Source organism: Pseudomonas sp. NPDC098747 (assembly GCF_044760045.1).
In the GTDB taxonomy this organism is placed as follows: domain Bacteria; phylum Pseudomonadota; class Gammaproteobacteria; order Pseudomonadales; family Pseudomonadaceae; genus Aquipseudomonas.
In genome coordinates, this window is record NZ_JBIWAL010000001.1 from 183,204 (window position 1) to 238,380 (window position 55,177).

The following is a 55,177-nucleotide window of genomic DNA, read 5'->3' on the forward strand; positions in this document are numbered from 1 at the left end:
GGCGCGACCGAGCCGGGCATCAGCAGCGTTGAACTGCTGCTGCCGCTGGCGATGACGCTGGTTGAGGATGGTTTGCTCGATCTGCCGACGTTGCTCTCTCGCCTGAGCGCAGGCCCAGCCGAAGCGCTGCGCCTGCCGGCCGGCAAACTGGCGGTGGGCGGTGCGGCGGATATCGTGCTGTTCGATCCGAAGGCATCGACGGTAGCCGGTGAAAGCTGGTTGTCGAAGGGCGAGAACTGCCCGTTCATGGGCCACAGCTTGCCGAGTGTGGTTCGCTATACGCTGGTGGATGGGCGGATCAGCCACCAGGCGTAACTCTGTGGCGAGGGGATTTATCCCCGTTCGGCTGCGAAGCAGTCGCAAAACCGTTGCACTCGGTGATTCTGTACCACCGCAGCTGCCGATTTTGGGGCCGCTACGCGACCCATCGGGGCGGTGCGACGATTCGCTAAATCCCCTCGCCACAATTACTGAAAGGCGCCGCGATTCTGCGCGTTGCGCACCGACACCTGATCGTTCAGCGTCCAGAAGTCATACAGCACGCCAATAAAGAACAACCCGCCGGTCAGCAGGTACAACAAGCCGCTGATCCACTTGCCCTGGTACATCCGGTGCACGCCTAGCACGCCGAGAAACGTCAGCAGAATCCACGCCACGTTGTACTCGATCGGACCATCGGTAAAACGCAGATCCGCTTCGCGATCCATTGCCGGAATCAGAAACAGGTCGATCAGCCAGCCAATCCCCGCCAAACCAAAGGTGAAGAACCAGATCGTCCCGGTCACTGGCTTGCCGTAATAAAAGCGGTGAGCGCCGGTAAATCCGAAGATCCACAGCAGATAACCGATGATTTTGCTGTGGGTGGTTTTTTCCTTCACACGGGGTAGCTGATAGCTGTTCATGAAGACCTCGATGCACTCGATAGATAAATATTCTTTAATTCTTTGTGACTTTTTTACAGGTAGCCGACGTATGGCAAATGTTACCGTTGCTACCGTCAAAGCCTTATAGCACCGGACTTCTGTCCGACAATCGCGTCAATTTGCCGCTTATTTGGTTCCGTTGCCTCCCGTTTGAATCGACCAACGGCCTCGGAAGGGACAAAAAAGCTGTTATAAAGTTGCGCGCTATCACTTAAGAGCCACGCCGAATGCGACCATTTTTCAAGACATGGCTAACTATTTGCCTATTAATGCCACTGGCCGCCCACGCCACCAATCGTGAGCAACGTCTTCCCAACGTTAACGGCTTTACCCCTAAATCTCACGCTTCTGCCCCTTCGAGCAAAAGCAAACAAAGCAAAATCACCACGCTGAGCAGCAAAAGCCGCAGCAGCCTGGTGCCGCCAATGGCGAGCAAGGAAAGCAGCAACGTCCTGAGCCGCGCCGTTAACGTCCTCGGTACTCCTTATCGTTGGGGCGGCAGCAGCCCAAGTAAAGGCTTCGATTGCAGCGGCCTGGTGAAATACGCGTTCAACGACGCCACGTTTGACCTGCCACGCACCTCCAACGCCATGGCCAGCGGCCACGGTGAGAAAGTCGACCGCAAGGATCTGAAACCGGGCGACTTGATTTTCTTCAAACTCAAGAGCCGTCGAGTCAACCACGTTGCCATTTACTTGGGCAACGACCGCTTTATCCACGCGCCACGCCGTGGCAAGTCGGTGAGCATCGACACGTTGAATAAGCCGTACTGGCAGAAGCACTACGTGGTTGCCAAACGTGTGCTGCCGAAAGAGCCGAACCAGATGCGCGTCGTTCAGCGCTGATCTGACTGATCCTGTAGCTGCTTTGGCAGTACTGGCCACTTCGCGAGCAAGCTCGCTCCCACATCGAATGTGTGAACGACACAGATCCAATGTGAGAGCGAGCTTGCTCGCGAAGGGGCCGGTGATAACAGCGAAATCCCCCCTCAGAAATTATCTGGCGTGCGCGCCTTCTCCCGCGCATGCTCGCGACTGATCAACCCCTTGGTCACCAGATCCTTCAGGCACATATCGAGTGTCTGCATCCCCAGCGACCCACCGGTCTGAATCGCCGAATACATCTGCGCCACCTTGTCCTCGCGGATCAGGTTTCGGATCGCCGACGTTCCCAGCATGATCTCGTGCGCCGCCACTCGTCCGCCGCCAATCTTCTTGATCAACGTCTGCGAAACCACCGCCAGCAGTGACTCTGACAGCATCGAACGTACCATCGACTTCTCGTCACCGGGGAACACATCCACCACACGGTCGATGGTTTTCGCGGCAGATGTCGTGTGCAGCGTGCCGAACACCAAGTGCCCGGTTTCAGCGGCGGTCAGCGCAAGGCGAATGGTTTCCAGATCGCGCATCTCACCCACCAGAATCACGTCGGGGTCTTCACGCAGCGCTGATCGAAGAGCCGTGGCGAAACTGCGGGTATCGCGGTGGACTTCACGCTGATTGATCAGGCATTTGCGTGATTCGTGAACAAACTCGATCGGATCTTCGATGGTGAGGATGTGGTGATGACGATGGGTGTTGAGGTAGTCGATCATCGCCGCCAGCGTGGTCGACTTGCCGGAACCGGTCGGCCCGGTCACCAGCACCAACCCGCGCGGGGCATCGGTGATCTTGCGGAAAACATCGCCCATGGCGAGGTCTTCCATGCTCAGCACTTTCGAGGGAATGGTGCGGAATACGGCCCCCGCGCCACGATTCTGATTGAAGGCATTGACCCGAAAGCGCGCCACGCCGGGGACTTCGAAGGAAAAGTCGGTTTCCAGATGTTTCTCGAAGTCGACCCGCTGGGTGTCGTTCATGATGTCGTAGATCAATTCGTGCACTTGCTTGTGATCGAGCGCCGGCAGATTGATCCGCCGCACATCGCCATCGACGCGGATCATCGGCGGCAGACCGGCCGACAGGTGCAGGTCAGAAGCGCCCTGTTTGGCGCTGAAGGCCAGCAGTTCAGTGATATCCATAGCGCTCCTCAATTCCAGTAGAATGCCGCGAACCTTCAGACCGCCGGCGCCTCTTGATGTCCACGATAGCAGACAACATCCTTCAGGTTAGTTCGCGCATCCAGGCTGCCACCGCTGCTGCCGGGCGTGCTGACAATAGCGTCCAGTTGCTCGCCGTGAGCAAAACCAAACCCGCCGAGGCACTGCGCGAAGCTTATGCCGCCGGCCTGCGCGACTTTGGCGAGAACTATCTGCAAGAGGCCCTGAGCAAACAGCTCGAACTGGCCGACCTGCCCTTGATCTGGCACTTCATCGGCCCCATTCAATCGAACAAGACTCGCGCTATTGCCGAGCATTTCGAATGGGTGCATTCCGTGGATCGTCTGAAAATTGCCCAGCGCCTGTCCGAACAGCGCCCGGCCGACCTGCCGCCGCTGAACATCTGCATTCAGGTCAACGTCAGCGGTGAAGCCAGCAAATCCGGCTGCACCCCGGCCGACTTGCCGGAGCTGGCCAATGCCATCAGCGCCCTGCCACGCCTGAAGCTGCGTGGGCTGATGGCAATTCCCGAGCCGACTGAAGATCGCGCTGAACAGGACGCCGCATTTGCTGCCGTGCAGAAATTGCAGGCCAGCCTTGATCTGCCGCTCGACACACTTTCCATGGGCATGAGCCACGACCTCGAGTCGGCCATTGCCCAGGGCGCCACCTGGGTTCGTATCGGTACGGCCCTGTTTGGCGCCCGCGACTATTCCCAATCTTGAAACTTTCCAGATAAGGACCTGACATGAGCGACACACGTATTGCCTTTATCGGTGCCGGCAACATGGCCGCCAGCTTGATCGGCGGCCTGCGCGCCAAGGGTCTGGAAGCTGCACACATCCGCGCCAGCGATCCGGGCGAAGAAACCCGCGCCAACGTCAGCGCCGAACATGGCATTGAAACTTTCGCCGACAACGCTCAGGCCATCGACGGCGTCGACGTTGTCGTGCTGGCGGTCAAGCCACAGGCGATGAAAGCCGTGTGCGAAGCGCTTCGCCCGAGCCTCAAACCCAATCAACTGGTGGTCTCCATCGCCGCCGGCATCACCTGCGCGAGCATGACGGCATGGCTCGGCGAGCAGCCGATCGTACGCTGCATGCCCAACACCCCGGCGCTGCTGCGCCAAGGTGTCAGCGGTCTGTACGCCACCCGCGAAGTGACTGCCGAGCAACGTCAGCAAGCCGAAGAGCTGCTGTCCGCCGTCGGCATCGTGCTGTGGCTGAATGAAGAACAACAACTGGACGCGGTGACGGCTGTATCCGGTTCCGGCCCTGCGTACTTCTTCCTGCTGATCGAAGCGATGACCGCCGCTGGCGTCAAGCTCGGCCTGCCGAAAGAAACCGCTGAGCAACTGACCCTGCAAACCGCTCTGGGCGCCGCGCACATGGCGGTGGCCAGTGACGTCGATGCTGCCGAACTGCGTCGTCGCGTGACCTCGCCGGCCGGCACCACCGAAGCCGCGATCAAATCGTTCCAGGCCGGGGGCTTCGAAGCCCTGGTGGAAAAAGCACTCGGCGCCGCCGCGCACCGCTCGGCCGAAATGGCCGAACAACTGGGCAAATAAGGAGCCTTACATGATTGGATTGAACACCGCAGCGGTTTACGTGCTGCAAACCCTCGGCAGTCTGTATCTGCTGATCGTGCTGCTGCGCTTTGTCCTGCAACTGGTGCGGGCGAACTTCTACAACCCGCTTTGCCAGTTCATCGTCAAAGCTACCCAGCCGTTGCTCAAGCCACTGCGCCGGATCATCCCGAGCATGTTCGGTCTGGACATGTCGTCGCTGGTGCTGGCGATTCTGGTGCAACTGGCGCTGATGGCGCTGACCCTGCTGCTGACTTACGGGACCATCGGCAACCCGCTGCAACTGTTTATCTGGTCGCTGATCGGCGTAACTGCGCTGTTCCTGAAGATTTTCTTCTTTGCCCTGATCATCAGCGTGATCCTCTCGTGGGTCGCTCCGGGCAGCCACAACCCTGGCGCTGAACTGGTCAATCAGATCTGCGAGCCAGCCCTGGCGCCGTTCCGCAAGTTCCTGCCTAACCTGGGTGGCCTGGATCTGTCGCCGATCTTCGCCTTCCTCGCGCTGAAGCTGATCGACATGCTGGTGATCAACAATCTGGCGGCGATGACGATGATGCCGGAAATCCTCCGTCTGCTGATGTGAGCTGGTTCCGCTGGGACGGTGACGACCTGATTCTGGAGTGTCACCTGCAACCGGCAGCCCGTAGCGATGATTTCTGCGGGCTGCACGGTGATCGGCTGAAAATCCGCCTGACCGCACCGCCGGTGGAGGGCAAGGCCAATGCGTATCTGATGGGCTTTCTGGCCAAGGCTTTTGGGGTGTCCAAGAGTCAGGTCAGTCTGCTCAGTGGTGAGTTGAACCGGCAGAAGCGGGTGAAGATTTGCTCGCCGAAGAAGTTGCCGGATTTGCCTGACCTTATGCGCCCCTGACCTCCTGTGGCGAGGGGATTTATCCCCGCTGGGTGGCGAAGCCGCCCCCTGCTTTCTTCCAGCCAGATCGAGTCAGCAGGTTTCACGACTGCTGCGCAGCCGAACGGGGATAAATCCCCTCGCCACAGGGGTTGTGATCAATGAACGATCAGGCCCGATCGTTGCTTGCCGCTAACCCCACCGGTCTTTAGACTTACGCCTCATTTCAACGAGAGCAGGGTCGATGCCAACTGCCTTTCCCGCCGATTCTGTTGGTCTGGTGACGCCGCAAACGGCGCACTTCAGCGAACCTCTGGCCCTGGCCTGTGGCCGTTCGCTGCCAGCGTATGACCTGATCTACGAAACCTACGGCACGCTGAACGCACAGGCGAGCAACGCCGTGCTGATCTGCCACGCCTTGTCCGGCCATCATCACGCCGCCGGTTATCACAGCGTCGACGACCGTAAACCCGGTTGGTGGGACAGCTGCATAGGCCCCGGCAAACCGATCGACACCAGCAAGTTTTTCGTGGTCAGCCTGAACAACCTCGGCGGCTGCAACGGCTCTACCGGCCCGAGCAGCATCAACCCGGAGACCGGCAAACCGTTCGGTGCCGACTTCCCGGTGCTCACCGTGGAAGACTGGGTGCACAGCCAAGCGCGTCTCGCTGACCTGCTCGGCATCGGCCAGTGGGCAGCGGTGATCGGCGGCAGCCTCGGCGGTATGCAGGCGCTGCAATGGACCATCACTTATCCGGATCGCGTGCGTCACTGCCTGGCCATCGCCTCGGCCCCCAAGCTGTCGGCGCAGAACATCGCCTTCAACGAAGTGGCGCGCCAAGCGATTCTCACTGACCCGGAATTCCACGGTGGTTCGTTCCAGGAAGCGGGTGTGATCCCCAAGCGCGGCCTGATGCTGGCGCGCATGGTCGGACACATCACTTACCTGTCCGATGACTCGATGGGCGAGAAATTCGGCCGTGGCCTGAAGAGCGAGAAGCTCAACTACGACTTCCACAGTGTCGAGTTCCAGGTCGAAAGCTACCTGCGCTATCAGGGCGAAGAGTTCTCCGGACGCTTCGACGCCAACACCTATCTGTTGATGACCAAGGCACTGGATTACTTCGATCCGGCGGCGAACTTCGACGATAACCTGGCGAAAACCTTCGAGAACGCCACGGCCAAATTCTGCGTGATGTCGTTCACCACCGACTGGCGCTTCTCCCCGGCCCGCTCGCGGGAGCTGGTCGATGCGCTGATGGCTGCGCGCAAAGACGTCAGCTATCTGGAGATCGACGCACCGCAGGGCCACGACGCCTTCCTGATTCCGATCCCGCGTTATTTGCAGGCGTTCGGCAATTACATGAACCGAATCACGTTGTGAGAAAGCCATGAGAGCTGATCTGGAAATCATCCAGGAATGGATCCCCGCCGGCAGCCGCGTCCTCGACCTCGGTTGCGGTGACGGCGAGCTGCTGACCTGGCTGCGCGACAACAAGCAGGTCACCGGTTATGGCCTGGAAAACGATGCTGACAACATTGCCCAGTGCGTGGCCAAAGGCGTCAACGTCATCGAGCAGGATCTGGACAAGGGCCTCGGCAACTTTGCCAGCAACAGTTTCGACATCGTCGTCATGACCCAGGCCCTGCAAGCCGTGCACTACCCGGACAAGATCCTCGACGAAATGCTGCGGGTCGGTCGTCAGTGCATCATCACCTTCCCTAACTTCGGCCACTGGCGCTGCCGCTGGTATCTGGCGAGCAAGGGCCGCATGCCGGTGTCCGACTTCCTGCCATACACCTGGTACAACACGCCGAACATTCACTTCTGCACGTTCGAAGATTTTGAAGCACTTTGCCGCGAACGTGATGCGAAGGTCATTGATCGGCTTGCCGTGGATCAACAGCACCGCCACGGGTGGGCCAGTAAGCTATGGCCTAATCTGTTAGGTGAGATTGGTATCTACCGCGTCAGCAGTCCGGTGCTCGCCGATCATCAAGTCGCGGTCTGACATTCGAGGAGAACGATCATGGGACGTTTGATTGGCACGCTGTTGGCGGCATGCCTGAGCTTTTCGGCAGTCGCCGCCGACGCGATCAAGGGCGAGCGCAAGGAAGTGTTTGGTGATGTCACCGTGCATTACAACACCTTCAATTCCACGTTTCTGACGCCTGACATCGCCAAGGCTGCCGAGCTGATCCGCAGCAAGAACCAAGGCGTGATCAATGTGTCGGTGATCAAGGACGGCAAACCACTGGTTGCCAATGTCACCGGCACGGTCAAAGATCTGACCAGCCAGAGCGTGCCGCTGAATTTCCGCCAGGTCACCGAGCAGGGCGCGATCTACTACATCGCTCAGTACCCGGTGCAGCAGCAGGAAGTCCGCACTTTTGAAATCAAGGTGCAGAACGGCGACAAGATCAACACCATCAATTTCAACCAAGAACTTTTCCCCGGCGAATGATGAACCTCACACAGCTCGTACTGGCCAGCCACAACGCCGGCAAACTCAAGGAACTCCAGGCCATGATCGGCGACTCGGCGCAACTGCGCTCGATCGGTGAGTGGAGCAACGTGGAGCCTGAAGAAACCGGTCTGTCGTTCGTCGAGAACGCGATCCTCAAGGCGCGCAATGCCGCACGCATTTCCGGGCTGCCGGCGCTGGCCGACGACTCCGGTCTGGCGGTGGATTTCCTCGGCGGTGCGCCGGGCATCTATTCGGCGCGCTACGCCGACGGCAAGGGCGATGCGGCGAACAACGCCAAACTGCTCGATGCGCTGAAGGACGTGCCGGAAGCCGAGCGCGGCGCGCAGTTCGTTTGTGTATTGGCGCTGGTGCGTCACGCCGACGATCCATTGCCGATCCTCTGCGAAGGCCTGTGGCACGGGCGCATACTGACGGCTGCCAGCGGCGAACACGGCTTTGGTTACGACCCGTTGTTCTGGGTGCCGGAGCGCGATTGCTCCAGTGCCGAACTGACGCCTGCCGACAAGAACCAGATCAGCCACCGCGCCCGCGCAATGGATCTGCTGCGCCAGCGTCTGGGCTTGAAATGACCCGTGATTCTTCTGCGTCGTCGCTGATTATCGGCGGCGCCGCTTCTTCGCCTCGGGCGCCGTTGCCGACGCTACCGCCCCTGTCGCTATACATCCACATCCCGTGGTGTGTGCGCAAATGCCCGTATTGCGATTTCAACTCGCACACCGCCAGCCCGGTGCTGCCGGAGCAGGAGTACGTCGACGCGTTGCTGGCCGATCTCGATCAGGATCTGCACGCGGTCTACGGTCGTGAGATCAGCTCGATTTTCTTCGGTGGTGGTACGCCGAGCCTGTTCAGCGCCGAGGCGCTTGGGCGTTTGCTGGAAGGCGTCGAGCAGCGCATTCCGTTTGCTCACGACATCGAAATAACTTTGGAAGCCAACCCCGGTACCTTCGAGCAAGAGAAGTTCGTCGCGTATCGCAAGCTGGGGATCAATCGCCTGTCGATAGGTATCCAGAGCTTCCAGCAGGAAAAACTCAAGGCCCTCGGCCGTATTCATAACGGCGACGAAGCCGTGCGTGCGGCTGGCATGGCCCGTCAGGCCGGGTTCGATAACTTCAACCTCGACTTGATGCACGGCCTGCCCAATCAGTCGCTTGACGATGCCTTGAGCGATCTGCGCCAGGCCATCGAACTGAATCCGACGCATATTTCCTGGTATCAACTGACGCTGGAGCCGAACACGGTGTTCTGGAACCAGCCACCGGTGCTGCCGGAAGACGACACGCTGTGGGACATTCAAGAAGCCGGGCAAGCGCTGCTGGCCGAACACGGTTACGCGCAATACGAAGTCTCGGCCTATGCGCAAACCGGTCGCCCGGCCCGGCATAACCTCAATTACTGGAGTTTCGGCGACTTCATCGGCATCGGCGCCGGCGCGCACGGCAAGCTCAGCCACCCGGACGGGCGCATCGTGCGTACCTGGAAGACGCGTTTGCCGAAGGACTATCTCAACCCGGATAAAAGCTTTCAGGCTGGCGAGAAAGCCCTGACCAATGATGAGCTGCCGTTCGACTTCCTGATGAACGCCTTGCGCCTGACAGACGGGGTCGAATCGCGTCTGTATCCGGAACGTACCGGCCTGTCGCTGGAGAGTCTCGCTGAGGCCCGCCGCGACGCAGAACAAAGCGGTCTGTTGCAGGTCGAACCGTCACGTCTAGCGGCCACCGAGCGCGGACAACTGTTTCTCAACGACTTGCTGCAGAAATTTTTGAGCTGAGCCCAACCCCAAACGGCAGCCCTAAGGAAAAACCCATGGATTTGATACTCGACCTGCTCGCCACCGTGTCCCGCTGGAGCCGCAGCAACCTCTCGGAAATCGCCCTGGCACTGGTCGGCTGCCTGCTAGTGCTGTTCGGCGCCGACTTCAAAGGTTGGGTCGAGCAACGCCTGGGCAGCATCGCCGGCGCACTGCGCGTGCCATTGATGGCCCTGCTGTGCGTAATCGGCAGCGGTGCCGCGCTGATCTACGCCACGCCGTGGGTGATCAAAGGCTTGAGCCAGTTCAACAACTACAGCCTGGCGCCGGTGTTGTTGGTGGTGCTGGTGCTGATCGGCGTAGTCGCTGACCGCCGCTGATTTAAGTCGCTTTACAAAACTACTGTGGGAGCGAGCTTGCTCGCGAAGGCGTCGCATCAGTCAACATCATTGTTGAATGACCAACCGCTTTCGCGAGCAAGCTCGCTCCCACAGGTTCATCTACAGCTTGGAATCAGGAAAGTTTTTCGAACTTCAGATCCCACACGCCATGCCCAAGACGTTCGCCGCGGCGTTCGAACTTGGTGATCGGGCGTTCGGCCGGGCGGGGTACGCACTTGCCGTCTTCGGCGAGGTTACGGTAACCCGGGGCGACGCTCATGACTTCCAGCATGTATTCGGCGTACGGTTCCCAGTCGGTGGCCATGTGCAGAATGCCGCCGACCTTCAACTTGCTGCGCACCAGTTCAGCGAACGACGCCTGAACGATACGACGCTTGTGGTGACGGCTCTTGTGCCACGGATCCGGGAAGAACAGCATCAAGCGATCGAGGCTGTTGTCGGCGATGCAGCGGTTGAGCACTTCGATCGCGTCGCAATCGTAAACCCGCAGGTTGGTCAGGCCTTGCGTCAGTACGCCGTTGAGCAGCGCGCCGACACCCGGACGGTGAACTTCTACACCGATGAAATCCTGATCCGGTGCAGCAGCGGCCATTTCCAGTAGCGAATGGCCCATGCCGAAACCGATTTCCAGCGAGCGCGGTGCCGAGCGGCCGAAAACCTGATCGTAATCCACCGGCGCATCGGCCAACGGCAGCACGAACAGTGGCGTGCCTTGATCCAGACCTTTCTGCTGGCCTTCAGTCATGCGCCCGGCGCGCATCACGAAACTCTTGATGCGGCGGTGTTGGCGCTCGTCGCCCTCTTCCGGCTGGATAGGCGTGTCGTTCGATTCAGTCATCTTGGCTCTTACTTGATCAGACCATCCAGCGGCGAAGAGGCGCTGGCATAGAGTTTTTTCGGCATGCGGCCGGCGAGGTAGGCCAGACGGCCCGCGACGATCGCGTGTTGCATGGCTTGGGCCATCATCACTGGCTGGCCAGCGTGGGCAATGGCCGAGTTCATCAGTACGGCGTCACAGCCCAGTTCCATGGCGATGGTGGCATCGGAAGCGGTACCGACACCCGCGTCCACCAATACCGGAATTTTGGCTTCTTCGAGGATGATCTGCAGGTTGTACGGATTGCAGATACCCAGGCCCGAGCCGATCAGACCGGCCAGTGGCATGACGGCGATGCAGCCGATTTCCGCCAGCTGACGGGCGATGATCGGGTCATCACTGGTGTAAACCATCACGTCGAAACCTTCCTTGACCAGCGTTTCGGCGGCCTTGAGGGTTTCGATCACGTTGGGGAACAGGGTTTTCTGGTCAGCCAGTACTTCCAGCTTGACCAGATTGTGGCCATCGAGCAGCTCACGGGCCAGACGGCAAGTGCGCACGGCTTCGAGGGCGTCGTAGCAGCCAGCAGTGTTCGGCAGGAAGGTGTAGCGATCCGGCGACAACACGTCGAGCAGGTTCGGTTCGCCTTCGATCTGACCCAGGTTGGTGCGGCGCACGGCGAAGGTGACGATCTCGGCACCCGAGGCTTCGATGGCCTGGCGGGTTTCGTCCATGTCACGGTACTTTCCGGTACCGACCAGCAAACGCGACTGGTAAGTACGACCGGCCAGAACAAAAGGCTTGTCGCTACGAACGATGCTCATGGGGAATCCTCTTTAGGGGTGAGGGTCTTGCAGAATTCTGTGCCCTTGTGGACTGCGCGACTAGCCGCCGCCGATGGCGTGAACCACTTCAACGTTATCGCCGTCGTTGAGCGCGGTGTCGGCATGCTGGCTGCGCGGGACGATATCCAGATTGAGCTCGACCGCCACCCGGCGTCCGGTCAGATCCAGACGGGTCAGCAGGGCCGCAACGGTTTCACCGTCGGGCAGTTCAAGGGATTCACCGTTCAACTGAATGCGCATGCGCAATGCCGCCATCATTTTTAGGGGCTGGCATTCTAGCCCGATCAGACAGAGCGACCCAAGCCATTCATCGTGAAATGGACTGCCCGGTCAGTTCAGGCGCCAGGCGGCGAGGCCCAGGCAAAGCCAACCGACCAGGAATGCCAGACCACCGAACGGTGTGATGATGCCGAGCTTGCTGATGCCAGTGGTGGTCAGCAGGTAAAGACTGCCGGAAAACAGCAGGATGCCGAGAGTGAATGAAGCGCCTGCCCAGGTGACCAATCGACCGGGGAGGTGCACGGCCAGCAACGCTACGCCGAACAGCGCCAAGGTGTGCACCAGTTGATAGGTGACGCCGGTGTGGAAAATCGTCAGATATTCCGGTGTCAGACGGCTTTTCAGGCCGTGGGCGGCAAACGCACCCAGCGCGACACCCGTGAAACCCAAAAAAGCGGCCAGCATCAAAAAGCCACGCAGCATTGGGAACTCCAGTCAGACTCGATCGGCAGGGTCTGTATAATGGCCCGCTCCACGGGTTCGGCCAAGCCATCTCTATGCTGCGTTTAATTTTCCGTCGTCTCACGAAGGCCCTGCTCTGGTTCGCGGGCGGCAGCGTATTGCTGGTGCTGGTATTTCGCTTTGTACCGCCGCCAGGCACCGCGCTGATGGTCGAGCGCAAGGTCGAATCCTGGATCGATGGCGAGCCGATCGACCTGCAACGCACCTGGAAGCCGTGGGACGAGATCTCCGACGATCTCAAGGTGGCGGTCATGGCTGGTGAAGATCAGAAGTTTCCCGAGCATTGGGGCTTTGATTTCAGCGCAATCCAGGCAGCGTTGGCGCATAACGAGCTCGGCGGCTCGATTCGCGGTGCCAGTACGTTGAGCCAGCAGGTGTCGAAAAACCTGTTTCTGTGGGCCGGGCGCAGCTATCTGCGTAAAGGCCTGGAGGCTTGGTTTACCGCGCTGATCGAGGTGTTGTGGCCCAAGCAGCGGATTCTTGAGGTGTATCTGAACAGTGTCGAGTGGGATGACGGGGTGTTCGGCGCGGAAGCAGCGGCCCGGCATCACTTTGGCGTGAGCGCGAAGTCGTTGTCCCGACAACAGGCGAGTTATCTGGCGGCGGTGTTGCCCAATCCGCGGGTGTGGAGTGCGAGCCATCCGACTGGCTACGTAGCGCGCCGGGCCGGGTGGATTCGACAGCAGATGAGTCAGCTGGGTGGAACGAGTTATCTGGCGGGGCTTAATGATTCGCGGCGGGCACCGTGGCAGTAGTCTTTCAGACACTGAAGATCCCTGTGGGAGCCGGGCTTGCCCGCGATGGCGGTGGCTCAGCTAGCTGCAACATTAACTGACACGACGCTATCGCTGGCAAGCCAGCTCCCACAGGGATCAACGCAGGCCTGAAATACGCGCAAAAAAACGCCCCAATCATCGCTGATCGGGGCGTTTTTTGTTGCCGAGGCGCCGGTTAGGCAGCAATCGACAACTTGAGCTTGTTCATCGCGCTCTTTTCGAGCTGACGGATTCGCTCGGCCGACACGTTGTACTTCTGCGCCAGGTCGTGCAGCGTGGCTTTCTCTTCTGCCAGCCAGCGCTGGTAGAGGATGTCGCGGCTGCGTTCGTCCAGCACTTCCAGTGCTTCGTGCAGGTTGTTGTTGGAGTTGTCGCTCCAGTCGGCATCTTCCAGTTGACGCGCCGGGTCGTACCGGTGGTCTTCCAGATAGTTGGACGGCGACTGGAATGCACTGTCGTCATCCGCTTCCGCAGCCGGGTCGAAAGCCATGTCATGGCCGGTCAGGCGACTCTCCATCTCGCGCACTTCCCGCGGCTCGACGCCGAGGCTTTCCGCCACACGGTGGACTTCCTCGTTGTTCAGCCACGCCAGACGCTTCTTCTGGCTGCGCAGATTGAAGAACAGCTTGCGCTGGGCCTTGGTGGTCGCGACTTTCACAATGCGCCAGTTGCGCAGGATGAACTCGTGAATTTCCGCCTTGATCCAGTGCACTGCAAACGACACCAAACGCACACCCATTTCCGGGTTAAAGCGCTTTACGGCCTTCATCAGGCCGACGTTACCTTCCTGGATCAGGTCAGCCTGAGCCAGACCGTAGCCGCTATAGCTACGGGCAATGTGTACGACAAAACGCAGGTGGGCGAGCACCATCTGCCGAGCCGCCCCCAAATCCTGCTCATAATAGAGACTCTCGGCCAGTTCACGCTCCTGCTCCGGCGTCAGCAATGGAATGCTGTTCACGGTGTGCACATAGGCTTCCAGGTTTGCGCCTGGAACCAACGCGTACGCAGGTTGCAAAGAATTGGTCATACGAAAAAACCTCCGACTTACATACTCGTGCTTCTCAGCACTGCGAAAAATTGACCGGGAACTCAAGTGCAAGTTCCCAAAAAACCGTAAGGTCAATCACGCGCAAAAAAGATTCTACTTCGGCGCCAGCTCCCTGAGATGACGTGCGACTGCAATCCATGCACCGATATAACCCAACAGCACCGCGCCAAGCAAGAGCGACAGACCATCGGCAACTGGCACTCCGGCCAGCGCGAAATCACTGCCGTACAAGCCGGCCAATCCAACCACCGCGTCGTTCAGCCAGTTCAGGCCGAACGCCAATACTCCCCAGGACAACAGCCCCGCACCGAAGCCATACAACGCGCCCATGTAAAGGAAGGGACGTCGCACATAGCTGTCAGTGCCGCCGACGAGTTTAATCACTTCTATCTCTGTGCGGCGGTTTTCAATATGAAGACGAATGGTATTGCCTATCACCAAAAGTAATGCAGAAACCAGCAGCACTGTCAGACCGAAGACAAAACGATCGCCGAGCTTGAGGATGGCGGCCAGACGCTCGACCCAGACTAGATCAAGTTGTGCCTGTTGTACCTTGGGCAGCTCGGAAAGTTTTTGTCTTAATGCTTCCAGCGTGGTCTTGTCGACCTCGTTCGGCGTCACCAACACAACGCCCGGCAGCGGGTTTTCCGGCAGTTCGCGCAGGGCTTCGCCCAGCCCGGACTGCTGCTGAAACTCTTCCAGCGCCTGATCGCGGCCGACATATTCAGCATCAGCGACGCCGGGCATGCCTTTGATCTGTTCGCGCAACGACTCGCCCTGCTCCGGGCTGGCGTCGAGTTGCAGATACAGCGAGATCTGCGCCGCACGCTGCCACGAACCGCCGAGACGCTCGACGTTATTGAGCAACAGCGAAAGACCCATTGGCAGACTTAGCGCCACCGCCATCACCATGCAGGTGAAAAAGCTGCCGATAGGCTGCTTGCCGAGACGACGCAGGCTGTCGAGCAGGCTGGCGCGATGGCTTTCGACCCAGGCGCGGAACAGCGTGGCGAAGTCCGGGCCGTCGTCATCGTCGTGTTTTTTCTTTTTTGGCGGCTGCGGATCGGCGGCCTTCGGGGCCACGCGCTCGGAAACCTTAGGACTGCGAGTGGCACTCATACCCCGGCCTCCCCGTCGCCGATCAATCGGCCGCGTTGCAGGGTCAGCATGCGGTGACGCATGCGCGCGATCAGCGCCAGGTCGTGACTGGCGATCAGTACGCTGGTGCCCAAACGGTTGATGTCTTCAAACACGCCCATGATTTCGGCCGCCAGACGCGGGTCGAGGTTACCGGTCGGTTCGTCCGCCAGCAGCAGGGCCGGACGGTGGACGATGGCGCGGGCGATGCCGACGCGCTGTTGCTGACCGGTGGACAAGTCGCCCGGGTACAGATCGGTTTTATCCGACAGCGCCACGCGCTCCAGCGCCGAATCGACGCGCTTGGCGATCTCGGCCTTGGACAGCCCAAGAATCTGCAACGGCAGCGCGATGTTGTTGAACACCGTGCGATCGAACAGCAGTTGGTGATTCTGGAACACCACACCGATCTGCCGGCGCAGGAACGGAATCTGCGCGTTGCTGATAGTGCTCAGATCTTGCCCGGCGAGCAGCAGCTTGCCGCTGGTCGGACGCTCCATCGCCAGCAACAGGCGCAATAGCGTGGATTTACCGGCACCGGAGTGGCCGGTCACAAACAAGAACTCGCCACGACGGACTCGAAAGCTCAGCTCATGCAAGCCGACGTGACCGTTCGGGTAGCGTTTACCGACCTGTTCGAAACGAATCATGAACGCTCCCGCTCGGCAAAGAGTGCCTGGACAAAGGGTTCGGCTTCAAAGGTACGCAAATCGTCGATGCCTTCACCGACGCCGATGTAGCGAATCGGCAGACCGAACTGTTTGGCCAGGGCAAAGATCACCCCACCCTTGGCGGTGCCGTCGAGTTTGGTCAGCGCCAGTCCGGTCAGTTCGACGGTCTGGTTGAATTGCTTGGCCTGGTTGATGGCGTTCTGGCCGGTACCGGCGTCGAGTACCAACAGCACTTCGTGCGGCGCGTCGGCGTCGAGCTTGCTGATCACGCGGCGAACCTTTTTCAGTTCTTCCATCAGGTTGTCTTTGGTGTGCAGACGACCGGCGGTATCGGCGATCAGCACGTCGATACCACGCGCCTTGGCGGCTTGTACGGCGTCGAAGATCACCGAAGCGGAGTCGGCACCGGTGTGCTGAGCGATCACCGGGATCTTGTTGCGCTCGCCCCACACCTGCAATTGCTCCACCGCAGCAGCACGGAAGGTGTCACCGGCGGCCAGCATGACTTTCTTGCCTTCCAGTTGCAGTTTCTTCGCCAGTTTGCCGATGGTAGTGGTCTTGCCGGCACCGTTGACGCCGACCACAAGGATCACGAACGGCTTGTTCTGCGAAACGATTTTCAGCGGCTGCTCGACCGGTTTGAGCATCGCTGCCAGTTCGGCCTGCAGGGATTTGTACAACGCATCGGCGTCGGCAAGTTCCTTGCGAGCGACCTTCTGGGTCAGACGCTGGATGATCTGGGTGGTGGCTTCGACGCCAACATCGGCGGTCAGCAGACGGGTTTCGAGGTCGTCGAGCAGCTCGTCATCGATGGTTTTGCGGCCGAGGAACAGGCTGGCCATGCCCTCGCCAATGCTGGCGCTGGTTTTCGACAGGCCTTGCTTGAGGCGGGCGAAGAAACCGGCTTTGGTTTCTTCGGTACGTGGCGCTTCGGCAGCGGGTTCGACTGCTGCTTCAACTGCAACAACTGGCTCGGCGACGACGACCGGTGCAGGTGCAGGTGCAGGCTCGGCTTCTTCGATAACCGGAGCAACCGGAGCAACCGGAGCAACCGGAGCAACCACTTCAGGCTCGGCGATGGCTGGCGCGACGGCAACCACAGGTTGAACCACCGGCGCCGAAACAGGCTCAGGGGTTAACATAACGGGCGCAGGAATCGGCGGCGTCACGTGCGGCGCCTGCTCTTCAACCAACGCAACCGGTTCTTCCGCAACAGGCAAAGTCAGCCACGGCTCAACCACCGGAGTCAGCGGCAGCTCGGCAACTACTGGTGCTTCAGGCTCAGGCTCGGCCACCGGTTGCAGCACCGGCTCGGCAATCGGCAGAACGATCGGCGCAGGCTCTTCTTCTATTACAGGAGCAGGCGCAGGGACCGGTTCAGGAATCGCGGGCGGCTGTTCGACAACGGGTTCCTGCGGTTTTTTACGCAGCCATCCGAACAGGCTTTTCTTCTCGCCAGCCGCAGCTGGGGTCTTCTTGTCGTCGTTGGAACCAAACATGGAGGACGGCTATCTCACGGTAGCGACGCGCCATAAGGGCGCCCCGGCAAATAAATATTCGATGCAGAACAGACTGTGTTTCACCCAGCTTGTTCACGCGCAACATTTTGTCGAGGCACCAGCGGCACCTCAAAGAATCGTATTAACGAAGGACTAAACCGGCAACATCGGCGAAAAAGCGCAGTTTAGTCGATAAACCGCAGCTTTCTGTCACATACCCATACAGCCTGATCAAGTCTTAAAACCTGATAGGCGTGGTCGCCAGTAAAACGGACCAGTATCCTAGCACCCTCTCGCCCGCCGACGCTAAGACCAAGCGGGCAGCTCAACAGGTTAAAAAACGAATGAATGCTCTAGCCCGCCGCGCTGCAGGCCTGCTGTTCAGCACAGTCTGCCTGCCTCTTTCGGCCCTGGCGGCCGACCCGCAACCGACCCACGAATTCACCCTCGACAACGGCTTGAAGGTCGTCGTGCGCGAAGACCATCGCGCACCGGTGGTGGTGTCGCAGGTCTGGTACAAGGTCGGTTCCAGCTACGAAACCCCGGGCCAGACCGGCCTGTCCCACGCGCTTGAGCACATGATGTTCAAGGGCAGCGAAAAAGTCGGCCCCGGCGAAGCCTCGCTGATCCTGCGCGACCTCGGCGCCGAAGAGAACGCCTTCACCAGCGATGACTTCACCGCTTACTACCAAGTGCTGGCGCGCGACCGTCTGGGTGTGGCCTTCGAACTGGAAGCTGATCGCATGGCCAATCTGCGCCTGCCGGCCGACGAGTTCGCCAAGGAAATCGAAGTCATCAAGGAAGAGCGCCGCCTGCGCACCGATGACAAGCCGATGGCCAAGGCCTTCGAGCGTTACAAGGCGATGGCTTACCCAGCCAGCGGTTATCACACGCCGACCATCGGCTGGATGGCTGACCTCGACCGGATGAAGGTCGAAGAGCTGCGCCACTGGTATCAGTCCTGGTATGTGCCGAACAACGCCACTTTGGTGGTCGTCGGCGACGTCACTCCGGACGAAGTGAAAACCCTCGCCCAACGCTACTTCGGGCCGATCGCCAAACGCGACGTGCCACCGGCGAAACAACCGCTGGAACTGGCCGAACCCGGCGAGCGCAAGATCACGCTGCATGTGCAGACGCAACTGCCTAGCCTGATGCTCGGTTTCAACGTGCCGAGTATCGCCACTGCCGAGGACAAACGTTCGGTCAACGCGCTGCGTCTGATTTCGGCGTTGCTCGACGGCGGTTATAGCGGACGCATCCCAACCCAATTGGAGCGCGGCGAAGAGCTGGTGTCTGGGGGCTCGTCGAGCTACGACGCCTACACTCGTGGCGACAGCCTGTTCACCCTGTCGGCCACGCCGAACACCCAGAAGAAAAAGACCATGGCGCAAGCCGAGGCTGGTCTGTGGAAGCTGCTGGATCAGCTGAAAACAACCGCGCCGTCTGCCGAAGAACTGGAGCGCGTGCGTGCGCAAGTGATTGCCGGCCTGGTCTACGAGCGTGACTCGATCACCAGCCAGGCCACGGCCATCGGTCAGCTTGAGACCGTCGGCCTGTCGTGGAAACTGATGGACACCGAATTGGCCGATCTGGAAAGCGTCACCCCGCAAGACATCCAGAACGCCGCCAAGCTGTATTTCACCCGCGAACGTCTCAGCGTCGCCCACGTACTGCCACTGGAGACGACTCATGAGTGAGCGCAAAACCCCACGCCTGTTGTTGCTTGGTTTGATCGCGGTCGCAGTGATCGGCGCCGCTGCTTTCTATCTGTCGCCAAGCGATGACAGCAAGGCGAGCGAAGCATTGGACAACGCCAAGTCCGCACAGAAGCTGCAATCGCTGGCCGAACTCGACGGCAAGGCCCCGGCAAGCCGCAAACTCGACGTGCAGACCTGGAACACCGCCGAAGGCGCCAAGGTGCTGTTCGTCGAAGCCCACGAGCTGCCGATGTTCGACATGCGCCTGATCTTCTCCGCCGGCAGCAGCCAGGACGGCAACGCGCCGGGTCTGGCGGTGCTGACCAACGCGATGCTCAATGAAGGCGTGGCCGGCAAGGACGTCGGTGCCATCGCCCAAGGTTTCGAAGGCCTCGGCGCGGATTTCGGCAACGGCGCTTTCAAGGACATGGCACTGGCTTCGCTGCGCAGCCTGAGCGCCGCTGACCAGCGCGAGCCGGCGTTGAAACTGTTCGCGGAAGTCGTCGGCAAACCGACCTTCCCGGCTGACTCGTTCGCGCGCATCAAGAATCAGATGCTCGCCGGCTTCGAATACCAGAAACAGAACCCCGGCAAACTCGCCAGCCTGGAGCTGATGAAGCGCCTGTATGGCGATCATCCATACGCACATTCGAGCGACGGCAACGAGCAGAGCGTACCGAAGATCACCCTCGCGCAACTGCGTGAGTTCCACGCCAAGGCCTACGCCGCTGGCAACGTGGTGATCGCACTGGTCGGTGACTTGTCCCGCGCTGATGCCGAGGCAATTGCCAATCAGGTCTCCGCTGCCCTGCCCAAAGGCCCGGCAATGGCGAAGATCGCCCAGCCGCGGGAACCGCAAGCCAGCGTCGGTCACATCGAATTCCCATCGAAGCAGACCAACCTGATGCTCGCGCAGTTGGGCATCGACCGTGATGACCCGGACTACGCGGCATTGTCGATGGGTAACCAGATCCTCGGCGGCGGTGGTTTCGGCACTCGATTGATGAGCGAAGTTCGCGAGAAACGCGGGCTGGCCTATGGCGTGTACTCCGGGTTCAGCCCGATGCAGGTCCGCGGCCCGTTCCTGATCAACTTGCAGACCCGCGCCGAAATGAGCGAAGGCACCCTGAAACTCGTGCAGGATGTGCTCGCCGACTACCTGAAAACCGGCCCGACCCAGAAAGAACTCGACGACGCCAAACGCGAATTGGCCGGCAGCTTCCCGCTGTCCACCGCGAGCAACGCCGACATTGTTGGCCAGCTCGGTGCGATGGGGTTCTATAATTTGCCGCTGAGCTATCTGGATGACTTCATGCGTCAGTCCCAGAGCCTGACCGTCGATCAGGTCCGCGAAGCCCTGAACAAACACTTGAGCACGGACAAAATGGTCATCGTCACCGCTGGCCCGACCGTGCCGCAAAAGCCGTTACCGGCCCCATCTGATAAACCTGCCGAGCAACCGCTCGGGGTTCCGGAGCATTAATGGCTACTCGTCCCAAAAAACCTGTTCACAACGTGCACAACGGCGTGAATCAACTGCGCATCATTGGTGGTGAATGGGGCAGCCGCAAGCTGAGCTTCCCTGACGCGCCGGGCCTGCGCCCGACGCCGGACCGCGTGCGTGAGACGCTGTTCAACTGGCTCGCGCCGTATGTGGCCGGGGCCAAAGTGTTCGATCCGTTCGCCGGCAGCGGCGCGCTGTTTCTTGAGGCACTGTCCCGAGGCGCCGCCATGGGCCAGGCGTTGGACGCCAGCAACATCGCGGTCTCCAGCCTCAAGGAACACCTCGGCACTCTGCGCTGCACCAACGGCCAGGTACAAACCGCCGACGCCCTGCGCTATCTGGAGACCCAGACTGCCACCGCGTACGACCTGGTGTTCCTCGACCCGCCGTTCAATCAAAACCTGCTTCCCGCCGTGTGCACGTTGCTCGAAGAGCGCCAGTGGCTGGCCGATGACGCTTGGATTTACACCGAAAGCGAAAGCGCACCATCGACCCTCGGCCTGCCGCAAAACTGGCGTCTTCATCGCGAGCAGAAATCCGGTCGCGTGTACTACGCGTTGTGGCATCGTCTGGCTGAAACCATCGCTTAAAATACTTGGGCAGACAACTTGACTGCCCGAGCCTCCAACTCGGCATTTAATTAAGTTGCAATAGTTCAGCAATAGCGAGAGGCCTCTGTTTCATCCATCTTGTGCAAGCGAAATTAGTCGCATAAACATCATGGATGAAACTTAGATGAATACATCTACCCTCGAATACACCGTTAACCCGCTTCATGAATTCACGCTCGATAATGGCTTGAAAGTTGTAGTGCGAGAAGATCACCGAACACCTCAAGTTGCACTAACACTGACTTTTGCCAGCCGTGGTGACGAGCGCCCTGAAGAGTTCGGAGCGGGTGACGTGCTACTGCGTGGAGTGCGATATCTGAACAACGATTACGAGGCCTTCATCACAGAAAGCGGAGGCACTCGGTTCCGTTACGGCGATTCTCCTGGCGCGGGCCAACTGACTGACTCGTTACTGGTGCCCACAGAGCACCTGGAAGGCGCGCTCAAGCTCCAGTCGAAGCTGATGACAACTGAGCTGCCGGACGAACCGCTGCACAATGCTCTGAATATAACGAGAGACAAGAACAAGAAAGAATCCTTTTTCTTATCACCGATATGGTACAGCCCAGAAATTGAATCCCTGGTGTACGCAGGCAGCAGGTACTACAGATCCCATCAGGCAGTTTCGGCCAACCTTGAACGACTGTCTCCAGATTGCATACGGAGCTTGCGACGGAGTCGGCATTGCCCCGACAACGCACTGCTGGCAATCACTGGCGATATTGGAATTGAAGAAACCCGGCGCTTGGTCGAACGCCACTTCGCAGATATCCCCCGAGGTGAACCTTCGTTCAGATCTCAAGTGCAGGTTCCGGCAGCGCCCGGCTATCGCCGGATAACGCAGTACCTGGATACTCAACACCCCGAGTACTCCATGATGATATTCATATTCAACACACCGCTGGCTTATGAACTGGAAGTATTAGGCTCCTTGCTTGAAGGAGATTCCCTCCCACGTTTGGCCGCACTCCAGGAAAAGCGGGGTGGAGTTGTACCGAGGTTCATGGGAGACAATCAAGGCAATACAATTCTCGGCCTTGCATTTTATATCCACGGCGACCCGCAGGAAGCCGAAGAGAACTTCTGGAAGTTTCTCGATGAAGTGAAGCGTTCCCCTTTCTCTCCTGAAGAGATCGACTCCGCCGTCAACAAAGCCTGTTCGTTGCCTCAAGTCTGGAACAGCTCACTTGAGCACCAGGCAGATGCGCTCTCCTATTTGTTTGGATCAGGTCAGCCTTTGCAGTTGCTTGACGATAAAGTCGGGCTGTTGCGCAGCATCACCCCTGAGGACGTTCATGTTGCAGCCAACGCCTACCTCACCCGCGAAAATATCACTATCGTTTGTGCATTGCCGATCGGAACAAAACCGAAGTAACGTTTAAAACAGTCTTCGACTGTAGCGGTTCGGTTTTTTTAAACCGCTCAGTAATAGCGTCAAGCAACGCAGTGCCTGACGTTCAAGCAGTAAACGAAACAGTGAAGCGCCACCGGTCTGCTGATCGGTGGTGCTTGGTAAACCTCAGGGTGATGTCGCGTCGAAACAGGCTTTGTGGCAAGTTAGGTTCTTTCATTGAAAGCGTCAGCGCCTGATACGCCCGCCGCTTTGCGCAAGACCTGTCGAGAGTTGCCGTGCCGTCACTGAACCCAACATCAAGCCCCCGCTTTACGCCAGCCTTCGGCCTCGGCAACCCGCACTTGCAAACCTTGTGGGGACCACTCTGGCGCAAAACCACCCACATAGACCGCGAACGTGAACGTTTGTGGCTTGAAGACGGCGACTTCCTCGATCTCGACTGGCACGGCCCGCACAGCGCCGATGCGCCATTGGTGCTGGTGTTGCACGGCCTGACCGGTTCGTCCAATTCGCCTTATGTAGCCGGCCTGCAAAAAGTGTTGGGGGCTCAAGGGTGGGCGAGTGTCGCGCTGAACTGGCGTGGCTGTTCAGGCGAGCCGAATCTGCTATCGCGCAGCTATCACTCAGGTGCCAGTGAAGACCTCGCCGAGGCCATCAGGCACCTGCGTGCCAAGCGGCCGCTGGCGCCGCTGTTTGCGGTGGGCTACTCCCTCGGCGGCAACGTGCTGCTCAAGCATCTTGGGGAGACGGGCAGCACCAGCGGCGTACTCGGCGCCGTGGCGGTGTCGGTTCCGTTTCGCCTCGATCAGTGCGCCGACCGTATCGGCCAAGGCTTTTCCAAGGTTTATCAAGCGCATTTCATGCGTGAGATGGTCGGCTACATCAAGAACAAGCAACGGCAGTTTCAGCACGATGGCCGCGAGGACAGGCTCGCGGAGTTGGCTGCGCTCGGCTCACTGGAAAACATGCGCACGTTCTGGGATTTTGATGGCCGGGTAACGGCGCCGCTGCACGGATTTACCGATGCACACGATTACTACCGCCGTGCATCGAGCCGCTACTTTCTCGGCGAGATTCGTACGCCGACGTTAATTATCCAGGCGGCGGATGATCCTTTCGTCTTCCCTCATAGCTTACCGAGCGCTGAAGAGTTGTCTGCCTGCACGCAATTCGAATTGCAGCCCAAGGGTGGCCACGTAGGTTTTGTCGATGGCACGCTTCGCCGACCGGATTACTACCTTGAACGGCGTATCCCGCAGTGGTTGGCGCGCCTGACACCATGAGCGATCAGGGCAAGTCGATTCGTTTCTGGCAAATCGCACCGCCGACGGTGATCCTTTGATCTTATTCGCCGGTGGCAATACCGCGCGAAGGCTCGTTGATCCACTCGCTCCACGATCCCGCATACAGCGAACCCAACGGATACCCCGCCAGACACAGCGCAAACAGGTTGTGACACGCCGTCACGCCTGAGCCGCAATAGGCGACCAGTTCCGACGGCGAGCGCTCGCCAAGCTTTGCGGCAAAGCGTTGTTTGAGTTGATCAGCCGGCAGGAATCGCCCGTCAGTGCCCAGGTTGTCGGTGAACGCCGCGCATTGCGCGCCGGGAATGTGTCCGGCAACCGGGTCGATCGGTTCGACTTCGCCCTTGAACCGCGGCAAGGCTCGCGCATCGATCAGGGTCAGCGCGGGCTGACCGAGACGTTGCTGCAATTGCTCGGCGCTGAGCAACAGGTTCATGTCCGGCTGACCGCCGAAATCACCAGGCGTGAGAGCCGGCGCATCCAGACTCAGCGGCAAACCCGCCGCATGCCAGGCCTTGAGCCCGCCGTCGAGAATGAACACGCCGTCGCGCTTGCCCAGCCACGCGAGCAACCACCACGCTCGCGCCGCGTAAGCCCCCGGCCCGTCGTCATACAAAACCACGTCGCTGTCGGCATTGATGCCCCAGGCTTGCAGGCGCTCGACCAGCGCTGCCGGCTCGGGCAACGGATGACGCCCGGTCACGCCTTTGACCACCATGCCGCTGAGGTCACGTTCAAGATCGGCGAAGCTCGCCCCGGCGATGTGCCCTTCTGCGTAGCTGCGCTGGCCGTAGTCCGGGTCTTCGAGGGCAAAACGACAATCGAGAATCACCAGCCCAGGCTGCTCCTTGCGGGCATCCAGTGCATTGGGGCTGATCAGTTGCGCAATCGGCATAACGGGCTCCTGTGGGAATTCGACGAAACTGTTTACTTCACATCTTCGAGGGCCTGGGCCAACGGCACGTAAAACTCCTCGAACAGTGCATTTACCTCCTCGCGCGCCTGCTCGGTGACAAAACCGGCTTCCAGCACCAGCACCTGGTAGACGCCACGCTTAACGGCCTGCTCGCTGAGGTGGTTGGAGTTTTCCCGGGTGGTGCACAGAAAGCGTACCCAAGACGTCAGGATGATCCAGGCGTTGAGGGTCAGGGATTCGATCTGCACGCGATCCATGTCGAGGATCCCGGCGGCGACAAAACCTTCGTAGATCGCCCCACCCTGGATCACGCAGCGCTGGGAAAAGCGCCGATAGCGCGCGGCCAGCTCCGGATCGCTGTCGAGCAGATGCTCGAGGTCGCGGTGCAGAAAGCGGTAGCGCCACATCGCCGAGAGCAGTTCCTTGAGATAGAAGCGCTTGTCTTCTACCGTCGCGGCGCGCCCCTGCGGCGGGCGCAGGAAGCTGTCGACAAGGCTCTCGTACTCACTGAACAACACGGCGATGATCGCCTGCTTGTTGGGGAAGTGGTAGTAGAGGTTGCCCGGAGAAATCTCCATGTGGGCAGCAATGTGATTGGTGCTGATGCTGCGCTCGCCCTGTTGGTTGAACAGTTCAAGGCTGTTCAGCACGATTCGCTCGCTGGTTTTTATTCGTGGGGCCATGGCTTGGGCTTTAATTCAGATTGCGTTGAGGGGCATCTTACGACCTAACCGGAAATGGATAAAACACTGCTGTGCAGGGAAGTCATTTGACTTTATAGAGCATAGACTCTAAAAAGTGCTTCATTACAATAATCCGGAGCGGACCATGACTGCCGACATTGCCTACCTGCAAACGCTACAAGAGCCACTGGAAGCGCTTGATCGGCAGTTCAAAGCGCAACGGGCCGCGTATGCCGCCAACCCAATGCCACCCGCCGCCCAGCGCCAGCAATGGCTCAAGGCGTTGCGCGATTTGCTCAGCGAAGAGCGTCAGGCCTTGATCGAGGCAATCAGTGCCGACTTCAGCCATCGCAGCGCCGATGAAACCCTGCTCGCCGAACTGATGCCGAGTCTGCATGGCATTCACTACGCCAGCCGCCACCTCAAGGGCTGGATGAAAGACTCGCGGCGCAAGGTCGGCATGGCTTTCCAGCCCGCCTCGGCGAAAGTCGTTTACCAGCCGCTGGGCGTGGTCGGCGTCATCGTGCCGTGGAATTACCCGCTGTATCTGGCCATCGGCCCACTGGTCGGCGCGTTGGCGGCGGGCAACCGAGTGATGCTCAAACTCAGCGAATCGACCCCGGCCACCGGCCTGTTGCTCAAGGATCTACTGGCGCGAATCTTCCCCGAAGACCTGGTCTGTGTGGTGCTTGGCGAAGCTGACATCGGCGTGGCGTTTTCCCGTTTGCGCTTCGATCACCTGCTGTTCACCGGCGCCACCAGCATCGGCAAGCATGTAATGCGCGCCGCTGCTGAAAACCTCACGCCCGTCACGCTGGAACTGGGCGGAAAATCCCCGGCCATCGTCTCCCGTGACGTGCCGCTCAAGGATGCCGCCGAACGCATCGCCTTCGGCAAAACCCTCAACGCCGGGCAGACCTGCGTCGCCCCCGACTACGTGCTGGTGCCGGAGGACCGGGTCGGCGGCTTCGTCGAAGCCTATCGTCAGGCCGTGCAGGGTTTTTATCCGACCCTCAGCGACAACCCGGACTACACCGCGATCATCAACGAACGCCAATTGGCCCGACTCAACGGCTATGTCAGTGATGCCACCAGCAAGGGCGCGCTACTGATTCCGCTGTTCGAGCAAGGTCAGGGCCGGCGCATGCCGCACAGTGTGTTGTTGAATGTCAGCGACGAGATGACGGTGATGCAGGACGAAATCTTCGGCCCGCTGCTGCCGATCGTGCCGTATCGAGATCTGGAGCAGGCATTCGCTTACATCAATCAGCGGCCTCGACCTCTGGCTCTTTACTATTTTGGCTACGACAAACGCGAACAGAACCGCGTGCTGCACGAAACCCATTCCGGCGGCGTGTGCCTGAACGACACGTTGCTGCATGTGGCGCAGGACGACATGCCCTTCGGCGGCATCGGCGCCTCGGGGATGGGGCACTACCACGGTCACGAAGGCTTCCTCACCTTCAGCAAAGCCAAAGGTGTGCTGATTAAACAGCGCTTCAATGCGGCCCGACTGATTTACCCGCCGTATGGCAAATCGATTCAGAAACTGATCCAGAAGCTGTTCATTCGCTAAACATTTGTCATCGTCGCCGGGTAATAAAAACAATGCACCTAAACCTGACCGATACACCTGCACTGTCGCGCCGTGGCCTGCTGAAATTCAGCCTCGGCGCCACGGCATTCCTCGCCACCGCCGGGCTCGGCGCCAGCCTCAGCGGCTGCTCGTCGAGCGTCGCAGCCAACGGTTTCATCTCGTTGCGCGACGGCGACCTGCTGTTTCTGCGCGCACTGATTCCGGTGATGCTCGAGGGTGCCGTGGCCCCAGAGAAGATGCCGGACGCAGTTACTGGCACGCTCAAGTCGCTGGATTACGCCCTCGATCACCTGTCGCCGGAAATGCTCAAACTCACTCGACAGCTGTTCGACGTGCTGGGCATGACCGTGACGCGCGGGCCGCTCACCGGGATCTGGGGCAGTTGGGAAAACGCCAGTCCCGAGGCAATGCGCAGCTTTCTTGATCGCTGGGAAAACAGCTCGTTGAACCTGCTGCGCATGGGCCACAGCTCTTTGCAGCAGATGGTGCTGATGGCTTGGTACAGCCGCGGCGAATCCTGGGCGCACTGCGGTTATCCCGGCCCGCCCACGGTCTGAACATCACGCGAAACCTGTGGGAGCGGGCTTGCCCGCGATAGCGTCAGTCGCCTCACAATCGCATTAAAAAATAATAAAGAGAGCCTGACCCATGCCCGTACTCGATCCCTTCCGCGAAGGCCTCGCCCGAGGCTGGAAAACCTACAACGGCGCGCAACTGACCGACGATCTGACCCTTGAAGCCGATGTCGCGATCATCGGCAGCGGCGCCGGTGGCGGTACCACTGCGGAAATCCTCAGCGCCGCCGGCTATAAAGTGCTGCTGATCGAAGAAGGCCCGCTGAAAACCAGTTCCGACTTCAAAATGCTCGAAGACAAGGCCTACAGCAGCCTCTATCAGGAAGGCATCGGCCGCATGAGCAAGGACGGCGCGATCACCATCCTGCAGGGCCGCGCGGTTGGCGGCACGACGCTGATTAACTGGACATCGAGCTTCCGCACGCCGCAGCAGACCCTCGAACACTGGGCCACCGAGCACAACGTCAAGGGCCACAGCCCTGCCGACATGGCGCCATGGTTCGAAAAAATGGAGCAGCGCCTCGGCGTCGCACCGTGGATGGTCCCGCCCAACCCCAACAACGACGTGATCCGCAAGGGCTGCGAACAACTCGGCTATAGCTGGCACGTGATTCCGCGAAATGTGCGCGGTTGCTGGAACCTCGGCTACTGCGGCATGGGCTGCCCGACCAACGCCAAGCAATCGATGATGGTCACGACCATTCCGGCCACCCTGGAAAAGGGCGGCGAACTGCTGTACCTCGCCCGCGCGGAAAAACTGCTGATCAGCGGTGACAAGGTGACAGGCCTGCAATGCGTGGCCATGGATGAGCGCTGCGTCGAGCCGACGGGGCGCAAAATCACCGTCAAGGCGCGGCACTACGTGTTGGCCGGCGGTGGCATCAACAGCCCCGCGCTGCTGCTGCGCTCCGACGCGCCGGACCCGCATCAGCGAGTGGGCAAACGCACGTTTCTGCACTTGGTGAATATGTCTGCCGGGCGCTTCGGCGAGGTGATCAACCCTTTTTACGGTGCGCCGCAATCGATCTACTCCGATCACTTCCAATGGAAGGACGGCGCCACCGGGCCGATGGGCTACAAACTGGAAGTGCCACCGCTGCACCCGGCGTTGGCGGCCACGCTGCTGGGCGGTTTTGGTCAGGAGAGCGCGCAACACATGGCCGACCTGCCGCACACCCACGCCATGCTGGCGCTATTGCGCGACGGTTTTCACCCGGACAGCCCGGGCGGCAATGTCGAGTTACGCGGCGATGGCTCGCCGGTGCTCGACTATCAGGTTTCGCCTTATACCTGGGAAGGCTTGCGCCGCGCGTTCCACAACATGGCCGAGATCCAGTTTGCCGGCGGCGCCAAAGCGGTGATGCCGATGCACGCCGACGCACGTTACGTGAAGACGCTGGCCGAGGCGCGGAGCCTGATCGATGGTTTGAGCCTTGAGTTGTATCGCACACGGCTGGGCAGCGCCCACGTCATGGGCGGCTGCGCGATGGGTGAAGATCCGAAAAACGCGGTCAGCGACAGCCTTGGCCGGCATCATCAGTTGAGCAATCTGTCGATACACGACGGCTCGTTATTCCCCACCAGCATTGGCGCCAACCCACAATTGTCGGTGTACGGTCTGACCGCTCAATTGGCGACTTCCCTAGCCGACCGGCTGAAAAACCCATGAAAATCCGCAATATTCCTGTCGTCTATAGTGCTTTCTTACCCAACAGGCGACTTGGCCGACCGGGACGGCTGCGATACCATCCGACTCCCCAACGGACTCCCGCCAGGACGACGCGATGAACCGAGTGTTGTACCCAGGTACCTTCGACCCTATTACCAAGGGCCATGGCGATCTGGTCGAACGCGCCTCGCGCCTGTTCGATCACGTGATCATTGCGGTCGCCGCCAGCCCCAAGAAGAACCCTTTGTTCCCGCTGGAACAGAGGGTAGAACTGGCTCGTGAGGTCACCAAACACCTGCCGAACGTGGAAGTGGTCGGTTTCGCGACGCTGTTGGCGCATTTCGCCAAAGAGCAGAACGCCAACGTGTTCCTGCGTGGTTTGCGGGCGGTCTCGGACTTCGAATACGAGTTCCAGCTGGCCAACATGAATCGCCAGTTGGCGCCGGATGTGGAGAGCCTGTTTCTCACCCCCTCCGAGCGTTATTCGTTCATTTCTTCGACACTGGTGCGAGAAATTGCCGCGCTGGGCGGCGATATCAGCAAGTTTGTGCACCCGGCCGTGGCCGACGCCCTGACCCTGCGCTTCAAGAAGTAACGACCGTTCAAACGGCGCCCGCGTGCACTGCGGGCGCCAATGCGGCACAATTGCGCGCATTGATTTATAGCGCCCGGGCCTGCCGCCCCGGCTGGAGTTAGCATGTCCCTGACCATCACCGACGATTGCATCAACAGCGACGTCTGCGAACCCGAGGGCCCGAACGCCGCCATTTCCCAAGGCGAAGAGATCTACGTGATCGACCCGAACCTGTGCACCCAGTGCGTCGGCCATTACGACGAACCGCAGTGCCAGCAGGTCTGCCCGGTGGATTGCATTCCGCTGGACGAAGCGCATCCGGAGACTGAAGAGCAGTTGATGGAGAAGTACAACAAGATTACCGGCAAGGCCTGACCTGTCAGTTTTGTCGTGCTCTCCCGGGCCTCTTCGCGAGCAAGCTCGCTCCCACAGTTGAAATGCATTCCAACGTGGGAGCGAGCTTGCTCGCGAAGAGGCCACCAGCCACATAGAAAATCCTGATCATTCGCGCTGCTCAAACCCCTCCCCGATACACCCCAGACACCGCACAAACGCCGCCCTCGCCGGATCAACCACCAACGCCTGACCCGCATCGCCAATCCCGCCACCCAGTGCGGTAAACGGCAACGAAACCACAAACGCCCCCGCACCGATCACCGTCGCCACCACCAGTAAAGGTCGGGCGATCAGCAAGTCGCCAAGCATGGCGTAGGCCGGTGGGTTCTGGATGGTGTAACGCGGATCACCGCTGCCGGTTTCCGTGGCCTGGACAGCCAGGCTGGAACACAGCAACAGTGCGGCACAGACGACTTGCGAGGATTTCATGGCACGATCCTTCGGGCTGAACAGTGAGACAACTCACTATAGACCGTAGGATGTTTTTGAACGGGTTGCCTCAGCTCTGACAGCGCGGGCAGAAAACACTGGCGCGCTGGCCAAGCTTCACCTCGCGCAGGCCGGTGCCGCAGACCTTGCAGTGCTCGCCACCACGGCCATAGACAAACAGTTCCTGCTGGAAATACCCCGGTTGTCCGTCGCCGCCGATGAAATCACGCAACGTGGTGCCGCCACGCTCGATGGCGGCTGCAAGGATGCGTTTGATCTCGATCGCCAGTTTCAGATAACGACCCCGGGAAATGCCCCCGGCCTCGCGACGCGGATCAATCCCGGCGGCGAACAGCGCTTCGGTCGCATAAATATTGCCAACCCCGACCACCACTGCGTTGTCCATGATGAACGGCTTGACCGCCACCGAGCGTCCGCGAGAAAGCTGAAACAACCGTTCACCATCGAACAGATCGGTCAACGGCTCCGGCCCGAGACGAATCAGCAATTCGTGATTGAGTGGGTCGGTACTCCACAGCATCGCGCCGAAACGCCGTGGATCGGTGTAGCGCAGGGCCAAACCGGATTCCAGCTCGATATCGACATGCTCATGCTTGAGCGCGGGCAACCCGACTTCGACCAGACGTAAATTGCCCGACATGCCCAAATGGCTGATCAACGTGCCGACCTCGGCATTGATCAACAGATACTTGGCCCGCCGTTCCACCAGCACGATGCGCTGGCCCGACAGGCGCACATCAAGGTCTTCAGGGATCGGCCAGCGCAGGCGGCGGTCGCGCACGATCACCCGGCTGACACGCTGGCCCTCCAGATGCGGAGCAATGCCCCGGCGGGTGGTTTCGACTTCCGGCAATTCAGGCATGGCGTACTCGAATCAATGCGCGCCGAGGTCGCGGATCGTTTGTTTGAGGGTTTCGAAGTCGTATTCCGACAGACCGACGTAATCAAGCACCAGCGGGCCGACCGCGATCCATTCGAAATCTTCGGTCTGATTGCCCAACACCCGATAGGACGCGCAAATGTGCTCGGCCATTTTAAGGATCGCCAATAGGTTCTTCAGTTGGCTGTTGCGCGACGACTCGTCGCTGAAAATCGCCAGCGCATTGTGGTGGTTGGCAATCGCCGCACTGACGTGCTCCGGCAGGCGCCAGGACTTGGCGGTGTAGTAGCCGACCACGGCGTGGTTGGTGTTGAACTCGCTGTTTTCGGTGTCCACTACCCGGCATTCGGCGCTGGCATGGGCGTAGGCCTTTTCCAGAACAGACATGTAATTGGGGAAGCGCTGCAGCATCAACGGCACGCCGCAATCGTGGAACAGGCCCAATGCGTAGGCTTCGTCGCCGGCCTGAGTGCCAATGCGTTTGGCCAGTGTCAGACACGTCATCGCCACATCCTGGGCGGTGTCCCAGAAACGGTTGAGCGTGACGATGGTGTCGTCGTTCATCTCGCCCTTGATCGACTGCGCATTGATCAGGTTGATGATCGAACGACTGCCCAACAGGTTCACCGCGCGTTGGATCGAGGTGATCTTGTTGCTCAAGCCGTAATACGGCGAGTTGACGATTTTCAGCAAAGCGCCGGACAGGCCCGGATCCTGGGCGATCAGCTTGGCGATCACCTCCAGGTCCGGGTCAGGCATGTACTGCTCCATTTGCAGATCCACCATGATCTGCGGCTGCGCGGGCACGCTGATGCCTTGCAGGGATTGTTGAATCTGTTCGGCGGTCAGCTCTTGGGACATAAGTACACACTCTGGGACAGGCGGCGATTCTAACCTCTAAAAACCGCAGGACGACACACCAGTGGGCAATTGTCAGGAACTTTCATTCAAGCGCCGGCTTCGGACTCTGTAATGCCCAACGGATCATTTCGGTCCCAAGGGGCGGCAAATTCCCACAGACTCAGGAGCTTATCGATGGCTACTCAACTCAACGGCAAGCGCGTCGCTTTTTTGGTAACCGATGGTTTCGAACAGGTTGAATTGACAGGCCCCAAGCAAGCGCTGGAACAGGCTGGCGCTCAGGTCGATATTCTCTCGGCCGAGGAAGGCAAGGTCACCGGCTGGAACCATGACAAACCGGCGGATGACTTCAAGGTCGACCAGACCTTCCAGGCCGCCAGCAGCGAACAATATGACGCGATCGTGTTGCCCGGCGGCGTACAGAATTCCGACACCATCCGCATCGACCAGGATGCCCAGCACCTGGTCAAGACAGGCACCTCCGCCGGCAAACCGATCGCGGTGATTTGCCATGGCAGTTGGCTGCTGATCTCGGCGGGGCTGGTCAATGGCAAAACCATGACCAGTTATAAAACGCTCAAGGATGACTTGGTAAATGCAGGTGCCAACTGGGTCGATCAGGAAGTGGTCAGAGATGGCCACTTGATCAGCAGCCGTCAGCCGGACGATATTCCGGCGTTCAGTCGTGAGTTGATCAGCGCCCTGTCCGCCTGATCCAAATCCACCATGAACCATTGTGGCGAGGGGATTCATCCCCGTTCGGCTGCGCAGCAGTCGCAAAACCAGACAACACGGTCCCCCTGAACACCTTGCTGACTGATTTGGGACGGCTACGCCGTCCAACGGGGATAAATACCCTCGCCACAGGACTTCTCTCCTTCAGCCATATGTCCATTCGCGGGCCAATCACAAGACTCAACACGCTATACTCCCGCTCTTTTTTCCGGAGCGACGTCATGTCCCTGCCTAGCCTGCGCCTCAAAGCCAATGCCGACCGTCGCCTGCGCAACGGCCACTTGTGGGTCTACAGCAACGAAATCGATGTGGCGGCCACGCCACTGCACGGCTTCAAAGCCGGCGATCAGGCGATCCTCGAAGCTGCCGGCGGCAAGCCGCTGGGCATCGTGGCGATGAGCCCGAATAACCTGATCTGCGCCCGTCTGGTGTCCCGCGACATCAAGGTGCAACTGGACAAATCCCTGCTGGTGCATCGCCTGAATGTTGCGTTGTCGCTGCGCGATCGCCTGTTCGACAAGCCGTTCTATCGTCTGGTGTACGGTGATTCCGACCTGCTGCCGGGTCTGGTGGTCGACCGTTTCGGCGACATCCTCGTGGTCCAGATCGCCTCGGCGACCATGGAAGCGCATAAAGATGACGTGATCGCTGCACTCACCCAAGTGCTCAAGCCAAGCGGCATTCTGTTCAAGAACGACTCCGCTGCGCGTGACGCCGAAGGCCTCAACCGCTACGTCGAAACCGTATTCGGTCTGGTACCGGAATGGGTCGCACTGGAAGAGAACGGCGTGAAGTTCGAAGCACCGGTCATTCAGGGTCAGAAAACCGGTTGGTTCTATGACCACCGCATGAACCGCGCACGCCTGGCGCCATACGCCAAAGGCAAGCGTGTACTCGACCTCTATAGCTACATCGGTGGCTGGGGCGTGCAGGCTGCCGCATTCGGCGCCAGCGAAGTGTTCTGCGTCGATGCCTCGGCTTTCGCCCTCGACGGTGTCGAGCGCAACGCTGCACTGAACGGCTTTGCCGAGAAGATGACCTGCATCGAAGGTGATGTCTTCGAAGCCTTGAAAGAGCTGAAGGCCAGTGAAGAACGCTTCGACGTGATCGTGGCCGACCCGCCAGCGTTCATCAAACGCAAGAAAGACATGAAAAACGGCGAAGGCGCCTACCGTCGCCTGAACGAGCAAGCCATGCGCCTGCTCAACAAGGACGGCATTCTGGTCAGCGCTTCGTGCTCGATGCACCTGCCGGAAGACGATCTGCAGAACATTCTGCTGACCAGCGCCCGCCACCTGGATCGCAATATCCAGATGCTGGAGCGCGGCGGTCAGGGCCCGGATCACCCGGTTCATCCGGCCATCGCCGAAACCCGCTACATCAAGAGCATCACCTGCCGCCTGCTGCCTAACAGCTGATTAATGCGGATGACGGGGAGCCACCAGGCTCCCCGTTTGCTTTACGTCTGAACCTGACAGCTCATCAACGACTATCACCTTTGTCATTACGACTTCCTACACTTGCGTCCGAATGACGTGCAGGACATTTCCTTACGTCTTTTAATTAGTGAAACTTACCCTACAAGCCTATCTTCTTCTAAAGATCGCTCCGACAATATTACTGGAATATTCCTACCTAATATCCACTTGCCAATATTCCATTACAAACTATTATGAAGTTGTCACCACGAGGTGACTTCAACTATCAACGAACAAGGAGTTCGCATCATGAAAAACATTTCTCTGGAAACAGACAAAATCGCAAACCTGGCTTTTCTGGTTGCGCCTAAAGCCCGTTAAGTAAGTCGGGACGCTGGGGAGTGCCGGCCCCTCGGCGTCCTTTCGACTTTATCCAGAGTGAATGACCCCTATGTATATCAATCCTTATTTATTTATATTGCCGCGCTCGCCCGGACAAATAGTCTGGAACTACAAAGATCACACTCAACATGAACTCGACCTCAATTATGCGTCACGCCTTACTCAACTAATAAACAACCCCGACTTATTTGACACACACAACATCATAGACACACAACTGTTAAACGCGGGGATTCTAACCGTTTCAAAAATAGACAATCCGCATTGGGGTTGGGATGAACTGTCGAAGATTTATCATATCGGCACGCAAAACATTCCCTGCGAATACACCCCACAGAATGTTCATGAGTGGTCCAGGCAATACCTGGCGCACTGCACCGAAGTCCTCGCCACCTCGGCGCCCGCAAAAAACCGCCCGCGATGCGAGGCAGCGCACCGCATCGAGTTGCCGGACCCGGGCGACTTGCGCGACGACAGTCTGATCAACGCGTTGCGCCAGCGAAAAACCTGCCGCTCCTATACCGGTGTGGCGATGACGCTGAATGACGTCAGCACCCTGCTTTACCTGACTCTCGGCTACCTGCGCGAGCGCGACACCGATGATGACAGCATCGCCGAAGAACTCGGCGCACGCCGCAGCAGTCCCTCCGGTGGTGGTCTGAACGCATGCGAAGGTTTTCTGCTGGTGCAGAACGTCGACGATATACCTCCCGGCATTTACGCCTACCACCCGGACGAACACGCCATCAGTCGAGTCAATCCATTGCCGAAATCGGTGCTGGGCCAGTTGCTCGGTGGTCAGCATTTTATCAATAACCTGCCGCTGGGTTTGTTCATCACGGCGCGATTCGATCGGCTCTGGTGGAAGTACGGGCACTCCCGCGCCTATCGCATGGCGTTCGTGGAAGCCGGTCATCTGTCGCAAACCTTTCAACTGGTTGCCACAGCACTTGGCCTCAACACATGGTTGACCGGCGCATTTGCCGACGAGCAAGTCGAAACACACCTCAAACTTGAGGGAAGCGCTGAGCAGCCCTTGTTCTTTGTGGGCTGCGGGAAAAGCGACGGACAAGCAATGTGCCAGGAAATGCGCGACCTGTTATGCGAGGTCCAGGCATGACTCTACTTACTGCCAATCCGAGCGAAGCCCCGACGTCCTGGGCGCTCAAATTCACCCTGGGGGACTGGGACAGCCGAGCCTCGGTGCGTACCAGTACTCACGACTATCAGTTGCCGGACGATGTGCAGCAACAACTCGAAAGCCATTACTGGTTTCCACCGGCCTTCCTGCCCTACCTGGCGCATCCTGCCATTCAAGCGGCGGGACGGGAGGTGCTGCATCGGCTGACGGCCAATCATCTGGTGCACTTTCTCGACTACACCACCCTGCTCGAACACCGGATCGTCAATCGCGCGGTAGAAGTCATCGTTCACCGGGAACTGCCGGTTCATGTGCCTCAAACGATGAAGCACGCCGCGCTCCAGCTCTATACCGACGAGGGCTATCACGCGTTGTTTTCCGATCGTCTCGCCGATCAGATTGCCGGGATCTACGGGATCATCGGGCGTGCGGCGATACCAAAACGGATTACACGCATGAACGCACTGATCGCCCACACTTCGGAGCAGAACCGCCCACTGGCATGGTTTCTCCTCGGCTTCGTCTCGGAAACCATCATTGCCCGGGAGCTGCTGGACGTCTGCCGCAACAGCCTGGTGTCCAGCGTGAACGACATGCTGCGCGATCATCTGGCCGACGAAGCCCGCCACAGTCGCTACTTCGCCGAAGTATTCCATTATCTATGGCTGGCGTTGAATAACCGCCAGCGAACCTTTGCCTCCAGAGCGCTGCTGGAGATCATCGGGATGTTCTTCGAGGCCGACGAGCGCTGGCTGCAACAAAGCCTGCGTGAAGCAGGTATCGCCGACAGTGCCGTGACCGACATCATCACCAGCGTGACGGCCCCGCAAGCCAGTCGACTGCGCGCACGCTCAGGTGCCACCGCCACATTGGACGCCCTGACAAAAGCCGGTTTTTTTGCATGGCCCACCAACCAGCAACGCTTCGCCAAGGCAGGTTTGATCGATGGATAACGGACAATCAGTGGCAACCGCCAAGCGACGCCGTGACGCGGTCAGCCTTTTATTGGCAATGGTGCTGCTTGGCGTGTTTCCTCTGGATGTTCTGCTGCCTTCATTTCCCGCACTGGCTGCGCACTTTCGCAACACACCGACAGACATTGCGCTGTCGATCAGCCTGTTCGCCGTGGGAATCGCGTTTGCCCAGGTGCTGATCGGGCCACTGTCCGACGTGATCGGGCGCAAGGGCTTGCTACTGGCGGGCATGATCGTATCGATACTCGGCGCTCTTGGTTGCGTGATGACCAGCGATTACACACTGTTCCTGATATTTCGGGTGGTGCAGGCAGTGGGGTGCGGTTGTTTCGTGCTGTCCCAGGCGCTGGTGCAGGACCTCTTCGAAGGTGAAGAGCGCGATCGCCTGCGCATCCTCATGGTCACAGCGAGCGGGATTTTCATTTCGGTGTCACCGCTGGCCGGTACCTTTTTGCAAGCCTCACTCGGCTGGCGCGGCAGTTTCTGGGTATTCAGTGCGTTAGCGACGGTGGTGTTCATCAAAGCCTGGTTGCTTCTGGACAACAGTCCTCCGGCCAGCAGCGGCGAACGCCTTGGTTTCATTCAGTCCTACCGAAGGGTGCTGGGGAGTTTCGAGTTCGTCAGTTACTGGCTGATATCAGCGTTTGCCTTCGCCTGCCACTTCTCGTTCATCGTTATTTCGCCGCTGATCTTCATGGATCAATTGCAACTCGCGCCGTATGACTTTTCGCTGATTCTGCTGATTTACGGTGCAGCCTATGTTGCCGGCGGCATCATCGCCTCAGTGCTGAACCGACGCATCACACCCGGTCGGCAAATCATTATGGGGCTGAGTCTGATCCTGCTGTCGGGGCTGCTGACGCTGTATCTGGCGGCCAATCATGCGTTGACCCCGATTGCGGTGCTAATCCCGATGCTGATTTGTACCGCTGGCACTACCATCTCCCGGCCGGCCGCTACCTCTCGGGCGATGGCTTTGTTTCCCGATAACGCCGGCACCTCGGCCTCGGCCGGCAGCACCATGATCTTCATTTGCGGCGGACTGATCAGCGCGCTGATTAGCCTCAGTCCTGCCAATCTGCAATCCACCCTGGGTTATAGCTTTGTGCTGCTCAGTTGCGTGGCGCTGGCATTGAACAGTGGCATCAGCCGTCGAGCAAGAAACCTTCAGACCAACGCGATCGTGCAGCCGAGTAGCGATTAATCCTGCCGGTCGTCATGCTGCAAGCACCGTCGGCACTGGAACAACACTTTGCGCCATTCCCTCCAGACGCCAGCGGTGTAGAATCGCTTCATTCATCGCCATTCATCCCCCGGCGGGTTTATGAGCTCAGGCTGAGGCAAGCGGCGATCCCGCAAAGTCATCGGCAACTTCCGGACACACGGCCATTTCTGAGTGTTCCAGACGTCAATAGAAGCTCACTCCCTTTTGATACCTGACTAGCCGCCCGGAGTGCTCCATGCCTGATTACCGTTCGAAAACATCCACCCACGGCCGCAACATGGCCGGCGCCCGCGCACTGTGGCGCGCCACCGGGATGAAAGATGACGACTTCAAAAAGCCGATCATCGCCATTGCCAACTCGTTCACCCAGTTCGTACCGGGCCATGTGCACCTCAAGGATCTGGGCCAACTGGTCGCCCGTGAAATCGAACGAGCCGGTGGTGTGGCCAAGGAATTCAACACCATCGCCGTGGATGACGGCATCGCCATGGGCCACGACGGCATGCTCTATTCGCTGCCGAGCCGCGAGATCATCGCCGACTCCGTCGAGTACATGGTCAACGCCCACTGCGCCGACGCCATCGTCTGCATCTCCAACTGCGACAAGATCACCCCGGGCATGTTGATGGCGGCTTTGCGCCTGAACATTCCGGTGATCTTCGTTTCCGGTGGCCCGATGGAAGCCGGCAAGACCAAACTCGCGTCCCACGGCCTCGACCTCGTCGATGCCATGGTGATCGCCGCCGACTCCAGCGCTTCTGACGAGAAAGTCGCTGAGTACGAGCGCAGCGCCTGCCCTACCTGCGGTTCGTGCTCCGGCATGTTCACCGCCAACTCGATGAACTGCCTGACCGAAGCCCTCGGCCTGGCACTGCCGGGCAACGGTTCGACCCTCGCGACCCACAGCGACCGCGAACAACTGTTCCTGCAGGCCGGCCGCACCATCGTCGAGCTGTGCAAGCGCTACTACACCGAGAACGACGAGTCGGTATTGCCGCGCAACATCGCCAACTTCAAGGCATTCGAGAACGCGATGATGCTCGACATCGCCATGGGCGGTTCGACCAACACCATCCTGCATTTGCTGGCTGCCGCCCAGGAAGCCGAAATCGATTTCGACCTGCGTGACATTGATCGCCTGTCGCGTATCGTGCCGCAACTGTGCAAGGTCGCGCCGAACATCCAGAAGTACCACATGGAAGACGTGCACCGTGCCGGCGGCATCTTCAGCATCCTCGGTTCACTGGCCCGTGGCGGCCTGCTGCACACCGACCTGCCGACCGTGCACAGCCGCAGCATGGAAGAAGCCATCGCCAAGTGGGACATCACCCAAACTGACGATGAAGCCGTGCATCACTTCTTCAAGGCCGGACCTGGCGGCATCCCGACCCAGACGGCTTTCAGCCAGTCGACACGTTGGGAAACCCTCGATGACGACCGTGAAAACGGCTGCATCCGCAGTTTCGAGCACGCCTATTCGAAAGAAGGTGGCCTGGCCGTGCTATACGGCAACATCGCCCTCGATGGCTGCGTGGTGAAAACTGCCGGCGTCGACGAGTCGATCCACGTCTTCGAAGGCAACGCGAAGATCTTCGAAAGCCAGGACAGCGCCGTACGCGGCATCCTCGCCGACGAAGTGAAAGAAGGCGACATCGTCATCATTCGCTACGAAGGCCCAAAGGGCGGCCCGGGCATGCAGGAAATGCTCTACCCGACCTCGTACCTGAAATCCAAAGGTCTGGGCAAAGCTTGCGCCCTGCTCACCGACGGCCGTTTCTCCGGCGGCACCTCGGGCCTGTCCATCGGCCACGCTTCGCCAGAAGCAGCAGCCGGCGGTGCGATCGGTCTGGTGCAGGATGGCGACAAGGTGCTGATCGACATTCCGAACCGCTCGATCAACCTGTTGATCAGCGACGAAGAACTCGCCGCACGCCGGGTCGAGCAGGACAAGAAAGGCTGGAAACCAGTGGAAATCCGCCCACGCAAAGTCACTACAGCGCTGAAGGCCTATGCCCTGCTGGCGACCAGTGCCGACAAAGGTGCTGTGCGTGACAAAGCGATGCTCGACGCCTTGTAAGCGTCAACCGCAGAAACAAAAATGCCCCGCCAAAGTGCGGGGCATTTTTTTGCCTGGCGAAAACTACCAGACCCTGGAGATTAAACTGTGGGAGCGAGCTTGCTCGCGAAAGCGGTATGTCAGAAACAAATAGGGTGACTGACACGGCGCATTCGCGAGCAAGCTCGCTCCCACATTGGATCAGTGTGGGGTTACTGAATTTCCTCAGGCTTGACGATCACCCAGTTCTTGTCCGCCGTCACCGGCAAACCTTCCTTGGCCTGCGCCGCAGCATGCTTGGCCATCATGCCGTTGATTTGCGTCATGTACTTGTCCTTGCGGTTGATCCACAAGTGAATGCCGCCCTTGGCCACGTCAACATCGTGGAACAGCATGTAACCGTCGCTGGTTGGCGTATCGCCGCCGACCAATACCGGTTTTTTCCACTCATCGATGTAGGTCAGGATCGCCGCGTGCTTGCCGGCCATCCAGGTCGCCGGCGTCCACAGGTACGGAGTCAGCTCCAGGCCAAGGTTGGCCTTCTCGTCATATTTGCCCGCAGTGATCTGCTTGCGTGCAGTGGTCAGCTCGTTGGTCTCGCGGTTCTTCAGCAGCAGACTCACGCCGATGACATTTTGCGGTTTGACGTTGTAGCCGTACTTCGGATCCGCCGCGACCATGCGCACCAACTCTTCAGAGGCGGCGGTCATCACGTAGACCTCGATGCCGTTCTCCATCAGCTTGTTGTACAGCTCTTGCTGGCCGGTAAAGATCTTCGGCGGATTGACGTCGAGTTTCTTGACCACATCGCCTTCGTAATACGTGGCCGGAATCGGTTTGCCCGAGGCCATCAGTTCATCGACGTAGCCTTTGAGTTCCTTGAGGGTGAAGCCGGAGAACACCTGCGCCACCCACGGGTAGCAAACCATGTCGTCAACTTCGCAAAGACGATAGTAGTAACTGAACAGGCTTTCCTTGTGGTCGGCGGTGTCCTTGAACGGCATCAGTTTCAGGGAGGGGTCGAGTTTGTCGCGGGTGATCAGGCCCTTGTTCTCCATGAACGGCAACAAGGACTCTTCGAGGTCGTAGCGGTAACTGGTGTTGTCCATGTCGAACACCGCGTAGTTACCCTTGTTGGCGTTGGCCGCGATCATCGCGTCCAGCGCCTTGGCCTGATCGGCTGGCCAGTGTTTCAGGTCGGTGGCGAAGGCCTGACCGGCCAGCCCCAACCCCACAGTCAGTGCAACCGCCAGAAATTTCGGTGCGAACTTCATTGGCATTTCTCCCTTGAAAGACCCAGATTCAAAGAGATCGACGCTAACAAATACGTGTGACAGTCCTCATCTGTCAGCGACCGCCGCCGCCCCTATTTGCGCCAGATGCATTGCCGGGAGCGACACAGGCTTATTCCAAAAACGACGATCACCATACGTTTTCGGTATTAAATCATTATTTTTCAAGCTGTTACGCTTGCCGGTTCGCAGCAGCCCCGGAAGGCTGTTGGCATAGTCTTCTCTGGAGTTCTCATGAATCTACCGTTGATTCTCAACCTGCTGGTGTTCCTCGCCCTGCTCTTCGGTCTGGCGCAAACCCGCCACACCTCGTGGAGTCTGGCGAAAAAAGTCCTGCTCGCGCTGTTGCTCGGCGTAGCCTTCGGCGTCGCGCTGCACACGATTTACGGTGCCGGCAACCCGGTACTGAAAGCTTCGATCGGCTGGTTCGATCTGGTCGGCAACGGCTACGTGCAGTTGCTGCAAATGATCGTCATCCCGCTGGTGTTCGCCTCGATCCTCAGCGCCGTGGCCCGCCTGCACAACGCATCATCGTTGGGCAAGATCAGCTTCCTGACCATCGGCACGCTGCTGTTCACCACCGCCATTGCGGCGCTGATCGGCATCGGCCTGACCAACCTGTTCGGCCTCACCGCTGAAGGCCTGGTCGCCGGCACGCAGGAAATGGCCCGTCTGCAAACCATTCAGACTGACTACGCCGGCAAGGTTGCCGACCTGAATGTGCCGCAACTGCTGCTGTCGTTCATCCCGCAAAACCCGTTCGCCGATCTGGCCCGGGCCAAGCCGACCTCGATCATCAGCGTGGTGATTTTCGCGGCGTTCCTGGGGGTTGCCGCGCTGCAACTGCTCAAGGATGACGTCGAAAAAGGTCAGAAAGTGATCAACGCCATCGATACCCTGCAAGCCTGGGTGATGCGTCTGGTGCGTCTGGTGATGAAGCTGACTCCATACGGCGTGCTGGCGCTGATGACCAAAGTGGTCGCCGGTTCCAACCTGCAAGACATCATCAAGCTCGGCAGTTTCGTGGTGGTGTCGTACCTCGGGCTGGGCCTGATGTTCGTCGTGCACGGCCTGCTGGTATCGGCCGCCGGGATCAACCCCCTGCGTTTCTTCCGCAAGATCTGGCCGGTGCTGACGTTCGCGTTCACCAGCCGTTCCAGTGCCGCGAGCATTCCGCTGAGCATTGAAGCGCAGACCCGTCGTCTGGGTATTCCGCAGTCTGTGGCGAGCTTCGCAGCATCGTTCGGTGCGACCATCGGCCAGAACGGCTGCGCAGGTCTGTACCCGGCAATGTTGGCGGTGATGGTTGCGCCGACTGTCGGCATCAACCCGCTGGATCCGCTGTGGATCGCGACCCTGGTGGCGATCGTGACCCTGAGTTCGGCCGGTGTGGCGGGCGTAGGTGGCGGCGCGACGTTTGCAGCGCTGATCGTGCTTCCGGCGATGGGCTTGCCAGTGTCTTTGGTCGCGTTGCTGATTTCGGTTGAGCCGCTGATCGACATGGGTCGTACGGCGTTGAACGTGAGTGGTTCGATCACGGCTGGCGCGATTACCAGCCAGGTGATGCAGCAGACCGATAAAGAACTGCTGAATGCCGATGAGCATGCGGAGCTTGCTCACGCTTAAATGATCTTGTGGCGAGGGGATTTATCCCCGTTGGGTTGCGAAGCGACCCCATTATTTTGGGGCTGCTACGCAACCCAACGGGGATAAATCCCCTCGCCACAGTTTTAGGCTTTTTCCCAGACTTCGAAGTTGTAGGCGGGTTTGTCGCCCTCAGCCGGATTCGCCACGTTCGACACCAGTTTCCACTGGTTCAAATCAAACTCCGGAAACCACGCATCGCCTTCCGGGCTCAGCGCCACACGGGTCAGATACAAACGATCCGCCTGCGCCAGTCCTTGCGCATACAACTGCGCCCCGCCAATCAGCATCAGCTCATCGACGCCCTGCTCTTTCGCCCACTCTTCAGCGCGAACCACCGCAGCTTCCAGCGACGGATAAACCTCTGCACCTTCGAGCACCAGATCGGCCTGACGGCTGACCACGATGTTCAAGCGCCCCGGCAGTGGACGACCGAGCGAGTCCCAGGTCTTGCGGCCCATGATGATCGGCTTGCCGAGCGTGGTGGCCTTGAAGTATTTGAAGTCGCCCGGCAGGTGCCAGGGCATGCTGTTGTCGACGCCGATCACACGGTTTTCACCGAGGGCCGCGATCAGGCTGAGGGGGAGTGATTTAGTCATGCCAGCGAGGATACCAGAGCCTCGCTTACCCCGATAAGCGCCACAGCGGTTATGCTCTCGACTCAATTGAGCGACGGAATGGCGCGTGACTGAACTGACTCCTCTGCAAAACCTCTGGCTGACCGAAACCGTGCGCCTGCGCGAAGAACACGCGGGCAGCCTGGATGATCTGGAAGCCAATCGCCTGGCCCGCGCGGCCGGTGGTGATCTGCCGAACCGCATTCAACACCGCGCGTTGTGGCTGGCCGAGCGTGACGGACTGACCGCAGCCCTCAAACACTGGCTGCAAGGCGCGCGTCTGGCGTTGGTGGTGATGGTGCTGCTGGCCTGCGTCACCGGGGCCGGCATGGCATTTTCCACGTTGGGCGACGGCACGCGACCGGTGAATATTTTCTGGGCGCTGGGCACGTTGCTCGGGGTGAATCTGATTCTGCTGCTGAGTTGGGGGCTGGGCTTGCTGTTCGCCGGTGAACACAGTGCCGCACTCGGCCGGCTCTGGTTGTGGCTTAGCGAAAAATTTGCCCGGGATGCCAAAGCCGCGCAGTTACCGCCCGCCCTGCTGGTGTTGCTACAACGGCACAAACTCAACCGCTGGGCGCTCGGCGCGCTGGTCAATGGCCTGTGGCTGGTAATCATGCTCAGCGCCCTGACCATGCTGGTGCTGCTGATGGCCGCCAAGCGCTATGACTTCATTTGGGAAAGCACGCTGTTTGGCGCCGATTTCTTCGTTGCCCTGACAGATGCATTGACGGTCATACCCCATGCCTTGGGCTGGAGCGCGCCGAGCGTCGACATGATTCGCGTGACGCTGGATACCGATTACAACCGCGTTCTGGTTCGCCAGATGTGGGCGATATGGCTGGTCGGCGCGGTGCTGATCTACGGCGTCTTGCCGCGTCTGATACTGATGTTGTTCTGCCGCTGGCGCTGGAAACGCGGTCGCGACCGCTTGCGCCTGGACCTGAACCTGCCCGGCTACGCGCAATTGCGCGAACGCCTGATGCCGAGCAGTGAACGCCTCGGCGTCAACGACCCGGAGCCGGCGCAAATGCATCGCGTCGAAAGCGGCGTCAGCGAAGGCGCCAGCGAAGGTGCGTTGCTGGTGGCGATCGAACTCGACGAGCAACGCCCATGGCCGCCCGCGCTGCCGAAAAAAGTCAGCAACGCCGGCATTCTCGACAGCCGCGAGTCGCGGCACAAACTCCTCGAACAACTCAGCCGTTTCCCCCCAGCGCGGCTGGCCATCGCCTGCGATCCCCAGCGCTCGCCGGATCGCGGCAGCCTCGCGCTGATCGCCGAATTGGCGCGCAGCGCTGGCGAAACTCGCGTCTGGCTACTGCAACCGCCGCCCGGTGCAGCACTGGATGCCGAACGCCTCGGCGACTGGCACCTCGCGCTGCAACAGCTTGAGCTGAAGTTTGCCGATAGCGCGCCGCTGAACTGGCTGGAGACCGGACATGACTGACGCCCGCAAAGCCCCGCTGAAACTGGCAGTGGTTGGCCACACCAACGTCGGCAAGACGTCGCTGTTGCGCACGCTGACCCGCGATGTCGGCTTCGGCGAAGTCTCCCATCGACCGAGCACCACGCGGCATGTCGAAGGCGCGCGATTGTCGGTCGATGGCGAGCCGTTGCTCGACCTCTACGACACGCCGGGGCTGGAAGACGCCATCGCCCTGCTGGATTTTCTCGAACGCGTGGAGCGCCCCGGCGAACGCCTGGATGGCCCGGCGCGGCTGGCGCGGTTTCTCGACGGCAGTGAGGCGCGCCAGCGCTTCGAGCAGGAAGCCAAAGTCCTGCGGCAACTGCTCGCCTCGGACGCCGGTTTGTATGTGATCGACGCCCGTGAACCGGTGCTGGCCAAATATCGCGACGAACTGGAAGTGCTCGCCAGTTGCGGCAAGCCGCTGCTGCCGGTACTGAATTTCGTCAGCAGCGCCAACCATCGCGAGCCGGATTGGCGCGAGGCGTTGGCGCGCCTCGGCCTGCATGCGCTGGTGCGTTTCGACAGCGTCGCGCCGCCGGAGGATGGCGAGCGGCGGCTGTATGAAAGCCTGGCGCTACTGCTGGAAAATGCGCGGCCACAACTGGAGCGGTTGATCGCCGATCAACAGGCTCAGCGTCTCGCACGCCAGCAAAGCGCTGCACGGCTGATCGCAGAATTGCTGATCGACTGCGCCGCGTGCCGGCGCAGTGTGGTCAGCGAGGCCGAGCAGGAACAGCAAGCCATCAGCGAACTGCGCAAGGCTGTGCGTCAACGCGAACAGAAGTGCGTCGAGGCGCTGCTCAAGCTGTACGCGTTTCGCCCACAAGATGCAGCGGCCAGCGATTTGCCGTTGCTCGACGGGCGCTGGGGCGATGACCTGTTCAATCCCGAGACGTTGAAGCAGCTCGGTGTGCGGGTTGGCAGCGGTATCGCTGCCGGTGCGGCGGCCGGGGCTGGGGTGGATTTGCTGGTCGGCGGGATTACCCTCGGCGCTGCGGCATTGGCTGGAGCGATTGCGGGCGGGGCGCTGCAAACGGCGCGCAGTTATGGCAGTCGCTTGCTCGGCAAGATCAAAGGGCAACGGGAATTGACGGTGGATGATGGCGTGTTGCGGCTGTTGGCATTGCGTCAGCGCCAGTTGTTGTTGGCGCTTGATCAGCGTGGGCATGCGGCGATGGACGCTGTTCAAGTGGCTACGCCGCAGGACAAAACCTGGCGTGAGGGCAAGTTGCCCGAGGCGTTGAGCAAGGCGCGGGCGCATCCGCAGTGGTCATCGCTCAATCCGCAGGCGAAGTTGAACCAGGCTGAGCGGCAGGAGCAGATTGAGGGGTTGGTTGGGAAGGTGCTTGAGCTTTAGATCGCTGCCCCCTCCCCTCGCATGCGCAACTCGACAGTTCACATCAAAAGGTCTGTGCGATCACTTCCATTGAAACTTCAGGAAGGTTTCAGCAAGTGTCGCTACCAGCCGATCATCCACCGCATCGATGACGCCATCCTGGTTGATATCGTGGTGGATGTTCCATTCAAGTTTGCTGTCATTGTCCAGGTCATATGCGGCGTGCCATGAAGCAAGCGTACGCTGCTCCATCGGCGTGCCTTCGTAGAGGTGCAGCCGAACGGTGTCCGGCGTACCGTCAGCGTAAAAGTCTTGGGCGTAAACCTTCATGTAACGCTGCCCTGTTGCGCCAGGATTGAACCAGTTGAGCTGCACAAAGGCGTTGGCGAATGACTTGAGCAAACGCTCATCCTTGATGTTTTCCTTGCCATCATTGTTGACATCACCCGCCTGGAAATCGACTTTGCCATCGGCAGTGATATCCAATGCATAGGCCCGGTGAATCAACGTGTCTTCGGCTCCGCTGTTTTCCTCGAAAAAATGCAGGAGCAGAGTGTCCGCCCGGTTATTCGCACTTCGGTCTTGAGCAGTTACTTTGAGATAACGCATGGGGTAAACCTTGAATGAAGAAAACCCTCACGTTAGATCAATGACTTCTTCAGCTCTGTCCGAGATATCGATGTCGCTTGTAAGACTGTTCAGCAAAACGTGAAGTCATTCGAAGCCTGGACTCGTCAGCACATCCAACGTGCCAACGAGAAACCGAAGACCCTTACGACCAGTTGAATTTGAGATAGAGCCCTGCCAAGCGCTGCACCAAACGGTCATCAATCTGGTCGATCCGACCGTCGCCATTTGCGTCGCCGTGAAAGCTGAAATCAAGTTTGCCGTCGTTGTCACGATCAAACGCAGCACTCCACGAGATCATGATGCCGTCTGATTCAAAACTGTCCTCACGACGCAAATGCACACGGACGATGTTGGGGGTGCCATCCCCTTGAAGATCCTCAGCGAGAATCTTCAGGTATTGCTTTCGCGTGGTCCCTCGGTTGAGCCAGTTCAGCTTGATAACGGTGTTGGCAAACGCTTGCAGCAGGCGTTGATCTAAAGCGTTCTCCATGCCGTCGCCGGTCACGTCGCCAAATTTGAAGTCGACCTTGCCGTCCGCATTGATGTCCAGGGCAAGCGCGCTGTTGATCAATTTGTCCTCGCGGGCATTTACCTCCTCGCGAAATTCGAGCAACACAGAGTCTGCCTTACCGTTGCCACAGCGATCCTGGGCGATAACTTTCAAATAGCGCATGAGCATTCCTTGCCTGAATAAGAGGCTCGAACCCTACCCCGCGAAGTCACTGCCCTCTGTCACCGCAAACCGCCGCGATTTGTAGGGGTTATCGCTATTGCTTGTGTGTAGTCTCCGTCTAATGCGAAGGAATTCCAGTGTCAGCCAACAGGACAGCTGCTTTTCGCTTCAATAACCGAAGATCCATCACCGGCACCGCCCTCTCCTTGGCCAACTCATCCCACTGGCGCATACGCAAACTCACCGCGCACAGCGGATCCCGCTCAAATACCTCAGCCTCGGCCTCGGTCATCACCCCGCCCTGATATTCCAGCGTGCGCCGACTCGCTTCACTCAACCGCTCAAAATACCCCGGCTCGCGCAACGTCAGATACCGCTTGGCTTGCACGTGATATTCCACCAGCCGCGCCATGCGTTCGCTGAATCCGGCCTCGCGCAAATAATCCGCCCCTAGCCGCTCATGGCTGACCACGCCATAACCGCCCATGTTCGGCGCGCCCTCGGCACACAAATGGCCGATGTCATGGAAGAACGCCGCCAGCACCACTTCGTCGTCGAAGCCTTCGGCCATGGCCAGCTCGGCTGCCTGGGACATGTGCTCAATCTGCGACACCGGTTCGCCGATGTAATCGCGGGTGCCAAAGCGTTCATACAGCTCGAACACTCGAGCAACCACTTGCCGGTGATCTGTCATCAATCCTCCTCCAACAACTGCGCCACATTGCGCTCGGCCATCGCCGGGCCAACGCTCATGCCGACGCCGGTGTGCATCAACGCCACACTCAAACCCGGTGCCGGACGCAGGAACGAAAACGGCCCCGGACCCCGAGAACCATAGACGCCCTGCCAACGCTCGACCACTTGCACCTTGCAGCTCAGGGTCTGTTCCGCCAGTTCAAGCATCCAGGTGTCGATTTGCTCGGCGTTGAACGGTGAAGCGTCGCTGCCGTAATGGTGCGAATCGCCGATGATCAACTCGCCATACGGCGTCGGGCTGATCAGCAGGTGGATGCCGTTTTCGTGCAGGTGCGGTTGCTCGCGCAAAATCTGCGCTTGCACCGCCACCGCTTCCGGCAGATCGGCGAAGGCGCCGTAATGCACGCAACTCAAACCGGTAAGCAAGGCGTGTTGTAGATTGAGGTCGATCTGCGGCCGGGCGCGGAGCATTTGCAGGCGACAGATTTGCGGGTCGAGCGCGGCAATCGGCTCGGCCAGCAACGTCTGATAATCGTGGCCGGAGCAGACGATGATCTGCTTGGCAGTGAACGTTCCGGCAGTGCTTTCCAGGCGTCCGGACTCGACATCGCGCACCAGCGTGGAGAAGTGAAATTCGACGCCGAGGTCGCGGTGCAGGTAATCGATCAGCGCCGGAATTGCTTCGCGCGAGTACAGCTGTTGATCGTCCATCCCGTGCAACGCGGCGCGGTGGTGGCTGAACTGGCCGTTGTACAGATCGCGCAATGCGGCACCGCGCAACAGGTCGACGTTGTAACCGTGCTCCACTGCGCGGCCGGCGCAGAAGGCTTCGAGCAGATGTTCTTCTGCTTCGCTGCGGGCGAACAGGTACGAGCCATTGCGTTTGATTTGCAGCCCGGCGAGTTGCGCCCAGTCGCCCCAGATGTCGCGGCTGGCCTTGGCCAAGTCGAGCATCTGGCCGGGCGGTTGGCCGGTGACCAGTGCTTGGCCGAAGTTGCGGACCGAAGCGCCGAGCGGTGTGGCGGTGCGTTCGAATACGCCGACTTTGAGGCCGCGCTTGGCGGCGGCGAAGGCGTGGGAGAGGCCGAGAATGCCGGCGCCGACAATGAGCAGGTCTTTGTAGTGTGTCATCTGGATGATGTCCTGAATGAAAGACCGCTTTCGCGAGCAAGCTCGCTCCCACAGGGGATTTTTTGGTGTCCACAGAATATGTGTTCACTGAAAATCCAATGTGGGAGTTGGCCTGCCAACCACCGCAGGAAATTGTGTTGTGAACACGATCCAATGTGGGAGCGAGCTTGCTCGCGAAGAGGCCCTATCAGTCGATAGAGATTTTACTTGGCAACCACTTTCTCGGACTTGCCGTCATAGCGCTTGCGCCACTCGGTCAGGATTTCGTCGCGATTCTTCGAGGCCCAGGCGAAGTCGTTCTTGATCAGTCGCTGCTCGTAGTCGGCCGGCAATTCGGTCTGTGGCTTGGCGATGCCCGGCTGCGCAAGAACGGCGAAGTTTTCTTTGTACAAGTCCATCGCTTCGGCGCTGGCGGAGAAGTCGGCGAGTTTCTTCGCGGCGTCTTCATGCGGGGTGCCTTTGATCACGGCAGTCGCTTCGATCTCCCAGCCCAGGCCTTCCTTCGGCAGGATGATGTCCAGCGGCGCGCCCTGACGCTTGAGCTGAACCGCCGGGTATTCAAAGGAAATGCCGATCGGGAATTCGCCGGCCGCGGCCAGTTTGCATGGCTTGGAACCGGAGTGAACGTACTGGCCGATGTTCTGGTGCAGACCGTCCATGTAGGCCCAGCCCTGTTTCTCGCCGAAGGTTTGCAGCCAGGCGCTGACGTCGAGGAAACCGGTGCCGGACGAGGCCGGGTTAGGCATGACGATCTTGCCTTTGTACTCAGGCTTGGTCAGATCCTGCCAGCTCACTGGCTTGGTCAGACCCTGCTTTTCGGCCTCAATCGTGTTGAAGCAAATGGTCGCGGCCCAGACGTCCATGCCGACCCAGGCTGGCGGGTTGGCGGCGTCGCGGTAGTTCGCGCCGATCTTGCCCAGATCCTTTGGCGCGTAGCTTTGCAACATACCTTGCTGATCAAGAATCGCCAGACTGGAAGCCGCCAGCCCCCACACAGCGTCAGCCTGCGGACGGGCCTTTTCGGCCAGCAGCTTGGCAGTGATGATCCCGGTGGAATCGCGCACCCACTTGATCTCGACGTCCGGGTTGGCTTTTTCGAAGGCTTCTTTGTAGGTCTTCAGCTGTTCGGCTTCGAGAGCGGTATACACCGTCAACTCGGTTTTTGCCGCGAAGGCATTCAGGCTGAAAGTAGCGAGCACAGCAGCGGCCAGGGCCATAGGCTTGAACATGATCGATTTCCTGTCGTTGAGTTGAAGGTGTGAATCAGTGACCGGGCGCCGTTTGCCGCCAGGCCTGGGAGCGGCGCAACAAGCCGCGCGAAGCCCACGCCAGCAGCAAGGACACGCCCGCCGAGGTGAACAGAATCAGGGTCGACATCGCCGCCGCGCCGCCCACGTTGCCGGCGTCATCCATGTTCAGCACCGCCACCGCCGCGAGGATGGTGTCGGGGCTGTAGAGGAAGATTGCGGCGGACACGGTGGTCATCGCCGAGACGAACAGGTAGCGCACGATGTCCAGCAGCGCCGGCAGGCAGATCGGCACGGTCACGCGAAGGTAATGCCGGTACAGCGGCGCCTTGAGCGACAGCGCGGCGGCTTCGAACTCGGCATCGAGTTGGCGCAGCGCGGTGGTCGCGGTCATTTGTGCGGTGGTCAGATAGTGCGCAATGGTGCAGACGATCAGCAGCGTCATCGTCCCGTACAGAACGTGCAGCGGGTTGCCGGTGAGGTTGAAGAAGAAGACGTAACCCAGGCCGAGAACCAGCCCCGGCACCGCCATCGGAATAAAACTGAGCATGCGCAACATCAGGTTGAGGCCGCGCTGCGTGCGGGTCTTTTCCATCAGATAAGCGCCGGTGAAGATCAGCACGCTGCCGATCAGCGCCGTGCCCAGCGCCATCTTCAAACTGTTGCTGTAGGCCAGCCAGCCACCGCCGGCTGTCTCGTTGAACTGGTAGTGATTGAGCGACAGCGACAGGTTGTACGGCCAGAACTTCACCAGCGATGAGAACACCGCCATGCCGAACACCAGCAGCAACGCGGCGCTGATCAACAAAACAATCGCCAGATAGCAGCTGTCGCGCAGCTTCGACGGTGCCGGCTTGAACACCTGAGCGCGACCGCTCATGGAGTCGCCGTGACGTCGACGCAGCCAGGCATCAACCCCGAAGCTGAACAGCGCCGGTACCAACAGCACCATGCCGATCAACGCGCCGCGACCGAATTGCTGCTGGCCGACCACCGCTTTATAAGCTTCCAGCGCCAGCACCTGATAGTCGCCACCGACCACCACCGGCACACCGAAATCGGTGATGGTCAGGGTGAACACCAGACAGAACGCGGCGAACACAGCCTGACGCGTCGCCGGCCAGGTAATGCTGCGAAAGGCCTTGGCCGGACTGGCGCCCATGCTCGACGCGGCATCGAACAAACGCGCATCGGCCAGCGACAATGCCGAGAGCAAAATCATCAGCGCATGGGGAAAGGTGTAGATCACCTCACCCAGCACAATCCCCCAGAACCCGTAGATGTTGTCCGAGAGCAACCCGCGCAACATGCCCTGGTTACCGAACAGATAGACCAGCGCAATGCCCGGCAGCATCGACGGAGCCATCAGCGGCAGCAGGGAAATCCCGCGCCAGATGCCCTTCGCCGGAATCAATGTGCGTTGCAGTGCGTAGGCAAACAGGTAAGCCAGCGGTACGACGATGGCCGCGACGCTGAGGGAAACTTTCAAACTGTTGCCGAGCAGCCAATGGAAATTCTCGCTGGTCACCAACTCTTTCGCCGCGACCCAACCACCGCCCTGCCCGGCCTCGCTGCTGAAACCACGCCAGAAGATCGCCAGCAACGGCAGCAACACCGCGACACCGAGCAATACCAGCAACAGGACTTTGCCGACGACGACAAAAATGCGGTCGCCGATCTCGGCTTTCGAGGACTGTCGCACCTGCTTGTGCGGTAGCGGCAGTGCGAGGTTGCTGTTCATCAGGCAAACACCTGCAGGCTGCGCGGCGGCAAGGCGACCATGATCTGCTGGGCGCCAAGGCGTGGCATGGCTTCCGGCGCCAGCTCGGCGAGCAATGCGTGGCCCGGCAGTTGATCGAGTTCGAAGCTCATGCGGCAGCGGTTGCCGAGGAAGGTGATCTCGCGGACTTTGGCCGGAAAGAGGTTTTCCTCATGCACCAGCGGATTGACGTTGATCGCTTCCGGGCGGCAGAACAAACGGCCCGACGCACGCTGGACGCTGCCGTCGCTCAGGCGCAGGTTCATCCCACCGACCTGGGCGTGGCTGTCGCTGCTGCGCTGGAATGGCAGCCAGTTGCCCTGACCGACAAACTCGGCCACGAACGGCGTGGCCGGCCGGTTGTAGATTTCCTGTGGGGTGGCGTATTGCTCGACGCGACCGTTGTTCATCACGGCGATGCGGTCGGCCATCAGCATGGCTTCGTCCTGATTGTGGGTGACCATCAGGGTGGTGATGCCGAGGTTGCGTTGCAGTTGGCGCAGTTCGGTACACAGATGCTCGCGGACCCGGGCATCGAGGGCCGACATCGGTTCATCAAGCAACAGCAACGACGGCGCAGGGGCCAAGGCGCGAGCGAGCGCAACGCGCTGTTGCTGACCGCCGGACAATTGGCCGGGGTACTTTTTCTCACTGCCGATGAGGCCGACCAGTTCCAGCATCTGACCGACGCGACGGCGCACTTCGTCGCGACCGCTGCCGGCGAGGCCGTAGGCAATGTTCGCCTCGACGGTCAGATTGGGGAACAGCGCGTAGGACTGGAACAGAATCCCGTAGTCGCGAGCTTGCGGGGCGAGGTGCGAGACGTCGCGGTCACCGAGGTACAGTTCGCCGCTATCCTGCTTCTCCAGCCCGGCGATGCAGCGCAGCAACGTGGTCTTGCCGCAACCCGAGGGGCCGAGCAGACACACCAGTTCACCGGCGGCGACGTCGAGGGAGACGTTATCCAGCGCGGTGAAAGCGCCGAAGCGCTTCTGTACGCTGCGCACTTTCATCGGCGCACCGGGGTTGGTCAGGGCAGTTGCGATTGCAGGATTCATGGACAGACCTCATCAAGCAGATGAGGCCAATCCTAGGGTTGTAATGCGTCCGTCATGTGGCAGTGAGGCAAAAACGGCCGATAGTGGTATTCAGGGATTTGGGTTGAGGGGTTGGATCTGTGGTGTCTGACCTGGCGCCATCGCTGGCAAGCCAGCTCCCACAGGTGTTTCTGTCATTTACACAATCTGAGTTCACTGAAAATCCCTGTGGGAGCTGCCTTGCCAGCGATGAGGCCGCCCCTGCCCACGCAAGGCTTCAGGCCGGGGACATTTCCTGCGCCAACCCGAGAAACGCCGCTGGCAGCCGCGCACTCTTGCGTTCCTTGAGGCAATACAGATATTCGGGAATCTGCGGCGCATTCTCGATGGTTAGCACGCGCAACTGCGGATCGTGCGGTACTTCTTGCCGGGCAATGATGCTGATGCCGATGTTGCGCAGCACCGCCTCGCGGATCGACTCACGGCTGCCAATCTCCAACAACGGCCCGAAACTCACGCAGGCAGAGGCCAGCAACTCTTCAGTCAGCCGCCGCGTGGTCGAGCCGGACTCACGCATCAGCAGGGTATGCCCGGCCAACGCAGTCAGCGCCACATGCTCATGCACCGCCAGCGGATGGTTACGATGCACCGCCAACACCAGTGGATCAGTGCCGAGCACCCGGCGAATCAGCCGCGCGTCGTCGAGTAACTGCGACGAGGCCGCGATATCCACGCGGTAATCCTCCAGCGCTTCGAGCACTTGCTGCGAGTTGCCGATTTCCACCGACACTTCCACCTGCGGCAGACGCTCGCGAAAGGTCTTCACCAGATCGAGGATGTAATACGGCGCGGTCGCCGCGATGCGCAGCGTGCCCTGCACCTGACCGCTGTTGCGCAAGAAGAACTCGATGTCCGCCTCTTGCTGCAACAGCGTCTTGACCATCGGCAGCAACCGCGCGCCCTCGTCGCTAACGCTCAAACGCCGACCGCCACGGTAGAACAGCTCCACCGAATACTGGCTTTCCAGATTGCGAATCTGTGTGGTCA

Annotated in this window: 57 protein-coding genes (2 of these 57 only partly in view); 32 read left to right on the top strand and 25 right to left on the bottom strand. The window is 59.7% G+C overall.

Translation table 11 applies throughout. The features are described 5' to 3' along the window. Positions 1–315, top strand: the end of a protein-coding gene (locus tag ACIQVE_RS00815; protein WP_402803588.1) for a dihydroorotase. It extends 957 nt beyond the left edge of the window; 315 of the gene's 1,272 nt are visible here — the last part of the coding sequence; its start codon lies beyond the left edge, outside the window; its stop codon occupies positions 313–315. Positions 316–467: 152 nt separating this feature from the next. Here the strand turns inward: ACIQVE_RS00815 and ACIQVE_RS00820 are convergent, their stop codons facing one another. Continuing rightward, positions 468–902, bottom strand: a complete 435-nt coding sequence (locus tag ACIQVE_RS00820) for an NINE protein (protein WP_402803591.1) — start codon at positions 900–902, stop codon at positions 468–470. Between the two features lie 248 nt (positions 903–1,150). On the opposite strand from ACIQVE_RS00820, the gene ACIQVE_RS00825 reads away from it, so the two are divergent. Further along, positions 1,151–1,768, top strand: a complete 618-nt coding sequence (locus ACIQVE_RS00825; RefSeq protein WP_402803592.1) for a C40 family peptidase — start codon at positions 1,151–1,153, stop codon at positions 1,766–1,768. A 143-nt stretch (positions 1,769–1,911) separates the two neighbouring features. On the opposite strand, the gene ACIQVE_RS00830 is transcribed toward ACIQVE_RS00825, so the two are convergent. Then, entirely contained in the window at positions 1,912–2,946 is a 1,035-nt protein-coding gene (locus ACIQVE_RS00830) for a type IV pilus twitching motility protein PilT (protein ID WP_007953348.1), read from the bottom strand. Between the two features lie 56 nt (positions 2,947–3,002). On the opposite strand from ACIQVE_RS00830, the gene ACIQVE_RS00835 reads away from it, so the two are divergent. The 10 genes from ACIQVE_RS00835 to ACIQVE_RS00880 all read left to right on the top strand — a co-directional run bounded on the left by ACIQVE_RS00835 (position 3,003) and on the right by ACIQVE_RS00880 (position 10,017). Further along, entirely contained in the window at positions 3,003–3,689 is a 687-nt protein-coding gene (locus tag ACIQVE_RS00835; protein ID WP_402803593.1) for a YggS family pyridoxal phosphate-dependent enzyme, read from the top strand. Positions 3,690–3,712: 23 nt separating this feature from the next. Next, the gene (gene proC, locus ACIQVE_RS00840; protein ID WP_402803595.1) at positions 3,713–4,531 is read left to right on the top strand and encodes a pyrroline-5-carboxylate reductase; all 819 of its coding nucleotides are present in this window, start codon (positions 3,713–3,715) and stop codon (positions 4,529–4,531) included. Between the two features lie 10 nt (positions 4,532–4,541). Then, positions 4,542–5,132 carry a YggT family protein gene (locus ACIQVE_RS00845; RefSeq protein ID WP_402803597.1) on the top strand — a complete coding sequence of 197 codons (591 nt, stop codon included), beginning with the start codon at positions 4,542–4,544 and terminating at the stop codon, positions 5,130–5,132. Beyond that, positions 5,129–5,419: a DUF167 domain-containing protein gene (locus ACIQVE_RS00850; protein WP_402803599.1), complete on the top strand. Its 291-nt coding sequence runs from the start codon at positions 5,129–5,131 to the stop codon at positions 5,417–5,419. Before ACIQVE_RS00845 ends, ACIQVE_RS00850 begins: the two co-directional genes overlap by 4 nt. 223 nt (positions 5,420–5,642) lie before the next feature. Next, entirely contained in the window at positions 5,643–6,782 is a 1,140-nt protein-coding gene (locus tag ACIQVE_RS00855) for a homoserine O-acetyltransferase (RefSeq protein ID WP_150601979.1), read from the top strand. A gap of 7 nt (positions 6,783–6,789) precedes the next feature. After that, positions 6,790–7,410 (top strand): methionine biosynthesis protein MetW, encoded by a 621-nt coding sequence (gene metW / locus ACIQVE_RS00860; protein WP_402803602.1) that lies wholly within the window; start codon positions 6,790–6,792, stop codon positions 7,408–7,410. 18 nt (positions 7,411–7,428) lie between these two features. Continuing rightward, positions 7,429–7,863 (top strand): DUF4426 domain-containing protein, encoded by a 435-nt coding sequence (locus ACIQVE_RS00865; protein WP_402803604.1) that lies wholly within the window; start codon positions 7,429–7,431, stop codon positions 7,861–7,863. Continuing rightward, positions 7,860–8,456 (top strand): RdgB/HAM1 family non-canonical purine NTP pyrophosphatase, encoded by a 597-nt coding sequence (gene rdgB / locus ACIQVE_RS00870; RefSeq protein ID WP_402803606.1) that lies wholly within the window; start codon positions 7,860–7,862, stop codon positions 8,454–8,456. The genes ACIQVE_RS00865 and rdgB overlap by 4 nt, the downstream gene beginning before the upstream one ends. Further along, positions 8,453–9,658 (top strand): radical SAM family heme chaperone HemW, encoded by a 1,206-nt coding sequence (gene hemW / locus ACIQVE_RS00875; protein ID WP_402803608.1) that lies wholly within the window; start codon positions 8,453–8,455, stop codon positions 9,656–9,658. Before rdgB ends, hemW begins: the two co-directional genes overlap by 4 nt. Positions 9,659–9,693: 35 nt before the next feature. Continuing rightward, the gene (locus tag ACIQVE_RS00880) at positions 9,694–10,017 is read left to right on the top strand and encodes a DUF3392 domain-containing protein (RefSeq protein ID WP_007913629.1); all 324 of its coding nucleotides are present in this window, start codon (positions 9,694–9,696) and stop codon (positions 10,015–10,017) included. A 133-nt stretch (positions 10,018–10,150) separates the two neighbouring features. Here ACIQVE_RS00880 and trmB read toward each other — a convergent pair whose 3' ends face one another. The 4 genes from trmB to ACIQVE_RS00900 form a co-directional block, all read right to left on the bottom strand. Then, positions 10,151–10,876, bottom strand: a complete 726-nt coding sequence (trmB, locus tag ACIQVE_RS00885; protein WP_402803610.1) for a tRNA (guanosine(46)-N7)-methyltransferase TrmB — start codon at positions 10,874–10,876, stop codon at positions 10,151–10,153. Between the two features lie 8 nt (positions 10,877–10,884). After that, positions 10,885–11,679 carry a thiazole synthase gene (locus tag ACIQVE_RS00890; RefSeq protein WP_402803612.1) on the bottom strand — a complete coding sequence of 265 codons (795 nt, stop codon included), beginning with the start codon at positions 11,677–11,679 and terminating at the stop codon, positions 10,885–10,887. A gap of 60 nt (positions 11,680–11,739) precedes the next feature. Next, positions 11,740–11,940: a sulfur carrier protein ThiS gene (gene thiS, locus ACIQVE_RS00895; protein WP_162184594.1), complete on the bottom strand. Its 201-nt coding sequence runs from the start codon at positions 11,938–11,940 to the stop codon at positions 11,740–11,742. A 90-nt stretch (positions 11,941–12,030) separates the two neighbouring features. Then, complete coding sequence (locus ACIQVE_RS00900) at positions 12,031–12,402, bottom strand: DUF423 domain-containing protein (RefSeq protein ID WP_402803615.1); 372 nt, start codon at positions 12,400–12,402, stop codon at positions 12,031–12,033. A gap of 74 nt (positions 12,403–12,476) precedes the next feature. Between ACIQVE_RS00900 and mtgA the strand changes: the two genes are divergently transcribed. Then, the gene (gene mtgA, locus ACIQVE_RS00905) at positions 12,477–13,196 is read left to right on the top strand and encodes a monofunctional biosynthetic peptidoglycan transglycosylase (protein ID WP_402803617.1); all 720 of its coding nucleotides are present in this window, start codon (positions 12,477–12,479) and stop codon (positions 13,194–13,196) included. A 196-nt stretch (positions 13,197–13,392) separates the two neighbouring features. Here the strand turns inward: mtgA and rpoH are convergent, their stop codons facing one another. From rpoH to ftsY, 4 genes are all read right to left on the bottom strand, one after another. Continuing rightward, on the bottom strand, positions 13,393–14,247 hold the full coding sequence (gene rpoH, locus ACIQVE_RS00910) for an RNA polymerase sigma factor RpoH (RefSeq protein ID WP_402803620.1): 855 nt from the start codon (positions 14,245–14,247) through the stop codon (positions 13,393–13,395). 114 nt (positions 14,248–14,361) lie between these two features. Further along, positions 14,362–15,387 (bottom strand): permease-like cell division protein FtsX, encoded by a 1,026-nt coding sequence (gene ftsX, locus ACIQVE_RS00915; protein ID WP_402803622.1) that lies wholly within the window; start codon positions 15,385–15,387, stop codon positions 14,362–14,364. Beyond that, on the bottom strand, positions 15,384–16,055 hold the full coding sequence (gene ftsE, locus ACIQVE_RS00920; protein ID WP_402803625.1) for a cell division ATP-binding protein FtsE: 672 nt from the start codon (positions 16,053–16,055) through the stop codon (positions 15,384–15,386). Before ftsE ends, ftsX begins: the two co-directional genes overlap by 4 nt. Next, entirely contained in the window at positions 16,052–17,575 is a 1,524-nt protein-coding gene (gene ftsY / locus ACIQVE_RS00925; protein ID WP_402803626.1) for a signal recognition particle-docking protein FtsY, read from the bottom strand. Before ftsY ends, ftsE begins: the two co-directional genes overlap by 4 nt. 344 nt (positions 17,576–17,919) lie before the next feature. On the opposite strand from ftsY, the gene ACIQVE_RS00930 reads away from it, so the two are divergent. From ACIQVE_RS00930 to ACIQVE_RS00950, 5 genes are all read left to right on the top strand, one after another. Next, entirely contained in the window at positions 17,920–19,275 is a 1,356-nt protein-coding gene (locus tag ACIQVE_RS00930; RefSeq protein WP_402803628.1) for a M16 family metallopeptidase, read from the top strand. After that, the gene (locus tag ACIQVE_RS00935; RefSeq protein WP_402803630.1) at positions 19,268–20,758 is read left to right on the top strand and encodes a M16 family metallopeptidase; all 1,491 of its coding nucleotides are present in this window, start codon (positions 19,268–19,270) and stop codon (positions 20,756–20,758) included. The genes ACIQVE_RS00930 and ACIQVE_RS00935 overlap by 8 nt, the downstream gene beginning before the upstream one ends. Then, complete coding sequence (gene rsmD / locus ACIQVE_RS00940) at positions 20,758–21,369, top strand: 16S rRNA (guanine(966)-N(2))-methyltransferase RsmD (RefSeq protein WP_402803632.1); 612 nt, start codon at positions 20,758–20,760, stop codon at positions 21,367–21,369. The genes ACIQVE_RS00935 and rsmD overlap by 1 nt, the downstream gene beginning before the upstream one ends. A gap of 145 nt (positions 21,370–21,514) precedes the next feature. After that, positions 21,515–22,765 carry a M16 family metallopeptidase gene (locus ACIQVE_RS00945; RefSeq protein WP_402803634.1) on the top strand — a complete coding sequence of 417 codons (1,251 nt, stop codon included), beginning with the start codon at positions 21,515–21,517 and terminating at the stop codon, positions 22,763–22,765. A 263-nt stretch (positions 22,766–23,028) separates the two neighbouring features. Beyond that, a complete protein-coding gene (locus tag ACIQVE_RS00950; RefSeq protein ID WP_402803697.1) occupies positions 23,029–24,027 on the top strand; it encodes a hydrolase in 999 nt (332 codons plus the stop codon). A 61-nt stretch (positions 24,028–24,088) separates the two neighbouring features. Here the strand turns inward: ACIQVE_RS00950 and ACIQVE_RS00955 are convergent, their stop codons facing one another. Both ACIQVE_RS00955 and ACIQVE_RS00960 read right to left on the bottom strand, forming a co-directional pair. Then, positions 24,089–24,943: a sulfurtransferase gene (locus tag ACIQVE_RS00955; protein ID WP_402803635.1), complete on the bottom strand. Its 855-nt coding sequence runs from the start codon at positions 24,941–24,943 to the stop codon at positions 24,089–24,091. Positions 24,944–24,975: 32 nt separating this feature from the next. Beyond that, positions 24,976–25,647 carry a TetR/AcrR family transcriptional regulator gene (locus ACIQVE_RS00960; protein ID WP_402803637.1) on the bottom strand — a complete coding sequence of 224 codons (672 nt, stop codon included), beginning with the start codon at positions 25,645–25,647 and terminating at the stop codon, positions 24,976–24,978. 145 nt (positions 25,648–25,792) lie between these two features. Between ACIQVE_RS00960 and ACIQVE_RS00965 the strand changes: the two genes are divergently transcribed. From ACIQVE_RS00965 to ACIQVE_RS00985, 5 genes are all read left to right on the top strand, one after another. Beyond that, on the top strand, positions 25,793–27,223 hold the full coding sequence (locus ACIQVE_RS00965) for a coniferyl aldehyde dehydrogenase (RefSeq protein WP_402803639.1): 1,431 nt from the start codon (positions 25,793–25,795) through the stop codon (positions 27,221–27,223). Positions 27,224–27,255: 32 nt separating this feature from the next. Then, positions 27,256–27,801 (top strand): twin-arginine translocation pathway signal protein, encoded by a 546-nt coding sequence (locus ACIQVE_RS00970; protein ID WP_402803641.1) that lies wholly within the window; start codon positions 27,256–27,258, stop codon positions 27,799–27,801. 91 nt (positions 27,802–27,892) lie between these two features. Next, positions 27,893–29,488, top strand: a complete 1,596-nt coding sequence (locus ACIQVE_RS00975) for a GMC family oxidoreductase N-terminal domain-containing protein (protein ID WP_402803642.1) — start codon at positions 27,893–27,895, stop codon at positions 29,486–29,488. A gap of 115 nt (positions 29,489–29,603) precedes the next feature. Next, positions 29,604–30,083, top strand: coding sequence for a pantetheine-phosphate adenylyltransferase (gene coaD / locus ACIQVE_RS00980; RefSeq protein ID WP_150593581.1), 480 nt, complete (start codon positions 29,604–29,606; stop codon positions 30,081–30,083). 102 nt (positions 30,084–30,185) lie between these two features. Then, positions 30,186–30,437: a YfhL family 4Fe-4S dicluster ferredoxin gene (locus ACIQVE_RS00985; protein ID WP_402803646.1), complete on the top strand. Its 252-nt coding sequence runs from the start codon at positions 30,186–30,188 to the stop codon at positions 30,435–30,437. A gap of 126 nt (positions 30,438–30,563) precedes the next feature. Here ACIQVE_RS00985 and ACIQVE_RS00990 read toward each other — a convergent pair whose 3' ends face one another. The 3 genes from ACIQVE_RS00990 to ACIQVE_RS01000 form a co-directional block, all read right to left on the bottom strand. Further along, on the bottom strand, positions 30,564–30,887 hold the full coding sequence (locus ACIQVE_RS00990) for a multidrug transporter (RefSeq protein WP_402803648.1): 324 nt from the start codon (positions 30,885–30,887) through the stop codon (positions 30,564–30,566). Between the two features lie 70 nt (positions 30,888–30,957). Next, positions 30,958–31,770, bottom strand: a complete 813-nt coding sequence (gene mutM / locus ACIQVE_RS00995; protein WP_402803650.1) for a bifunctional DNA-formamidopyrimidine glycosylase/DNA-(apurinic or apyrimidinic site) lyase — start codon at positions 31,768–31,770, stop codon at positions 30,958–30,960. Between the two features lie 12 nt (positions 31,771–31,782). Then, entirely contained in the window at positions 31,783–32,595 is an 813-nt protein-coding gene (locus ACIQVE_RS01000) for an HDOD domain-containing protein (RefSeq protein ID WP_402803699.1), read from the bottom strand. Between the two features lie 228 nt (positions 32,596–32,823). On the opposite strand from ACIQVE_RS01000, the gene ACIQVE_RS01005 reads away from it, so the two are divergent. From ACIQVE_RS01005 to ilvD, 6 genes are all read left to right on the top strand, one after another. After that, on the top strand, positions 32,824–33,363 hold the full coding sequence (locus ACIQVE_RS01005) for a type 1 glutamine amidotransferase domain-containing protein (RefSeq protein WP_402803652.1): 540 nt from the start codon (positions 32,824–32,826) through the stop codon (positions 33,361–33,363). A 242-nt stretch (positions 33,364–33,605) separates the two neighbouring features. Next, positions 33,606–34,802, top strand: coding sequence for a class I SAM-dependent rRNA methyltransferase (locus tag ACIQVE_RS01010; RefSeq protein ID WP_402803654.1), 1,197 nt, complete (start codon positions 33,606–33,608; stop codon positions 34,800–34,802). Between the two features lie 451 nt (positions 34,803–35,253). After that, positions 35,254–36,324, top strand: coding sequence for a SagB family peptide dehydrogenase (locus ACIQVE_RS01015; RefSeq protein WP_402803656.1), 1,071 nt, complete (start codon positions 35,254–35,256; stop codon positions 36,322–36,324). Further along, positions 36,321–37,298 carry a diiron oxygenase gene (locus tag ACIQVE_RS01020; RefSeq protein WP_402803658.1) on the top strand — a complete coding sequence of 326 codons (978 nt, stop codon included), beginning with the start codon at positions 36,321–36,323 and terminating at the stop codon, positions 37,296–37,298. Before ACIQVE_RS01015 ends, ACIQVE_RS01020 begins: the two co-directional genes overlap by 4 nt. Continuing rightward, complete coding sequence (locus ACIQVE_RS01025) at positions 37,291–38,523, top strand: MFS transporter (RefSeq protein WP_402803660.1); 1,233 nt, start codon at positions 37,291–37,293, stop codon at positions 38,521–38,523. The genes ACIQVE_RS01020 and ACIQVE_RS01025 overlap by 8 nt, the downstream gene beginning before the upstream one ends. A 256-nt stretch (positions 38,524–38,779) precedes the next feature. After that, positions 38,780–40,621 carry a dihydroxy-acid dehydratase gene (gene ilvD, locus ACIQVE_RS01030; RefSeq protein ID WP_402803662.1) on the top strand — a complete coding sequence of 614 codons (1,842 nt, stop codon included), beginning with the start codon at positions 38,780–38,782 and terminating at the stop codon, positions 40,619–40,621. A gap of 191 nt (positions 40,622–40,812) precedes the next feature. Here ilvD and ACIQVE_RS01035 read toward each other — a convergent pair whose 3' ends face one another. Then, positions 40,813–41,874, bottom strand: a complete 1,062-nt coding sequence (locus tag ACIQVE_RS01035; protein WP_402803664.1) for a haloacid dehalogenase-like hydrolase — start codon at positions 41,872–41,874, stop codon at positions 40,813–40,815. A 252-nt stretch (positions 41,875–42,126) separates the two neighbouring features. Between ACIQVE_RS01035 and ACIQVE_RS01040 the strand changes: the two genes are divergently transcribed. Beyond that, the gene (locus ACIQVE_RS01040; protein ID WP_402803666.1) at positions 42,127–43,518 is read left to right on the top strand and encodes an L-cystine transporter; all 1,392 of its coding nucleotides are present in this window, start codon (positions 42,127–42,129) and stop codon (positions 43,516–43,518) included. Between the two features lie 104 nt (positions 43,519–43,622). Here ACIQVE_RS01040 and ACIQVE_RS01045 read toward each other — a convergent pair whose 3' ends face one another. Next, positions 43,623–44,135, bottom strand: a complete 513-nt coding sequence (locus tag ACIQVE_RS01045) for a dihydrofolate reductase (protein WP_210700624.1) — start codon at positions 44,133–44,135, stop codon at positions 43,623–43,625. Between the two features lie 85 nt (positions 44,136–44,220). On the opposite strand from ACIQVE_RS01045, the gene ACIQVE_RS01050 reads away from it, so the two are divergent. Both ACIQVE_RS01050 and ACIQVE_RS01055 read left to right on the top strand, forming a co-directional pair. Continuing rightward, positions 44,221–45,600, top strand: coding sequence for a DUF2868 domain-containing protein (locus tag ACIQVE_RS01050; RefSeq protein ID WP_402803667.1), 1,380 nt, complete (start codon positions 44,221–44,223; stop codon positions 45,598–45,600). Then, on the top strand, positions 45,593–46,978 hold the full coding sequence (locus ACIQVE_RS01055; RefSeq protein ID WP_402803669.1) for a GTPase/DUF3482 domain-containing protein: 1,386 nt from the start codon (positions 45,593–45,595) through the stop codon (positions 46,976–46,978). The genes ACIQVE_RS01050 and ACIQVE_RS01055 overlap by 8 nt, the downstream gene beginning before the upstream one ends. Positions 46,979–47,038: 60 nt before the next feature. Here the strand turns inward: ACIQVE_RS01055 and ACIQVE_RS01060 are convergent, their stop codons facing one another. The 8 genes from ACIQVE_RS01060 to ACIQVE_RS01095 all read right to left on the bottom strand — a co-directional run. Continuing rightward, complete coding sequence (locus tag ACIQVE_RS01060) at positions 47,039–47,566, bottom strand: hypothetical protein (RefSeq protein ID WP_402803670.1); 528 nt, start codon at positions 47,564–47,566, stop codon at positions 47,039–47,041. 163 nt (positions 47,567–47,729) lie between these two features. Beyond that, positions 47,730–48,260, bottom strand: coding sequence for a hypothetical protein (locus ACIQVE_RS01065; RefSeq protein WP_402803671.1), 531 nt, complete (start codon positions 48,258–48,260; stop codon positions 47,730–47,732). Positions 48,261–48,378: 118 nt separating this feature from the next. After that, positions 48,379–48,954: a phosphonate degradation HD-domain oxygenase gene (locus ACIQVE_RS01070; protein WP_402803673.1), complete on the bottom strand. Its 576-nt coding sequence runs from the start codon at positions 48,952–48,954 to the stop codon at positions 48,379–48,381. After that, complete coding sequence (locus ACIQVE_RS01075; RefSeq protein ID WP_402803675.1) at positions 48,954–50,087, bottom strand: TIGR03364 family FAD-dependent oxidoreductase; 1,134 nt, start codon at positions 50,085–50,087, stop codon at positions 48,954–48,956. The genes ACIQVE_RS01070 and ACIQVE_RS01075 overlap by 1 nt, the downstream gene beginning before the upstream one ends. Before the next feature lie 203 nt (positions 50,088–50,290). Further along, positions 50,291–51,316: a putative 2-aminoethylphosphonate ABC transporter substrate-binding protein gene (locus ACIQVE_RS01080; protein ID WP_402803677.1), complete on the bottom strand. Its 1,026-nt coding sequence runs from the start codon at positions 51,314–51,316 to the stop codon at positions 50,291–50,293. A gap of 34 nt (positions 51,317–51,350) precedes the next feature. After that, on the bottom strand, positions 51,351–53,075 hold the full coding sequence (locus ACIQVE_RS01085; protein WP_402803679.1) for a putative 2-aminoethylphosphonate ABC transporter permease subunit: 1,725 nt from the start codon (positions 53,073–53,075) through the stop codon (positions 51,351–51,353). After that, entirely contained in the window at positions 53,075–54,151 is a 1,077-nt protein-coding gene (locus ACIQVE_RS01090) for a putative 2-aminoethylphosphonate ABC transporter ATP-binding protein (protein ID WP_402803681.1), read from the bottom strand. Before ACIQVE_RS01090 ends, ACIQVE_RS01085 begins: the two co-directional genes overlap by 1 nt. Positions 54,152–54,407: 256 nt before the next feature. Then, positions 54,408–55,177, bottom strand: partial view of a LysR family transcriptional regulator gene (locus tag ACIQVE_RS01095; RefSeq protein ID WP_402803701.1) — the 3' portion only. It continues 94 nt past the right edge of the window; the window shows 770 of its 864 coding nt (coding positions 95–864); the start codon falls outside the window, past its right edge; it ends in the stop codon at positions 54,408–54,410.

Excerpts from the sequence above, each read along its gene's own strand:
- ACIQVE_RS00865 (WP_402803604.1), top strand. The coding sequence starts at position 7,429 with ATGGGACGTTTGATTGGCACGCTGTTGGCGGCATGCCTGAGCTTTTCG.
- ACIQVE_RS00955 (WP_402803635.1), bottom strand. The coding sequence starts at position 24,943 with ATGCCGATTGCGCAACTGATCAGCCCCAATGCACTGGATGCCCGCAAG.
- ACIQVE_RS01020 (WP_402803658.1), top strand. The coding sequence starts at position 36,321 with ATGACTCTACTTACTGCCAATCCGAGCGAAGCCCCGACGTCCTGGGCG.
- ACIQVE_RS01015 (WP_402803656.1), top strand. The coding sequence starts at position 35,254 with ATGTATATCAATCCTTATTTATTTATATTGCCGCGCTCGCCCGGACAA.
- ACIQVE_RS00890 (WP_402803612.1), bottom strand. The coding sequence starts at position 11,679 with ATGAGCATCGTTCGTAGCGACAAGCCTTTTGTTCTGGCCGGTCGTACT.
- ACIQVE_RS01040 (WP_402803666.1), top strand. The coding sequence starts at position 42,127 with ATGAATCTACCGTTGATTCTCAACCTGCTGGTGTTCCTCGCCCTGCTC.
- ACIQVE_RS00960 (WP_402803637.1), bottom strand. The coding sequence starts at position 25,647 with ATGGCCCCACGAATAAAAACCAGCGAGCGAATCGTGCTGAACAGCCTT.
- ACIQVE_RS01025 (WP_402803660.1), top strand. The coding sequence starts at position 37,291 with ATGGATAACGGACAATCAGTGGCAACCGCCAAGCGACGCCGTGACGCG.
- ACIQVE_RS00855 (WP_150601979.1), top strand. The coding sequence starts at position 5,643 with ATGCCAACTGCCTTTCCCGCCGATTCTGTTGGTCTGGTGACGCCGCAA.
- ACIQVE_RS01055 (WP_402803669.1), top strand. The coding sequence starts at position 45,593 with ATGACTGACGCCCGCAAAGCCCCGCTGAAACTGGCAGTGGTTGGCCAC.
- ACIQVE_RS01090 (WP_402803681.1), bottom strand. The coding sequence starts at position 54,151 with ATGAATCCTGCAATCGCAACTGCCCTGACCAACCCCGGTGCGCCGATG.
- ACIQVE_RS00830 (WP_007953348.1), bottom strand. The coding sequence starts at position 2,946 with ATGGATATCACTGAACTGCTGGCCTTCAGCGCCAAACAGGGCGCTTCT.
- hemW (WP_402803608.1), top strand. The coding sequence starts at position 8,453 with ATGACCCGTGATTCTTCTGCGTCGTCGCTGATTATCGGCGGCGCCGCT.
- ACIQVE_RS00990 (WP_402803648.1), bottom strand. The coding sequence starts at position 30,887 with ATGAAATCCTCGCAAGTCGTCTGTGCCGCACTGTTGCTGTGTTCCAGC.
- rsmD (WP_402803632.1), top strand. The coding sequence starts at position 20,758 with ATGGCTACTCGTCCCAAAAAACCTGTTCACAACGTGCACAACGGCGTG.
- ACIQVE_RS00825 (WP_402803592.1), top strand. The coding sequence starts at position 1,151 with ATGCGACCATTTTTCAAGACATGGCTAACTATTTGCCTATTAATGCCA.
- ACIQVE_RS00985 (WP_402803646.1), top strand. The coding sequence starts at position 30,186 with ATGTCCCTGACCATCACCGACGATTGCATCAACAGCGACGTCTGCGAA.
- ACIQVE_RS01065 (WP_402803671.1), bottom strand. The coding sequence starts at position 48,260 with ATGCGCTATTTGAAAGTTATCGCCCAGGATCGCTGTGGCAACGGTAAG.
- ACIQVE_RS00880 (WP_007913629.1), top strand. The coding sequence starts at position 9,694 with ATGGATTTGATACTCGACCTGCTCGCCACCGTGTCCCGCTGGAGCCGC.
- ACIQVE_RS00900 (WP_402803615.1), bottom strand. The coding sequence starts at position 12,402 with ATGCTGCGTGGCTTTTTGATGCTGGCCGCTTTTTTGGGTTTCACGGGT.
- rpoH (WP_402803620.1), bottom strand. The coding sequence starts at position 14,247 with ATGACCAATTCTTTGCAACCTGCGTACGCGTTGGTTCCAGGCGCAAAC.
- coaD (WP_150593581.1), top strand. The coding sequence starts at position 29,604 with ATGAACCGAGTGTTGTACCCAGGTACCTTCGACCCTATTACCAAGGGC.
- ACIQVE_RS01085 (WP_402803679.1), bottom strand. The coding sequence starts at position 53,075 with ATGAACAGCAACCTCGCACTGCCGCTACCGCACAAGCAGGTGCGACAG.
- ACIQVE_RS00930 (WP_402803628.1), top strand. The coding sequence starts at position 17,920 with ATGAATGCTCTAGCCCGCCGCGCTGCAGGCCTGCTGTTCAGCACAGTC.
- trmB (WP_402803610.1), bottom strand. The coding sequence starts at position 10,876 with ATGACTGAATCGAACGACACGCCTATCCAGCCGGAAGAGGGCGACGAG.
- ilvD (WP_402803662.1), top strand. The coding sequence starts at position 38,780 with ATGCCTGATTACCGTTCGAAAACATCCACCCACGGCCGCAACATGGCC.
- proC (WP_402803595.1), top strand. The coding sequence starts at position 3,713 with ATGAGCGACACACGTATTGCCTTTATCGGTGCCGGCAACATGGCCGCC.
- ACIQVE_RS01070 (WP_402803673.1), bottom strand. The coding sequence starts at position 48,954 with ATGACAGATCACCGGCAAGTGGTTGCTCGAGTGTTCGAGCTGTATGAA.
- ACIQVE_RS01010 (WP_402803654.1), top strand. The coding sequence starts at position 33,606 with ATGTCCCTGCCTAGCCTGCGCCTCAAAGCCAATGCCGACCGTCGCCTG.
- metW (WP_402803602.1), top strand. The coding sequence starts at position 6,790 with ATGAGAGCTGATCTGGAAATCATCCAGGAATGGATCCCCGCCGGCAGC.
- ACIQVE_RS01060 (WP_402803670.1), bottom strand. The coding sequence starts at position 47,566 with ATGCGTTATCTCAAAGTAACTGCTCAAGACCGAAGTGCGAATAACCGG.
- rdgB (WP_402803606.1), top strand. The coding sequence starts at position 7,860 with ATGATGAACCTCACACAGCTCGTACTGGCCAGCCACAACGCCGGCAAA.
- ACIQVE_RS00975 (WP_402803642.1), top strand. The coding sequence starts at position 27,893 with ATGCCCGTACTCGATCCCTTCCGCGAAGGCCTCGCCCGAGGCTGGAAA.
- mutM (WP_402803650.1), bottom strand. The coding sequence starts at position 31,770 with ATGCCTGAATTGCCGGAAGTCGAAACCACCCGCCGGGGCATTGCTCCG.
- ACIQVE_RS00845 (WP_402803597.1), top strand. The coding sequence starts at position 4,542 with ATGATTGGATTGAACACCGCAGCGGTTTACGTGCTGCAAACCCTCGGC.
- ACIQVE_RS01080 (WP_402803677.1), bottom strand. The coding sequence starts at position 51,316 with ATGTTCAAGCCTATGGCCCTGGCCGCTGCTGTGCTCGCTACTTTCAGC.
- ACIQVE_RS00945 (WP_402803634.1), top strand. The coding sequence starts at position 21,515 with ATGAATACATCTACCCTCGAATACACCGTTAACCCGCTTCATGAATTC.
- ftsY (WP_402803626.1), bottom strand. The coding sequence starts at position 17,575 with ATGTTTGGTTCCAACGACGACAAGAAGACCCCAGCTGCGGCTGGCGAG.
- ACIQVE_RS00835 (WP_402803593.1), top strand. The coding sequence starts at position 3,003 with ATGTCCACGATAGCAGACAACATCCTTCAGGTTAGTTCGCGCATCCAG.
- ACIQVE_RS01005 (WP_402803652.1), top strand. The coding sequence starts at position 32,824 with ATGGCTACTCAACTCAACGGCAAGCGCGTCGCTTTTTTGGTAACCGAT.
- ACIQVE_RS00965 (WP_402803639.1), top strand. The coding sequence starts at position 25,793 with ATGACTGCCGACATTGCCTACCTGCAAACGCTACAAGAGCCACTGGAA.
- ACIQVE_RS00820 (WP_402803591.1), bottom strand. The coding sequence starts at position 902 with ATGAACAGCTATCAGCTACCCCGTGTGAAGGAAAAAACCACCCACAGC.
- mtgA (WP_402803617.1), top strand. The coding sequence starts at position 12,477 with ATGCTGCGTTTAATTTTCCGTCGTCTCACGAAGGCCCTGCTCTGGTTC.
- ACIQVE_RS00970 (WP_402803641.1), top strand. The coding sequence starts at position 27,256 with ATGCACCTAAACCTGACCGATACACCTGCACTGTCGCGCCGTGGCCTG.
- ACIQVE_RS01075 (WP_402803675.1), bottom strand. The coding sequence starts at position 50,087 with ATGACACACTACAAAGACCTGCTCATTGTCGGCGCCGGCATTCTCGGC.
- thiS (WP_162184594.1), bottom strand. The coding sequence starts at position 11,940 with ATGCGCATTCAGTTGAACGGTGAATCCCTTGAACTGCCCGACGGTGAA.
- ftsE (WP_402803625.1), bottom strand. The coding sequence starts at position 16,055 with ATGATTCGTTTCGAACAGGTCGGTAAACGCTACCCGAACGGTCACGTC.
- ftsX (WP_402803622.1), bottom strand. The coding sequence starts at position 15,387 with ATGAGTGCCACTCGCAGTCCTAAGGTTTCCGAGCGCGTGGCCCCGAAG.
- ACIQVE_RS01035 (WP_402803664.1), bottom strand. The coding sequence starts at position 41,874 with ATGAAGTTCGCACCGAAATTTCTGGCGGTTGCACTGACTGTGGGGTTG.
- ACIQVE_RS01045 (WP_210700624.1), bottom strand. The coding sequence starts at position 44,135 with ATGACTAAATCACTCCCCCTCAGCCTGATCGCGGCCCTCGGTGAAAAC.
- ACIQVE_RS00935 (WP_402803630.1), top strand. The coding sequence starts at position 19,268 with ATGAGTGAGCGCAAAACCCCACGCCTGTTGTTGCTTGGTTTGATCGCG.